The sequence below is a fragment of the Cupriavidus sp. NPDC089707 genome, from assembly GCF_044748965.1.
GTDB lineage: Bacteria > Pseudomonadota > Gammaproteobacteria > Burkholderiales > Burkholderiaceae > Cupriavidus.
The window spans coordinates 168,380-224,732 of the sequence record NZ_JBIVHB010000004.1; the positions used below are offsets into that span (position 1 = coordinate 168,380).

The following is a 56,353-nucleotide window of genomic DNA, read 5'->3' on the forward strand; positions in this document are numbered from 1 at the left end:
CAGCGCGGCGACTGGCGCGCGCTGCTGTCCGACCTCGCCTTTGCCGCCTGAATATCGCCCAACGTCGCCCAACATCGCGCACCGTCGCCCTCGAACGCAAAACAAGAACGCCCCGCCATGACCCGGATCGCCATCCGCACCTACGCCCCCGAACACGTCACTACGCTGGCCGCCGCCGGCCTGCATCCCACGCTGGCCCGCATCCTGGCCGCGCGCGGCGTGGCCCGCACCGCCGAGCTGGCGACCGACCTGCCTGAACTAGTGCCACCGGGCGCCATGAAAGGCATCGGCCATGCCGCCGCCTACCTCGCCGACGCCATCGCCGCCGGCAAGCGCCTGCTGATCGTCGCCGACTATGACTGCGACGGCGCCACCGCCTGCGCGGTCGGGGTGCGGGGGCTGCGCATGCTGGGCGCGCGGGTCGAGTACATCGTTCCCAACCGCTTCGAGTACGGCTACGGCCTGACCCCGGAGATCGTGACGCTGGCGGCCAGGCAACAGCCGGACGTGATCGTCACCGTCGACAACGGCATTGCCAGCGTCGACGGCGTGGCCGCGGCCAATGCGCTGGGGATCGACGTGGTGGTGACCGACCACCACCTGCCGGGCGCCGAACTGCCCGACGCGGCGGTGATCGTCAACCCGAACCAGCCGGGCTGCGAATTCCCGAGCAAGAACCTGGCTGGCGTAGGCGTGATGTTCTACGTGCTGCTGGCGCTGCGCGCCGAGCTGCGCCAGCGCGGCGTCTACACCCAGGCCACCCAGCCGCCGCTGCAGACGCTGCTTGACCTGGTGGCGCTGGGCACCGTCGCCGACGTGGTCAAGCTCGACACCAACAACCGCATCCTGGTGGCGCAGGGCCTGCGGCGGATGCGCGCGGGACGCATGCAGCCGGGCGTGGCTGCCCTGTTCCGCGCCGCGGGCCGCGAGGCGTCGCGCGCCAATACCTTCGACCTCGGCTTCGGGCTGGGCCCGCGCTTGAACGCGGCAGGCAGGCTGGCGGACATGTCGCTGGGCATCGAGTGCCTGCTGACCGACGATGCCAACCGCGCCTGGGAAATCGCGCAGGAACTGGACGGCATGAATCGCGAGCGGCGCGATATCGAGGCAGGCATGCAGCAGGAGGCCCTGCAGATCCTGGAGCAGCCTATTGCTGGCCTGACTGGCCTGACGGGCCTGACGGGCCTGGCCGGCCTGGCTGGCCCGGATCCGTCGTCGCGCTTTACCGTCAGCGTGTTCAACGACACCTGGCACCAGGGGGTGATCGGCATCGTCGCGTCGCGCCTGAAAGACAAGTTCCACCGCCCCACCATCACCTTCGCGCCCGGCGACGAAACCACCATCAAGGGCTCGGGCCGCTCGATCCCGGGCTTCCACCTGCGCGACGCCCTCGACCTGGTGTCCAAGCGCTGCCCCGGCATGATGGTCAAGTTCGGCGGCCACGCCATGGCGGCCGGCCTGACCGTGCGCGCCGAGCGCTTTGCCGAGTTCCAGGAAGCCTTCGAAGCGGTCGGCAAGGAGTGGCTGACCGACGACCAGCTCGCGCGCGTGATCGAGACCGACGGCGATATCGAGGACCACTGCTTCAGTCCCGAATTCGTCACCCTGCTGGAGCAGCAGGTGTGGGGCCAGGGCTTCCCGGCACCAACCTTCTGCGGCGAGTTCGACGTGCTGCGCCAGAGCGTGCTCAAGGGCAAGCACCTGAAGCTGCAGCTGGGGCGCGGCAGCCAGCGCTTCGATGCGATCTGGTTCAACCACGCCGATTCGCTCGGCGCCAGCGCGCAGGTAGCCTACCGGCTCGACAACAACACGTTCAACGGCGTCACGCGCGTGCAGCTGGTCATCGAGCACGCGCAATAGCGCGGCAGCCGGGGCATCGCCCCGGCCCTAGCCGCGCGCAGGCAGGTAGGCCGCCGGGTCGACCGGCTTGCCGTTGGCGCGCACCTCGAAGTGCAGCTCGCTGGCATTGGCGCCCATGCGGCCCACGTCCTGCCCGGCCGAGACCGTGGCGCCCTCGCTGACCAGCGGCTGGTCCAGGTTGCCGTAGACGGTCAGCCAGTCGTCGTTGTGCTTGACGATCACCAGCATGCCGTAGCCGCGCAGGTTGCCCACATGGATAGCCCGACCAGACGCGGCGGCGCGCACCGTGCCGTTGGCCGGCACGGCAATGCTCAGGCCCTTGCTGGCGGGCGGCGAGTATCGCGCGGTAACGCGGCCGTCGGCGGGCCATTGCAGGCGGATGCTGCTGGCGGGCGGCTGCTTTGACGCACCCGCACCGCTGTCGACACGTGGGGTATCGGTGACGGCCTGGCCGGTGCCGGTGGAGGCAGCGGCACCGGCAGCGCCGCCAGGCGGCCGCACGCGGATCAGCTGGCCCACTTCGATCTGGCTGGGGCTGGTGATATCGCTATTCCAGCGGGTCAGGTCGCGCACGGTGCGGCCGTGCTTGCGGGCGATCGAATAGAGCGTATCGCCGCGTTCCACGCGGTAATAGCCATCCGGCACGGGGCCGCCGGTGGTGCCGCAGCCGGCCGCGACCGCGGTGGCAGTGGCGGCCAGCAACAGGCCCAGCGCGCGGCGCCGGCCTGGCTCGATGTCATGTCTGGTTTTCGTCATGCGTCCCTGTTTGTCTTCATGCCGGGGGCGGCTTGCGAATGCGTATTATCGCCGCGTGCGCTGCCCGGCACCGCCGGATAGACCAGCGCGCGTCCTTTCCGTTCGCCGCGCGCCGGTCCGGGGGCAGCCGCAATCCCCGAATCCGCGCCCGATCCCGGGCACCAATCCGCTATAATTCAAGGTTTTCGAAGCGCAGGAACATCATGGAAGCAGAACGCCTCAACGCCATCTCCGGTGCCATCTCCGATCTCCGTTCCCGGACGGAAGATCTACGGGGGTATCTTTGACTACGATGTCAAAGTAGGAAGGCTGGACGAAGTCAACGGCCTGCTGGAAGACCCGGACGTCTGGAACAACCCCAAGCGCGCCCAGGATCTCGGCAAGGAAAAGAAGGCCCTCGAGGGCGTCGTAGGCGTGCTGGGCAAGCTCACGGACGACCTTAGCGGCGCCGAGGAGCTGTTCGAACTCGCCAAGGAAGAAGGCGACGACGAGACCCTCGAATCGATCGAAACCGACGTCGAGGGCTTCGAGGAGATCGTGGCGGGCATGGAATTCCGCCGCATGTTCTCCGGCGAGATGGACCAGGCCAACGCCTTTATCGACATCCAGGCCGGCGCCGGCGGCACCGAAGCGTGCGACTGGGCCTCGATGCTGCTGCGCCAGTACCTGAAGTACTGCGAGCGCAAGGGCTTTAAGGCCGAGGTGCTGGAAGAGTCCGAAGGCGACGTGGCCGGCATCAAGAGCGCGACCATCAAGATCGAGGGCGAGTACGCCTTTGGCTACCTGCGTACGGAAACCGGCGTGCACCGCCTGGTGCGCAAGTCGCCGTTCGATTCGTCGGGCGGGCGCCATACCTCGTTCTCGTCGGTGTTTGTCTACCCCGAGGTGGATGACTCGTTCGAAGTGGAAGTCAACCCGGCCGACCTGCGCGTGGACACGTACCGCGCCTCGGGCGCCGGCGGCCAGCACATCAACAAGACCGATTCGGCGGTGCGGATTACGCACATCCCGACCGGCATCGTGGTGCAGTGCCAGAACGACCGCTCGCAGCACCGCAACCGTGCCGAGGCCATGTCGATGCTGAAATCGCGCCTGTACGAGCATGAGATGCGCAAGCGCCAGGCCGAGGCCGACAAGCTGGAAGCCGGCAAGACCGACGTGGGCTGGGGCCACCAGATCCGCTCCTACGTGCTGGACCAGAGCCGCATCAAGGATCTGCGCACCAACGTGGAAATGTCCAACACCCAGAAGGTGCTGGACGGCGACCTGGATCCGTTCATCGAGGCCAGCCTCAAGCAGGGACTGTAAAGCAGTACCCGCCGTCCGCCCTGCCGGCGCGGCCGGCGGCGGCGCAGCAATCCATCCAACGCTGTACCGCCGCCCGCGCCACAGTGGCACGGCGGCAGGGCGACATCTTCGACCGGGGCACCATGAGCGAAGCCAATCACCTCTACATCATCACCGGCGCCTCGCGCGGGCTGGGCGCGGCATTGACCAACGCCCTGCTCGTGCCGGGCAACCGCCTGATCTGTGTGGCGCGCAGCCGCAACAACGAGCTGGAGCGCATCGCCACCATGAGCGGCGTGCCGGTGGCCTGGCACCTGCAGGATTTGTCGCAGGCCGGTCCTGCCGCCAGCTGGCTGGCCAGCGTGATCGACACGCTCGACCAGCCGCCGGCCAGTGCCACGCTGATCCTGAACGCGGGCGTGGTCGAGCCGATCGTCCCGGTCTCGCGCCTGCAGGAAAGCTCGCTGGTGCCGCACTTGCTGACCAACCTGGCGGCGCCGATGACGATGACCGCGGCCTTCCTGGAGCGCACCGAGAAGTACGACTGCCCGCGCAAGGTGCTGGCGATCTCTTCCGGCGCGGCGCGCCGCCCGGTCGAGGGCTGGAGCGCCTACTGCGCCAGCAAGGCGGGCCTGGACATGTTCATGCGCTCGGTCAATGCCGAGTACGCGCAAGCGCCCGCACCGCGCACGGTGCGCGCGGTGGCGCTGGCCCCGGGTGTGATCGATACCGGCATGCAGGCGGTGATCCGCAATGCCGACTTTGCCCAGGTGCAGCGCTTCCGCGACCTGAAGGCGAACGAGCAGCTCGCCTCCGCCGAGGAAACCGCGGGCCGCATCGTCGCCTACCTGCACCGCCCGGATTTCGGCAGCACCGAGCTGGACGACCTCCGCAATTACTGAAGCCATACTGAACCCGCATGCGGCCCGCCGCGTGCGACGCTACAAGACATCATGACCGAACCGAACCACGCTCAGGCCAAGTCGCAAGCCACCGCCGCCACAGACACGCCCGCCGTCGACGAGAACAAGATCATCGCGGAGCGGCGCGAGAAACTGGCCGCGCTGCGCCAGCAAGGCGTGGCCTTTCCCAACGATTTCCGTCCCACCCACCAGGCCGCCGCGCTGCACGCGCAGTATGGCGAGACCGACCAGGCCGGGCTCGAAGCCAGCCCGGTCGAAGTCTCGATCGCCGGCCGCATGATGCTCAAGCGCGTGATGGGCAAGGCCAGCTTCGCCACCGTGCAGGACGGCAGCGGCCAGATCCAGTTCTACATCACGCGCGACAAGGTCGGCGAAGAGGTCTACGCGGCCTTCAAGCACTGGGACCTGGGCGACATCATCAGCGCCCGCGGCGAGCTGTTCCGCACCAACAAGGGCGAGCTGTCGGTGCAGGTGCGCGAGCTGCGCCTGCTCTCCAAGTCGCTGCGCCCGCTGCCGGACAAGTTCCACGGCCTGGCCGACCAGGAAATGAAGTACCGCCAGCGCTATGTCGACCTGATCGTGTCGCCGGAAACGCGCAACACCTTCCGCGCCCGCACCAACGCGATTTCGTCGCTGCGCCGCCATATGGCTGACGCCGGCTTCATGGAAGTGGAAACGCCGATGCTGCACCCGATCCCGGGCGGCGCCGCGGCCAAGCCCTTCATCACGCACCACAACGCGCTGGACATGCAGATGTTCCTGCGCATCGCGCCTGAGCTGTATCTGAAGCGCCTGGTCGTCGGCGGCTTCGAGCGCGTGTTCGAGATCAACCGCAACTTCCGCAACGAGGGGGTGAGCCCGCGCCACAACCCCGAGTTCACCATGATGGAGTTCTACGCGGCCTACACGGACTACCGCTGGCTGATGGACTTCACCGAAGACCTGATTCGCAAGGCCGCGATCGACGCGCGCGGCAGCGCCGCGCTCACGTACCAGGACCGCGAGCTGGACCTGTCCAAGCCGTTCCATCGCCTGACCATCTGCCAGGCGATCCAGAAGTTCGCGCCGCAGTACACCGACGCGCAATTGGCGGATGCGGAGTTCCTGCGAGTTGAGCTGAAGAAGTTCGGCGTCAACACCAACGCGCCGCAATTCCTCAATGCCGGGCTGGGCACGCTGCAACTGGTGCTGTTCGAGGAAACCGCCGAGAGCCAGCTGTGGGAGCCGACCTTTATCGTCGACTACCCGGTCGAAGTCTCGCCGCTGGCGCGCGCTTCGGACACGGTACCGGGCATCACCGAGCGTTTCGAGCTGTTCATCACCGGCCGCGAGATCGCCAACGGCTTCTCCGAGCTGAACGACGCCGAAGACCAGGCCGACCGCTTCCGCAAGCAGGTCGAGCAGAAGGATGCGGGCGATGAAGAAGCGATGTATTTCGACGCCGACTACATCCGCGCACTGGAATACGGCATGCCCCCGACGGGCGGCTGCGGGATCGGCATCGACCGCCTGGTGATGCTGCTGACGGATAGCCCCAATATCCGTGACGTCATCCTGTTCCCGCACCTGCGCAAGGAAGACTGAGTCGACAGTACTGCAAACCGACGGCCCGTATCGACGCCGCCGGTTTGCTCCCCTCTCCTGCTTGCGGGAGAGGGGCCGGGGGAGAGGGCAGGCGTGTGGCAAGCACGACAGCCGTTCACTTCGTGGACGCTCCCGCCCTCTCCCCAACCCTCTCCCGCAAGCGGGAGAGGGAGCAGACAAGCGGTAGACCAAATTACGCCGCATTGGGACACTGTCTGTTACAGCATCGCTTCTCCGCCGCGCCAAGCCGCCCCCAACCCATTGATACAAAAGGCCTTTTCCGCCTACATATATTTACAAAAACAAACGGAAAACGCCCCGCGCTTCCGCCAAACTGGTTCCATCCCATCGCGGCCCTCGCCGCACCGGAGCCACAATGCAGAGCCAAGCCACTTCGCACGACCACACCCCCGCCCCGCTGCCGCCACAGCGCCGGCTGCATCCGCTGATCGGGGCGGCAGCCGTGGCCGTGGTCATTGCCAGCCTGACCGCCGTAGCCGCGGTCACCGGCGTGCTGCCAATCAGCAAGGCCAACCCTGACCTGCAGGCGCAGCAAAGCCAGCAAGGGGCACAGTCGCCGCAAGGGCCGCTGCCTGTCACCACGCAGACTGCGCAGACTGCACCACCGCCGGGCAGTACGACGCGCCCGCCGGTCTATGACGACGGCCAGCCGGCGCAATCGCGCCAGAACACCGCCTCTTCGCAGCCGACGCAAGCGGCGCCGCGTACCGCTCCCGCACGCCAGGCCGCCCAGCGCGACAGCGAGCCCCGTGCCAGCCAGCGCGCCGACACCGAGCGCCCGGCCGCCAAGGGCAGCCCGTATGCCGGCCGTATCGTCGCCGTCACGCCGATTCAGACCCAGAAGCCCAACACCAGCGGCTTGGGCGCGCTGGGCGGCGCCGTGGTCGGCGGCCTGCTTGGCAACCAGGTCGGCAAGGGCAATGGCCGTATCGTCGGCACCGTTGTCGGTGCGGTAGGCGGCGGCGTCGCAGGCAACCAGATCGAGAAGGCCGTGAGCAAGGACACGCACTATGAAGTGCGCGTCCGCATGGATGACGGGAGCCACCGCACCTTCACCTATGAACAGGATCCCGCGGTGCAGGTCGGCGAGCGCGTGCATATGGAGAACGGTGCGCTGGTGCGAGGTTGAGTTCCACGCTCGGCAGCACCAATGCATAAGGCCGGCGATTACGCCGGCCTTTCTGCTTCATCCCGATACCAAAAGCTTATTCCGCTTCCTGGATCCACGCTTGCTGGATCGCTTCCAGGATCTTCTCGCCCGAGCGCGCCGGATCGTCGGCGAAGCCGTCGAGCTGCAGTACCCAGCTGCGCAGCTCGGTAAAGCGCACGCCGGCCGGGTCGACGTCAGGATATTTGTCGTACAGCGCGGCGGCGATATCGTAGGTATCGGTCCACTTCATGGGTTCGTTCTCCGCTGAGATCTGTGCCGGCGGCTCAGTGGCCTTCCTTGGCGTGGTTGATGGTGTACTTGGGGATCTCGACAGTCAGGTCGTCCTCATCGACGATGGCCTGGCAGGACAAGCGCGAATTCGGCTCCAGGCCCCAGGCTTTGTCGAGCAGGTCCTCTTCCTTCTCTTCAGCCTCGTTGAGCGAGTCGAAGCCTTCGCGCACGATCACATGGCAAGTGGTGCAGGCACAGGATTTCTCGCACGCGTGCTCGAGATCGATACCGTGGGAAAGCAGGGAATCGAGGACGCTGACGCCCTTCTCGGCCTCGATGACCTTCCCTTCCGGGCAGTATTCGACGTGGGGCAAAACAATGATCTGTGGCATGTCGTTTCCTGGGGTTCTGTAGTGCGGTGCAGGCGCGGTGATCAGCCCAGTTCCTGTACCTTGCGTCCGGCCAGTGCACTCTTGATCGAGCGGTCCATGCGGCGGGCGGCGAATTCATCGGTGCCGTGCGACAGTTTTTCGACCGTGGCGCGGATCGCCAGGTGGTCTTCACCCTTGGCGATCTCGCGCACGCCGGCGATCAGCGCTTCGACCTGTGCGCGCTCTTCGGCCAACAACAGGTCGCCATCGACCTCCAGCGCACGCTCGGTGGCCTCGACCAGGCGGTCGGCCTCGACACGTTCTTCGGCCAGCGCGCGGCTCTTCATGTCGTGCTCGGCTTCACGGAAGCTGTCCTGCAGCATGCGCGCGATATCGTCGTCAGCCAGCCCGTACGACGGCTTGACCGTCACCGAGGCCTCCACGCCCGAATGCGTCTCGCGCGCGGTCACCGACAGCAGGCCGTCCGCGTCGACCTGGTAGGTCACGCGGATGCGCGCCGCGCCCGCCACCATCGGCGGGATGCCGCGCAGCTCGAAGCGCGCCAGCGAGCGGCAATCGCTGGCCAGCTCGCGCTCGCCCTGCAGCACGTGGATCGCCATCGCGGTCTGGCCGTCCTTGAAGGTGGTGAATTCCTGCGCGCGCGCCACCGGGATAGTGCTGTTGCGCGGGATGATCTTCTCGACCAGGCCGCCCATGGTCTCGACGCCCAGCGACAGCGGGATCACGTCAAGCAATAGCCAGTCTTCACCCGGCGCATGGTTGCCGGCCAGCAGGTTGGCCTGCATCGCGGCGCCCAGCGCCACCACGCGGTCGGGGTCGAGGTTGGTCAGCGGGGTCTGGCCAAAGTAATCACCCACCGCCTTGCGGATCGATGGCATGCGCGTGGCGCCGCCGACCAGCACCACGCCCTTGACGTCGTCGGGCGTCACGCCGGCGTCGCGCAGCGCCTTGCGCACCGGCGCCAGCGTCTTCTGCACCAGATGCGCGGTGATCTGTTCGAACGTCTCGTCAGTCAGCGTCAGGTGGACGATCTCGCCGGATTCAAGCACGGCATCGATCACCGTGCTGTCCGCTTCCGACAGGGCTTCCTTGGCGGCACGCGCGCGCACCATCAACAGGCGCATGTCCTGCGCCGACAGCGGCTGCAGGCTGGCCTGCTCGACGATCCAGCACAGCAGGCGCTGGTCGAAGTCATCGCCGCCCAGCGCGGAATCGCCGCCGGTGGCCAACACCTCGAACACGCCGCGCGTGAGCTTGAGCACCGAGATATCGAAGGTGCCGCCGCCCAGGTCATAGACCGCGTAGACGCCTTCGGCGGCGTTGTCGAGGCCATAGGCAATGGCCGCGGCGGTCGGCTCGTTCAGCAGGCGCAGCACTTCCAGGCCGGCCAGGCGCGCAGCGTCCTTGGTCGCCTGGCGCTGTGCTTCATCGAAATATGCCGGTACGGTGATGACCGCGCCGACAAGGTCGTCGCCCAGCGTGTCTTCGGCACGCTGGCGCAGCGTGGCCAGGATCTCGGCCGAGATTTCCACCGGGCTTTTCACGCCGGCGGCGGTCTTGATCTGCAGCATGCCCGGCGCATCGACAAAATCGTACGGGCTGTGCTCGATATTGGCCACGTCGCGCAGGCCGCGGCCCATGAAGCGCTTGACCGAGACGATGGTGTTCTTGGGATCGCGCACCGCTTCGTCCTGGGCCCGGTAGCCGATATGCGCGGTGCGGTCAGGCAGGTAGCGCACGACCGAAGGCAGCAGCGCGCGGCCGCGCTCGTCGCCCAGCACTTCGGGGATGCTGCTGCGTACCGCGGCCACCAGCGAGTTGGTGGTGCCGAGGTCGATACCGACGGCCAGGCGGCGTTGGTGGGGCGCCGGCGACATGCCGGGTTCGGAAATCTGGAGCAGTGCCATGGTAATTCTTCGCTGTCTTGTACGGCAGGGGAAACCGCCATGCGGGCGGCTTTCAAGCCGGGCGCCATTGTGTCATGGCCCCGGCAATCGTGCCGGTCAGTCTTCCAGCCGGTCGATGGCCTCGCTGGTATCGTGCTCGATCTTCTCGATAAACATCAGCTGGCGGACCGCGCCACCGGCTGCTTCGTTGTCGCCGCCGTCAAGCAGCGCTCCCAGTGCGGCGTGGCGCTCGCGCTTTTCCTGGCGCAGCTCGCGCAGCAGCGCATCGAGGCGGTCCACGTCACGCGCTTCCACCGCTTCCTGCAGCGCTTCGCGCCACTCCATCTGCTGCATCAGGAAGGCGGGCGACATGGCGGTGTTGTTCTCCGCCTGCACGTCGACGCCGCGCAGCTTCAGCAGGTAGGTCGCGCGCCGCAGCGGCTGGCGCAGCGTGCGGTAGGCTTCATTGGCATGCGCGGCCCACTGCATGGCCACGCGTCGCTCGGCATCGCCGGCGTTGGCAAAGCGGTCCGGGTGCGCCTGCGACTGCACGGTGCGATAGGCTGCATCCAGCGCGGCCTCGTCGACGCCGAACTGCGCCGGCAGGCCGAACAACGCAAAAAAATCGTCTTTCAACTGCTTCCCCAAGAAAAAAGAGCGGCCGCGCCGCCCCTTCGTCCATTCGCCGCCGTTAGCCGCTAGCGGCCGGCAGGCTGGCTGGCCCGCACCAGGGCCCACTCCGCCGGCGGTTCGTTGCGATCGCACTTCAGGCAGCTCACCCGCGTGCCGATCATGCCGGCGCGGCCCTGCTCGCTCTGCGTCCACGGCCGCAACTGCCACGGCGGATCGTGCCGGACGTGCTGGCCATGGCTGCAATCGAGTTCGGCCACCCAATGGCCCTCCTCGTCCCGGTGGAACCCGGTGATGCTGCGCTCCACCGACGCTGTCCGTGGCGTTGGCGATGCTGCTCAGACCGTGAAGGACTCGCCGCAGCCGCACTCGTCCTTGACGTTGGGGTTGTTGAAGCGGAACCCTTCGTTCAACCCTTCGCGCGCATAGTCGAGTTCGGTGCCGTCGATATACGGCAGGCTCTTGGCGTCAACGATGACCTTGATGCCGTGCGACTCGAAGACCGCGTCTTCCGGCAGCAGTTCGTCCACGTATTCCAGCTTGTAGGCCAGGCCCGAGCAGCCAGTGGTCTTTACGCCAAGGCGCAGGCCCACGCCCTTGCCGCGGCGTTCCAGGTAGCGGGCGACGTGCTTGGCCGCCTTCTCGGTCATCGTGATCATCGTTGCGTCTTCCTTCGTGCTTCGCTTGTCGATCGACAGGATCAGGCGGCCTTCTGCTCGGCGCCGTGCTTCTTCTTGTAGTCTTCGACAGCAGCCTTGATGGCGTCTTCAGCCAGGATCGAGCAGTGGATCTTCACCGGCGGCAGGGCCAGTTCTTCAGCGATCTGGGTGTTCTTGATCTCCAGCGCCTGGTCAACGGTCTTGCCCTTGACCCACTCGGTCACCAGCGACGACGAAGCGATGGCCGAGCCGCAACCATAGGTCTTGAACTTGGCGTCTTCGATCACGCCAGCCTCGTTGACCTTGATCTGCAGCTTCATCACGTCGCCGCAAGCCGGGGCGCCGACCATGCCGGTGCCGACCGCATCGTCGTTCTTGTCGAACGAACCGACGTTGCGGGGGTTTTCATAATGGTCGAGAACCTTCGTGCTGTATGACATTTTGCTTACCTCTTGCGTATCTTTTACGGGGGTCTTCTGTTTTTTTGCTGGATCCTGCAGGCGTTCAGTGCACTTAGTGCGCGGCCCACTGGATCGAATTCAGGTCGACGCCGTCCTTGAACATTTCCCACAGCGGCGACAAGTCGCGCAGCTTGCCGATCTTCGACTTGAGCAGCTCGACGGTGTAGTCGATCTCCTGCTCGGTGGTGAAGCGGCCCACCGTGAAGCGGATCGAGCTGTGCGCCAGTTCATCGTTGCGTCCCAGCGCGCGCAGCACGTACGACGGTTCCAGCGAAGCCGAGGTGCAGGCCGAGCCCGACGACACCGCCACGTCCTTGATCGCCATGATCAGCGACTCGCCTTCGACGAAGTTGAAGCTGACGTTCAGGTTGTGTGGCACGCGGTGTTCCAGGTCACCGTTCAGGTAGACCTCTTCCATGTCCGACAGGCCATTCCACAGGCGGTCGCGCAGCATGCGGATGCGTTCGTTTTCCGTGGCCATCTCTTCGCGGGCGATGCGGAAGGCTTCGCCCATGCCGACGATCTGGTGCGGGGCCAGCGTGCCCGAGCGCATGCCGCGCTCATGGCCGCCGCCATGCATCTGCGCCTCGATGCGCACGCGCGGCTTGCGGCGCACGTACAGCGCGCCGACGCCCTTCGGGCCATAAGTCTTGTGGGCCGAGAACGACATCAGGTCGCACTTCAGCTTGTTCAGGTCGATTACCACCTTGCCGGTCGCCTGCGCGGCGTCGCAGTGGAAGATGATGCCCTTCTCGCGGCAGATCTCGCCGATCTGCTCGACGTCCTGGATCACGCCGATCTCGTTGTTGACCAGCATCACCGACACCAGGATCGTGTCCGGGCGCAGCGCCTGCTTGAACACGTCCATGTCGAGCAGGCCGTTATCCTTCACGTCCAGGTAGGTCACCTCGAAGCCCTGGCGCTCCAGTTCGCGCGTGGTGTCGAGCACGGCCTTGTGCTCGGTCTTCACGGTGATGATGTGCTTGCCCTTGCCCGAATAGAAGTTCGCGGCACCCTTGATGGCCAGGTTGTCCGATTCGGTCGCACCCGACGTCCACACGATCTCGCGCGGGTCGGCGCCGACCAGTGCGGCAACCTGCTCACGCGCTTCTTCCACCGCGCGCTCCGCGTCCCAGCCGTACGCATGGCTGCGCGAGGCGGGGTTGCCGAACTGCTCGCGCAGGTACGGAATCATCTTGTCCGCCACGCGCGGGTCCACCGGCGTGGTGGCCGAGTAATCCATGTAGATGGGGAAATGTGGGGTGCTCATCGTTATGACTGCCTTTTAGGGACCGCTGTATCGCTGATTACTGTCGTTGCCTGCCGCGTGCCTTGGTAGACGCTCAGGACTGGGCCAGGCTGAATACTGAATTCACCACCCTCGCCCGGACCGGCTTTTCCTGCTTGTCGGCCTTGCCCCGCCCCGCGGCGGGGGCCGGCTGCGCGGCTTCCTCGCGCATGTCGTGCAGCACCGCCGGCTGGCGTTCGCGCTGCTGGTCGACCAGGTTCTTGAGGGAGACGGAGTCGAGGTACTCGACCATCTTCTGGTTCAGCGTTGCCCACAGTTCGTGGGTCATGCAACGCCCGGAGCCGTCATCTCCGTTACAATTACCCTTTCCGCCGCACTGGGTGGCGTCCAGCGGCTCGTCGACGGCGATGATGATGTCCGCCACCGTGACGTCTTCGGCCTTGCGCGCCAGGCTATAGCCACCGCCCGGACCGCGCACGCTTTCGACGATCTCATGCCGGCGCAGCTTGCCGAACAGCTGTTCCAGGTAGGACAGCGAGATCTTCTGGCGCTGGCTGATGCCGGCGAGCGTCACCGGTCCCTGATCCTGGCGCATCGCCAGGTCGATCATCGCAGTGACCGCGAAGCGGCCTTTGGTGGTCAGTCTCATGGTGCAGGGCTCTGGGGGTAAAGCGAATACTTGATCGTTTCCGTCAAGTATAAAGGTACCCGACTAATTCAGTCAACTACCCCTGCCGCAGCGCATCAAGCGCTGCGCTCGCCGGCAGCCCTCTCCGGGCTTGCCGCGCGGGGCGGCATGACCAGCGAAAGCGGGTGTTTCAGGATGCGGCGCCGCACGGCGGCACTCAGTTCGGCGCGGTCCACGCGTCGCAAATTGCGTGAGCGAAGCGCCATATTGAAGGCTAGCGCAAAGCTGACGCCAACGTTCAGCACCCCCATCAGCGCGATCCCGGCCACCGCCAGCCACAGCGACGGCATATGCAGCGCATCCAGCCCCAGCACGCCGATCGCGGTGCCGACCGAGCCGGTCGACAGCGTCACATGGCGCACTTCCATATGCGGCCCGAAGAAGCTCAGGATCTCCGGCCCCAGCCCCAGCAGGAAGCCCAGCGACACATTGCCGACGATGCCCGACAGGTTGCTCTTCCAGAAGTCCGCCAGGCGCGTGGCGCCGCGTGCGCCCAGCACGTAGTGCAGGCGTCGGTTGTAGGCCATCACGTCATGCACGCGGTGCAGCGCGAACCAGTTGTCGGCCCAGCCTGCGATCAGGCTCGACAGCCACAGCAGCACGCCCGTAAAAGCCGCGTAGAGCGGCGTCGGCCCGAGGATCGAGAACGATTCGATGGTGGCGATGGCCTTGGCCGGCGTGATCAGGTTGGAGCCCAGCAGCTTGTGCGCGAGCCACTGGATGGCCAGCGCCACCGGGAACACCACCGCCAGGTTGCCGACGATCGCCGCCGCGTTGGAGCGGATCATGGCGATGGTGTCGTCGACAAAGGCCTCGCGCCCTTCCGGGCGCCCCGCCGCGTCGAGCCGGTGCGCCAGCGCCGGGCCGGTCATCGCCGGCTGCTTGGTCGCCAGCGTGAAGTGCGCGAAGTGGATGGTGAGGAAGCTCCCCGCATAGTTGAGCGAGGCCAGCAGGCCTTCGCTGAACTTGTCGAGGTGCAGGCCGTAGATCACGAACTTCAGATACACCGTGGCGACCGTGATCAGGCCGCCACCGGCCGCCGCGCGCACCAGCTCGGCGTATTCCTTGCGGTCGCGCGTGATGTAGTGTTCCCCGGTCTCGGCCGAGCGCTCCACCACCTTGCGGGCCAGTTGCGCGAACGAGCTGCCCGCCAGGTGCGACAGGCTGCGGCGCGCCTGCGTCGAGCGGATCAGCTCCGCCACCAGGTGCGGATGCATGCCGGGACGGCCGGGCTCGACCCAGGCCGCCAGCAGCAGCTCGATGCGGTGCAGTTGCACCTTCATGCGTTCGATCTGGAACACCACCTCGATCGACACGCCGTTCTCCTCCAGGTCCTGGTAGACCTGCCGGGCGGCATCGTGGCAGCCATCCAGCAGCGCCCGGAAATAGTTCAGGCGCTGGCCGAAGCTTTCGTCGCCGTGCTGCAGGCCATCCGCTCTCAGTGCTTCTATCGCGGCGTCCAGCTGGAAAAACGGCGTGTCCTCCACGCGCCCGCGCAGCCGCGAGCGGATCGCCTGGCTCAGCCCGGTAGCGCGCACCTGGCTGACCAGCACCGCGATGCTGATCACCAGCGTCTGGCCCAGCGCGGCGCGGTAGTTGGCCATGCCGCCGACGGCCTCGCTGCCTTGCTGCAGCACGTGCGACAGCCGCCCCACCAGTTCGTCGTCAATCGCCTCCACCCACTCAGCGTCCTCGTCGCCGACGAACACCAGCGCGAACAACCCGGCCATGTCGCTGCGGTTGGGCGGCGGCGGCAGGAAGCGGTTCTGCAGCCGGCTCACCATCTCGCTGACAAACCCCGGGTGCAGGGACACGCCGGTGTCGCAGAACAGGCCGGTGGGGTCGTTGTCGCGCACGATGCTGCGCATCGTCAGCGCGAAGCGCTCGGCCCAGTCGGGGTGGCGCTCCAGCACCTGCAGCAGGTAGCGCAGCCGTACGTGCTGGGGATGGCTGCGGTCAGCGGCGGGCTCCTCGCCGTTCGCGCTGAGGCCGCCGTCACGGCGTATCCAGTAGCCCAGCTCGATCAGCCAGCGGTTGCGCTCGGCCAGCGGCGCCTCGGGATCGGCCGCGGCCAGGACGGCGTCGAGTTGCAGGCTGGCATTGCGCGATTCGCGCCATTTGCGGAACAGGGTTCGGAGCATGGAAATCTGGTGGAATCGGGCCGCCGGCCGCGGCGCCGCGGGAGGGTGCGCGCGGGTGCCGGCTCAGCCGGCGGGGTCTTGCAGACGCTGGCGAAGCATCGCGATCAGCCCGTCGCAGGCGTCCTCGACATAGTCGAGCACGCGCTCGAAGCCGTCGCCCTCGCCGTAGTACGGATCGGGCACTTCGTCGGCGTCATGGCGGGTGGCGAAGCTCATCAGCAGGCGCACCTTGTCGCCGGTGTCGGGATGCAGCCGGGTCAGGCCGGCGAGGTTCTCGCGGTCCATCGCCAGGATCAGGTCGAAGCGATCGAAGTCAGGCAAGCCGACCTTTCGTGCGCGCAGCGCCGACAGGTCGTAGCCACGACGCAGCGCGGCGCGCTGGGTACGCAGGTCGGGCGCACGGCCCAGGTGGTACTCATGGGTGCCGGCCGAGTCCAGTTCGACCAGTGGTTCCAGCCCGGCCGCGGCCAGCTTGGCGCGCAGCACCCCCTCCGCCGTCGGCGAACGGCAGATGTTGCCCATGCAACACATCAGGATGGCGTATTTCTTCATCTGGTCTGTCGACAGCTGGGGCTGGGGCTGGGGAAAGCGCAAGCGCGGCCACGGCATGGCGCTCAAGGCCCCCTGCCCGCCGGCCTGCCCGGTGGTTCGGAGAGGCGCAATTCTAACCGCCTGCCCGGAACGGACGCCAAAGCTCGCCGGCCCGACCCAATGGCGCGGGCCTGCCTAGGCGAGCTGTTTGGCCAGGCGCTCGCCATGCGCAAACCCGGCCACTGCGGCGGCTTCGGCGGACTTGAAATGATCGGTGATGCACGAGGTCTCGGTCAGCGTGCCGGCGGCGCGGATATTGGTCCCCGGGCGGCAGACGCGCACCGTGTACGACCATTCGCTCTGCGAGCGTTGCTTGACCTGGACCTGCACCTCGTGGGTTTCATAGACCTTCTTCTTCCACTCGCCGATTTCGGTCATTGTGTGTTCTCCTCGGGAAATGGGACAGGGGGGCGGCTAGTTGACCTCGCCGGCATCGATGGCCCGCATCGCAGCGGCCTCGGCCAGCGCGACGGCCGCCTCCTGCGTTGGCGCATCGCCCGCGATGGCTTCGTAGGTCGGCCCGGCCGGCTCGCCAAAGGCGTCGGCGATGCGCATCTGCCCGGCAAATCCGCCTGCGGCATTGGGCACCGCGCTGGCTACGACCAGATAGCCCCCGTACTCGAACTGGCGTTCCATGGCAGCTCCTTGCGCCCGAACGGTCATGACGCTTTTCACTATAGGCCAGCCGCGGCGCGCGCCAGCGCCACTGCCGGACTCACGCCGGCGGGAGCGCGCCCTCGCCGCTGGCGCCGAACACCTGTGCCTTGAGCTTGGCCAGTTGATCGCGCACCTGTGCCGCCTGCTCGAACTCCAGGTTGCGGGCATGGTCGAGCATGAGCTTTTCCAGCCGCTTGATTTCCTTGGACACCTGCTTCTCGCTCATGTCCTCGTAGCGCGCCTGCTCCTGCGCGGCCTGCAGCTCGGCCTTGGCATCGCTGGCGTTGTAGACGCCGTCGATGATGTCCTTGATGCGCTTGACCACACCGCGCGGAATGATGCCGTTGGCCTCGTTGAAGGCCATTTGCTTGGCGCGGCGGCGCTCGGTCTCGCTGATGGCCTTCCGCATCGAATCGGTCATGCGGTCGGCATACAGGATGGCGGTGCCATTGACGTTGCGCGCGGCGCGGCCGATGGTCTGGATCAGCGAGCGCTCGGCGCGCAGGAAGCCTTCCTTGTCGGCGTCCAGGATCGCCACCAGCGACACTTCGGGGATATCCAGGCCCTCGCGCAGCAGGTTGATGCCGACCAGCACATCGAAGGTGCCCAGGCGCAGGTCGCGGATGATCTCGACGCGCTCCACTGTGTCGATGTCCGAGTGCAGGTAGCGCACCTTGACGCCGTTCTCGGACAGGAACTCGGTCAACTGCTCGGCCATGCGCTTGGTCAGCGTGGTCACCAGCACGCGCTCGTTGACCTCCACGCGCGCGTGGATTTCCGACAGCAAGTCGTCCACCTGCGTCGTCGCCGGACGCACGACGATGGTCGGGTCGACCAGCCCGGTCGGGCGCACCACCTGCTCCACCACCTGCCCGGCATGCTCCTGCTCGAACTGCGCCGGCGTCGCCGTGACGAACATCACCTGTCGCATCTTGCGCTCGAACTCGTCGAACTTGAGCGGCCGGTTATCCAGCGCCGACGGCAGCCGGAAGCCGTACTCGACCAGCGTGGTCTTGCGCGCGCGGTCGCCGTTGTACATGCCGTTGAGCTGGCCGATCAGCACGTGCGATTCATCCAGGAACATCAGCGCATCGGACGGCAGGTAGTCGACCAGCGTCGGCGGCGGCTCGCCGGGGCGCGCGCCGGACAGGTGGCGCGAATAATTCTCGATGCCCTTGCAGAAGCCCAGCTCGGAGAGCATTTCGAGATCGAAGCGGGTACGCTGCTCCAGCCGCTGCGCTTCGACCAGCCGGTTTTCCTTGTGAAAGAACTCCAGCCGGTCGCGCAGCTCGTCCTTGATCGCCTCGATCGCGCGCAGCACGGTTTCGCGCGGCGTCACATAGTGGCTCGACGGGTAGACCGTGAAGCGCGGGATCTTCTGTTTCACGCGGCCGGTCAGCGGATCGAAGAACTGGAGCGATTCGACTTCGTCGTCGAACATCTCCAGCCGCACCGCCATCTCGGCGTGTTCCGCCGGGAAGATATCGATGGTGTCGCCGCGCACGCGGAACGTGCCGCGCTGGAAATCGGTCTCGTTGCGGGTGTACTGCATGGCGATCAGGCGCGCAATCACGTCGCGCTGGCTGATCTTGTCGCCGGCCCGCAAAGTGAGAATCATCTGGTGGTATTCGTTCGGGTTGCCGATACCATAGATCGCCGAGACCGTCGCCACGATCACCGTGTCGCGGCGCTCCAGCAGGCTCTTGGTCGCCGACAGCCGCATCTGCTCGATATGCTCGTTGATCGACGAGTCCTTCTCGATGAACAGGTCGCGCTGCGGGACATAGGCCTCAGGCTGGTAGTAGTCGTAGTAGCTGACGAAGTACTCGACCGCATTGCGCGGGAAGAACTCGCGGAATTCAGCATATAGCTGGGCCGCCAGCGTCTTGTTGGGCGCGAACACGATCGCCGGCCGTCCCATCCGGGCGATCACGTTGGCCATGGTGAAGGTCTTGCCTGACCCGGTCACGCCCAGCAGTGTCTGGTACGAGAGGCCGTCCTCCACCCCTTCCACCAGCTGGCGGATCGCTTCCGGCTGGTCCCCGGCGGGCGCGAACGGCTGGTACAGCTGGAACGGGGAGCCGGGAAATGTGACGAATTTGCTTTCGTCCAGGGCCGGCGCGGCTTCTGCAAGGTTCGACATAGGGGGCGCAATAGCGGGAGAGGTAATAAAGAAGTAACGAAAGAAGTGATGGCCAAATTAGGGAAAAACCTCAGGAAAACGGGCGGATACGCTAGAATCTTGGGGTTGACAGCCCCCGCTTCAAGCCGCTTCAGGCCGTTCCCACCGGCGTGGGGCCGATTCCGCCCAGAACGGAACGGGGCCTGCCAGCCGCCAGCGCAGTCCGGAGCATTCTACGCCTTCCCGTTTTCTTTCATTGCCGACCACGAGATTCCAAATGAGTTTGTTTTCTGCCGTCGAGATGGCCCCGCGTGACCCGATCCTGGGCCTCAACGAAGCCTTCAATGCCGACACCCGCGCCACCAAGGTCAACCTGGGCGTTGGCGTGTACTTCACCGACGAAGGGAAAATCCCCCTGCTGCGCGCCGTCCAGGAGGCAGAAAAAGCCCGTCTGACCACCGCCACCCCGCGCGGCTACCTGCCGATCGAAGGCATCGCCGCCTACGACCAGGCCGTGCAGACGCTGCTGTTCGGCAAGGAATCGCCGCTGATCACCGAAGGCCGCGTGGTGACGGCCCAGGCACTGGGCGGCACCGGCGCGCTGATGATCGGCGCCGACTTCCTAAGCGCCTGTACCCGGACGCCAAGGTCGCCATCAGCGACCCGAGCTGGGAAAACCACCGCGCGCTGTTCGAGGCCGCCGGTTTCCCGGTGGTCAACTACGCGTACTACGACGCTGCCAGCCACGGCCTGAACTTCGCCGGCATGGTGGAATCGCTGAAGTCGTACCCGGCCAACACCATCGTCGTGCTGCACGCCTGCTGCCACAATCCGACCGGCGTGGACCTGTCGCCCGAGCAGTGGAAGCAAGTGGTGGAACTGGTCAAGGAACGCAACCTGATCCCGTTCCTGGACATGGCCTACCAGGGCTTCGCCGACGGCATCGACGCCGACGGTGCCGCCGTGCGCCTGTTCGCCGACTCCGGCCTGCCCTTCTTCGTATCGAGCTCGTTCTCGAAGAGCTTCTCGCTGTACGGCGAGCGCGTGGGCGCGCTGTCGATCGTCACCACCGGCAAGGAAGAAGCCCAGCGCGTGATGTCGCAGGTCAAGCGCGTGATCCGCACCAACTACTCCAACCCGCCGACGCACGGCGGCACCGTGGTTGCCACCGTGCTGAACAGCCCGGAACTGCGCGCCATGTGGGAAGAAGAGCTGGCCGAGATGCGCGACCGCATCAAGCTGATGCGCCATGCGCTGGTGGACAAGCTGGCCGCCAAGGGCGTGCCGGGCGACTTCTCCTTCGTCAAGGCCCAGCGCGGCATGTTCTCGTACTCGGGCCTGACCTCGGCCCAGGTGGACCGCCTGCGCAACGAGCACGGCATCTACGCCGTCGGCACCGGCCGAATCTGCGTGGCGGCGCTGAACAGCCGCAACCTCGATGCGGTGGTCGATGCGATCGCAGCGGTGATGTAACGCTGCCGGCGTTGCTGCACGGCAACGGGCAGCAACGCATGGCAACTGGCGCCAGCATCACATAGCGCCTTGAAAAAAAGCGGCCTCGGCCGCTTTTTGCATTTGTTTTCAGTCTTATAGGAAGGTGTCATCCAAAAATCAGGCTAATGCCTTATTGTGTTCCGCAGATGGGGAAGTACCTTAAGGTATATGCTGCAAAGCAAGATCGTTAGCACGGTCGTTCGAGAACGGGCATAATCCGCAACGATCCCAGGTGTATTGTCAGTACATTAGTACTTGGTGGTACGTGACCAAAAGTAAGACCAGGCAGAAACGGCATGCTCTACCAATTGCATGAGTTCCAGCGCTCGTTCCTCCACCCGCTGACCGCGTGGGCCCAGGCGACCGCCAAGACTTTCACCAACCCCCTCAGCCCGATGTCGCTGGTACCCGGCGCCCCCCGTCTTGCGGCGGGCTACGAGCTGCTGTACCGGCTCGGCAAGGAATACGAAAAACCGTCGTTCGACATCAAGTCGGTGCGCTCCAACGGCCGCGACATCCCCATCGTTGAGCAGTCCGTGCTGGAAAAGCCGTTCTGCAAGCTGCTGCGCTTCAAGCGCTATGCCGACGACCCGGAAACCATCAAGCTGCTGAAGGACGAGCCGGTGGTGCTGGTATGCGCGCCGCTGTCGGGCCACCACGCCACGCTGCTGCGCGACACCGTGCGCACGCTGCTGCAGGATCACAAGGTCTATGTGACCGACTGGATCGACGCGCGCATGGTGCCGATTGAAGACGGCGCCTTCCACCTGTCGGACTACATCTACTACATCCAGGAATTCATCCGCCATATCGGCGCCGAGAACCTGCATGTGGTTTCGGTGTGCCAGCCGACCGTGCCCGTGCTGGCCGCGATCTCGCTGATGGCTTCCGCCGGCGAGACGACGCCGCGCACCATGACGATGATGGGTGGCCCGATCGATGCCCGCAAGAGCCCCACCGCCGTCAACTCGCTGGCCACCAACAAGTCCTTCGAGTGGTTCGAGAACAACGTGATCTACACCGTGCCGGCCAACTATCCCGGCCACGGCCGCCGCGTGTACCCGGGCTTCCTGCAGCATGCCGGCTTCGTCGCGATGAACCCGGACCGGCACCTGTCATCGCACTATGACTATTACCTGAGCCTGGTCGAGGGCGACGCCGACGACGCCGACGCGCATGTGCGCTTCTACGACGAGTACAACGCGGTGCTGGACATGGCCGCCGAGTATTACCTCGACACCATCCGCGAAGTGTTCCAGGAATTCCGCCTGGCCAACGGTACCTGGGCCATCGATGGCAAGCCGGTGCGGCCGCAGGATATCAAGGGTACCGCGCTGATGACGGTCGAGGGCGAATTGGACGATATCTCAGGCGCGGGCCAGACCGCCGCCGCGCACGACCTGTGCAGCGGCATCCCGACAAACCGCAAGCAGCACGTGACCGCGCCGCGTTGCGGCCACTACGGGATTTTCTCGGGCCGGCGCTGGCGCGAGAATATCTATCCGGACCTGCGCGATTTCATCCGCAAGTATCACCAGCCCGCATCGAAATAACCCCGCCGCAGAAAACACAACGCCCGCAATCGCGGGCGTTTCTTTCTATGCGCTCTCGGGACAGCAGGAGCGCTTCAGATAGCAGAGCAGCATCTCGGTATGCAGCTCGGCAAAGCGCTCATGCTCGTGCTGCGAAGCCACATCGCGGCCGGTCACCGCGCTGATGGTGTAGCGGTTGGACAGCACGTAGTAGCCCAGCGCCGAGATCGTCAGGTAGAACTGGGGCACGTCGATATTGTCGCGGAACACGCCCTGCTGCTGGCCCCTGTGGATCACGTCGGCCAGCACATCCACGACTGGGTTGATCAGCTGCTGCAGCTGCGCCGATTTCTTCAGGTGGCGGGCTTCGTGCAGGTTCTCGCTGTTGATCAGGCGAATGAACTCGGGGTGCTCGTAGTACCAGTCCCAGACAAAACGGGCCAGCGCGCGCACACCGGCGATCGGGTCTTCGTCGACCAGGTGCAGCCTTTCCTCGGCGGCGCGGAATTCGGCGTACTGTTTTTCCAGCACGGCCAGGAACAGCCCTTCCTTGCTGCCGTAGTAGTAATACAGCATGCGTTCGTTGGTTTCCGCGCGCCGGGCAATCTGGTCGACGCGGGCGCCGGCCAGGCCACCCTTGGCGAATTCCTCGGTGGCCGCAGCGAGGATGCGTCGGCGCGTCCCTTCGGGGTCGCGTTTGGTCTTGGTCTCTGTTGACATGAATGGCTGGTCGATCGTTGCGCGGATTATGGCACACGCCGGAATGCGGCAGTCCGGCTGCGCGACGCGCATCATCGCCGTTTCTGTCCATCGGCGAAATCGGGGATAATCCTTGCGGTGCGAGGGCTCGAAGAAGCCCGACCGGCCGCTGAGGCCCGCCGGCGACGGTTCCGCCGGATTATTGTGCGCCGGCGCAGGCCCGCCGGCTGTCCGTGGGGCCGCAGTTATGTCGCCAAGCACGCACAGCGCCGCATGCGCCCCATAAATGTCCAGTCCTGTCCTGATCCGGTTTGTCTCCTGAATTCCAGCCTGTTGTCGTGAATCCCGCCGTCAAGTCCCTCGCCGACCGCATCGAGGCGTTGCTGCCCCAGACCCAGTGCACCAAATGCGGATTCAACGGCTGCCGCCCGTACGCCGAGGCCATGGCCGCTGGCGAAGCGGCCTGCAACCGCTGCCCGCCCGGTGGCGCGGAAGGGGTGCGCCGGCTGGCCGGGGTGCTTGGCGTCGAACCCATCCCGCTCGATCCCGAACGCGGCACCGAGCAATCTCGCGCGGTCGCGCTGATCGACGAGACCCTGTGCATCGGATGCACCCTCTGCATCCAGGCATGTCCGGTCGACGCCATTGCCGGCGCCGCCAAGCAGATGCACACGGTGATTCCCGAGCTGTGCACCGGCTGCGACCTGTGCGTGGCGCCCTGCCCGGTAGACTGCATCGCCATGATCCCGGTCACCGGCGACCGCACCGGCTGGGACGCGTGGTCGCAGGCCCAGGCCGACGCAGCCCATGCGCGCTACCTGGCACGCCAGGCCCGGCTGGTGCGCGAGCGCGAGGAAAACGACGCGCGCCTGGCTGCCAAGGCCGCGGCCAAGCTGGCCGCGGTGCAGGCCGAAGCCCCGCAGGACGACGCCGAGCGCGCCGCGCAGGAGCGCAAGCGCGCCATCATCCAGGCCGCCATCGAGCGCGCTCGCCAGAAGCAGCAGGCCGCGCGGCCGCGCAATACGGAAAACGTCTCGCCCGCCGTTCAGGCGCAGATCGATGCCGCCGAAGCGCGCCGTGCGCGCGCCGGCCTGACCGAGCCAGCGGTCGGCCCCAACGCCAAACCCGACCCAGAACAACAACAATGAACGCCGCCAAGTGCCGAGCCATTTTCGAGACGCTGCGCGAAGTCAACCCTGCCCCGGTGACGGAACTGGAATACAGTTCGCCGTTCGAGCTGCTGATTGCCGTGCTGCTGTCGGCGCAGGCCACCGATGTCGGCGTCAACAAGGCTACGCGCCGGCTGTTCTCGGTCGCGCACACGCCGCAGCAGATGCTCGACCTCGGCGAGGCCGGGCTGAGCGAATACATCAAGACCATCGGCCTGTACAAGACCAAGGCCAAGCATGTGATCGAAACCTGCCGCATCCTGGTCGAACGGCACGGCGGCAAGGTGCCGCCCGACCGCGACGCGTTAGAAGCACTGCCGGGCGTAGGCCGCAAGACCGCTAACGTGGTCCTCAACACTGCTTTCGGCGAGCCCACCATCGCGGTGGATACACATATCTTCCGGGTCGCGAACCGCACCGGGCTGGCGCCTGGCAAGAACGTGCAGGTGGTCGAACAGGAGCTGCTCAAGTGCGTGCCGCATGAATTCCTGCACGATGCGCACCACTGGCTGATCCTGCACGGCCGCTACGTATGCAAGGCGCGCAAGCCGGAATGCTGGCACTGCGTGATCGAGCCGCTGTGCGAGTTCAAGGAGAAGACGGAAGCGCCGCAGTTGTAAGCGCCTTGGCGGCGGACCTTAGTCCGGCTCGCGCGCCAGCACCATGGCCAGTTGCAGCGCCGTGCGTGCCACCACCTCGACGTCGGGCGTGTAACCCTGTCCGATCCAGCGCAGCGCGACATGGATGACCCCGCCCGCCACGCCCGCGGTCAGCAACGGATCGAGTTGCCGCCCCGGCGGCAGCAGCGCTTGCGCCAGGAGGCCGCCAAATTCGCTCAGCGAATCCGCCAGCGCGCCATCGACCAGCTTGCTGACGCCGCGGATCTCCACCAGGAACACGCGCGCCGAACGCGGCTCGCGCTGCAGGGCCCCGAAATAGGCGCGCAGCATCGCCAGCGCCCGCCTGGGGCCGTCGCCGCCTGCCGCCTCCCCGGCGCGGGCCAGTGTCTGCAGCAAGCGGTGCGTGACTGCCTGGAACGACGCCAGCAGCAGCGCCTCGCTGTTGGCGAATGACTCGTAGAAATAGCGCTCGGTCAAGCCGGCGGCCTCGCACACGGCCTTGACCGTGGCGTTCTGGTACCCGCGCTCTCCATAGACCTGCACCGCCGCGGCAATCAGCTGGCCTCGGCGTTGGGCGCGCCGTTCTTCGGCGTCGGCGCCGCGGTAGCGGCGTGCAGGGGTGAGCGCGGTGGTCATGCGCGCCATTATGACATTCCCTATTGTCAGATGCCTTGTCATATCGCTTCTGACAACCTATGTTGTCAGAAGCGCCACTCGCCCGGATGCCCGACATGACCGCACCCCGTCCCGATGATGCCGTCCTCGATGTCTTGATCGTAGGCGCCGGCCTGTCCGGCATCGGCGCCGCGCGCCACCTGCAGATGCGCTGCCCCGGCAAGCGCTACGCCATCCTGGAAGCCCGCGACGCCATCGGCGGCACCTGGGACCTGTTCCGCTACCCCGGCATCCGCTCCGACTCGGACATGTACACGCTGGGCTACCGCTTCAAGCCCTGGCGCGGCGCCAAGGCCATCGCTGACGGGCCGTCGATCCGCGCCTATATCCGCGAGACCGCCGAGGAAGCCGGCATCACGCCGCATATCCGCTTCGGCCACAAGGTCGTCAGCGCCGCATGGGACAGCGCCGCGGGCTGCTGGACGGTGGAAGCCGAGCGCACGGCGGACCATGACCGGCTGCGCCTGCGCGCCCGCTTTCTATATGTCTGCGCCGGCTATTACAGCTATGCCGAAGGCCACCGCCCGGCGTTTGACGGCGAGGATCGCTTTCGCGGCCACATCCTGCATCCTCAGTTCTGGGACGAATCGCTCGACTTCGGCGGCAAGCGCGTGGTTGTGATCGGTAGCGGCGCCACAGCGGTGACGCTGGTGCCGGAAATGGCAAAGCGCGCCGCGCACGTCACCATGCTGCAACGCTCTCCCACCTACATCGTGACGCGCCCCGCCGAGGACGCGATCGCCCACAAGCTCCGCCGCCTGCTGCCCGAGCGGCTGGCCTACGGCGCCACGCGCTGGAAGAACGTACTGCTCGGCATGATGTTCTTCCAGCTGGCGCGGCGGCGGCCGGAGCGCACCAGGGAACGGCTGATCGGCATGGCCGCGGCACAGCTGGCGCCGGGTTTTGACGTCGCGACGCATCTGACGCCCCGCTACAACCCGTGGGACCAGCGCCTGTGCCTGGTGCCCGATGGCGACCTGTTCGGCGCGATCCGCGACGGCCGTGCCACGGTGGAGACCGATACCATTGACCAGTTCACCGAAAATGGCATCGTGCTGGCCAGCGGCAAGACGCTCGCCGCGGATATCGTGGTCATGGCAACGGGGCTGAAGCTGAACATGCTGGGCGACATCGCGGTCAGCGTCGACGGTGAGCCGCGCCGCCCCGCCGAGTCGTTCGCGTACAAAGGAATGATGCTGAGCGACGTGCCAAACCTGGTACTCGCCTTCGGCTACACCAACGCCTCGTGGACGCTCAAGGCCGACCTCACCGCCGAGTACGTCTGCCGCCTGCTGCGCTATATGGACCGCCATGGCCACCGCGTGGCAATGCCGCGCGCGCCCGCCGGCATGCAACCCACGCCGTTCCTGGATTTCACCTCGGGCTATGTGCAACGCGCCGCCACCGTGCTGCCCCGTCAAGGCGACCGCAAGCCATGGCGCGTCTATCAGAACTACCTGAAAGACATGCTGACAATCCGGCACGGGCGCATCGCCGACGGCGTGCTGCAGTTCGATGTCCTGTCTTCCGCCACCCAGGTTAGCCGGCCCCACCGGGACAGCCAGGGCCCTGCCGAAACCAATACTGTGCCGGCCGTTGCCGCCAGCGAGGTGCAATCGTGACCTTCGCCCTGACCGTCATTGGCTTGCTGATCGCGCTGATCTTAGTCCTGGGCGCGGCGCTATGGCTGTACACGTTGCGCACCGTCCGGCGCATCGAGGCGGCAATGCCGCCGCGCGGGCGCTTTGTGGACGTGCCCGGCGCGCGGCTGCATGTGGTCGAGCGCGGCCAGGGCCCCGCCGTGCTGCTGGTGCACGGGCTGTCGGGACAGCTGGAGAACTTCGGCTACGGCATGATCGAACCGCTCGCCCGCCACTTCCGCGTGATCGCCGTCGACCGCCCCGGCGCGGGCCACTCGACGCGCGTGGCGGGCACCGCGGCGGATTTGCCGGCACAGGCCGATGCGCTCGCGGCGCTGTGCGACCAGCTTGGGTTGGAGAAACCGCTGGTGGTCGGCCACTCGCTTGGCGGCGCAATCGCGCTGGCACTGGCCATCCGTCACCCCGAGCGCGTCGGCGGCCTGGCGCTGATCGCGCCGCTCACCCATCCGCCCAAGACGATTTCGCCGGTATTCCAGGCGATGACCGTGCCGAGCGCGTTGCGCCGACTGCTGGCTTGGACGCTGGTGGTGCCGATGTCGGAGCGGCGCCGTGAAGAAGTCATGGATATCGTGTTCGGTCCCGACCCGTTCCCGCTCGACTTCCCGACGCGGGGTGGCGGCCTGCTGGCGCTGCGGCCCTCCCACTTCCTCGCTGCTTCCGAAGACCTGATCGGTGCCGCGCGCAGCCTGCCGGCAATGCTGCCGCACTATGACTCGCTGTGCGTACCGGTGAGCGTGCTGTACGGCCGCGGTGACCGCATCCTCGACGTTGCCGAGCATGGCGAGAAGCACTGGTTGCCAGGGTGCAGGGCGCCACGCTGACGCTGGTAGACGGCGGCCATATGCTGCCGGTGACCGCCATCGACACCTGCGTCGACTTTGTGCGCGACGCCGCCGCGCCGCTGCATGCCCCGGCCACCGCCCCGGCGCAGTTCGCCTGACTCACGCTGACTCACGGATCCCTGCCATGACCACCCCGACCGCCTCCAATCCCTACAAGCAGGATGTCTTCACCGCGTTCCGGGCCGTGCGCAAGCTGCTGGCGAACGGCAACGACACCGAGCAGGTGTTCCGCATCATGCGCGCGCTGAACGGCCCGTCGATGCCGCGCAACTTCAGCCGCCTGCTGTCCACGCCCGATGGCAGGCGCATGGTCTACCAGCGCATCGAACTGGCCGAGCGCCTGTCCGATCCCGCCTATATCGCGAGCTTCGCCCCGGGCACGGTCGGCGCGGCGTACCGCGCCTTCCTGGAAAAGACCGGCTACAGCGCGGACGGGCTGGCCAAGGTCTCCAACCTCGACCAGGAGCCCGTGATCGAGGACGCCTACATGTGGTTCGGCCGGCGTACCCGCGATATCCACGACATCTGGCATGTGCTCACCGGCTACCGGGCCGACGAAAGCCTTGGCGAAGCCGCGCTGGTGGCGTTCAGTTACGCGCAGACCGGCGGCAAGGGATGGGCATTCATCGCCATCGCCGCGTCGCTGAAAAGCCTGCGCGTGACTGGCAGCCTGGCCTTTGCGCGCGCCGTGCTTGAAGGCCACCGGCTGGGGCGCCGCGCCGGGTGGCTGCTCGGCGAGGACTACGAAATGCTGTTGCACGAACCGCTTGACGCGGCCCGCGCCCGGCTCGGCATCGCCGAGCCAGGTCGTTACCTCGCCTGCAACCCCGTGCAGGAATGGACTGCCTGAGGTTGCGACGCACCACAAAAAAAGCGACCCCATGGGTCGCCCAGATTGCTGACAAAGGGAAAATGCCAGACTGTTTGCTCCCCTCTCCCGCTTGCGGGAGAGGGGCTGGGGGAGAGGGCCGGCGCATGGCAAGCACCGTGGCGCCTCACTTCGTGGCAACTCCTGCCCTCTCCCCCGCCCCTCTGCCAAAAATGGGAGAGGGGAGACAACATTCGCAGCCTTTGACTTTGTCAGCAGCCAAAGCGACCCCATGGGTCGCCTTTTTTAGGCACTCGATGTCTTCAGACGATGCGGCAAGCTTCGTCGAACGACAGGCGCGGCAGGCGCGGATGCAGCTTCTCGGCGATGCCGTAGCCCAGGTTGACCAGGAAGTTGACCGACCACTTGCCATCAGGGAAGAAAGCCGCGTTGACCTTGTCGGCGTCGAAACCGGCCATCGGACCGCAATCCAGGCCCAGCGCACGCGCGGCCAGGATGAAGTAGCCGCCTTGCAGCGAGCTGTTCATCAAGGCGTCGCGGGCAATCTTCTCATCATTGCCGGCATACCAGGCACGCGCGTCGGCGTGCGGGAACAGGCGCGGAAGCTGGTCGTGGAAGGCCTTGTCGAAGGCGATGATCGCGGTGATCGGCGCGGAGCGGGTCTTCTCGACATTGCCGGCGGACACGCATTCCACCAGGCGCGCCTTCTCGGCAGCGCTCTTGACGAAGACGATACGGGCCGGTCCGCTGTTGGCGGCGGTCGGGCCGAACTTCATCGCGTCATAGATCTGGTGCAGGACGGCGTCGTCCACGTGGCGGTCTTGCCACACGTTGTGGGTGCGGGCCTCGGTGAACAGTTGCGCCAGCGCGGCTTGGTCGATCTGGGACATGCGGCTCTTTCCTATCCAAGAAGTGTAAGAAGCCGCGATTCTACCCAAGAGCCAGGATGTGCCGCGCCAGCGTCTTTGACCGATCCGTTCAATTCTCTTGCATGTCGCCGCGGGCTGGCGCCGGCGCGCTGCTGCGCCGCGTCAGCCACAGCACGCCGGCCAGGATCAGCCCGCCGCCAAGCGCCTGCGTGCCGCCGATATGCTCGCCCAGCAGCAACGCCGCCAGCAGCACCGTGACCACCGGTTCGAGCGTCGACAGCATCGAAGCCTGCGCCGCGCCGAGCCGTTGCAGCCCGGCGAAGAAGGTCAGGATCGCCAGCACCGTAGACAGCAGAGCGATCGCCGCCAGCACCAGCCAGCCGCCGGCACTGGCGGGGAACTGCGGCGGCACGCCCGCGCCAAGGCGCAGCAAGCCGACCGCGCCGTAGACCAGCGCGGCCGCGGTGCAGATCACCGTGGTGGTGGCAATCGGGTTGACACCGGCTGTCACGCGCGCGCCGACGATGATGTAGACGGAATAGATCACCGCCGCCGCCAGCCCCAGCGCGATGCCCAGCGGCGAACCCTCGCCACCGCCGACCGTCAGCCCGGCTCCCACCGAGCACAGCACCAGCGCGATCACGGCTGCCGTGGTCAGCCGTTCTTTCAGGAATACCGCGGCCAAGATCGTCACGAACAGCGGGTACAGGTACAGCAGCAGCGCGACCAGGCTGGCCTGCGCATGGTTCAGCGCACTGAAGAAGCAGAACGATTGGCCGACGTAGCCGATGCCGCCCATCGCCGCCAGCGCCAGCACTCGCCGCCACGGCGGCAGGCCGATGCCGCGCGTGCGCATTACCCACGCCAGCGCCGCCGCTGCCAGCACGAAGCGTACGAGCAGCAAGCCATAGACGTCGGCACCGGCCGCATAGGCAAAGCGCGCAAAGATCGCCATGGCGCCGAAGGCGCTGGCCGACACCGCGATCAGCAGCACCCCGGCAAGCTTGGCACGGGCCTGTTCCTGGGCGGTGGTGGAGGCGGAGGCGGTCATGAAGGTGGCGCGAAGTCGACGATCCCGCATTCTACTTGGCGCCGCCGGCGCGCCAGCGCTCGCCACGCCCCTCGTTTACAATGGCGCCACCATGTTTAATCCCTCACGAGAAGAAGTCCGCCGTTTCTTCTGCGAAGCCTGGCAGAAGCAGATCGCGGGCAGCGTGCTGACGCCGCTGGAAGTCATTGCCGTCGACTGGATCGGCGAGCATCCCGAGTACCACGAGCTGCTGCGCGACACCGAAGGCGCGCTGACGCAGGACTACACACCCGAGCAAGGCCAGACCAATCCGTTCCTGCACCTGGCGATGCACCTGTCGATCTCCGAGCAGGTCTGCGTCGATCAGCCGCGCGGCATCCGCGAGGCCTACGAGGCGCTTGCGCGCCGGCTCGACTCGCCGCACGAGGCCCAGCACCAGGTGATGGAGTGCCTGGGCGAGATGCTGTGGCAGGCACAGCGCAGCGGCCTGCCACCGGACGGCGACCAGTACGTCGACAGCGTGCGCCGGCGCGCGATGCGCTGAGCGCCACTCCAGCCGGCTGCTGACCGGCTGCGTACATTTCGTCACAACCCGATTTCTACCGCGTGGTAGGCTTTGCGGGTTCCGAATTTCCCGATGCCGCGTGCGCCGCTCAAGCCGCGCCCGCGGTGCCCTGCATCATGTCCCGATTGACCCTGCCCCGCCGGCCGCTGCCTGCCAGCCGCGCCGTCGCCCCCCTCTGCCTGTTCCTGGCGCTGGCCTGGCCCCTGGCCGGCCACGCCGGCGTGGCGCTGCTGCAGCCGCCGCGCTTGATCGACGGCAACCAGCCGCTGACGCTGACACTGGTGGTCAGCGCCGACGGCGCGACACGCCGATACCGTATCCCCGATACGCTGGAAGTCACCGCGTCGAGCGAAATGCAGGCGCCGGTACGACTGGTACTGTGGCGCGAGGTATCCGGACCTGCCATGGTCAACCTGCGCCGCGGCGAGCACCGCGCCATCCGCTACACCGCGACCCTGCCGCCGCAGTTACGCGGCCAGGTTCGGCTCGATGCGACCGGCATTGACGCCGCGCCGGTGCTGGTCACGCTGAACCGGCTGCCCCAGCCGGGCGAGACGGCCACCGCCGCCCCGCCCGCGGTAGCCGCGACGCCGGGGCCTGCTGGCGAAGCCGCGGAGGCGGCCCCGGTTCCCATCACGTCTGTGACCAGCGCAAGCGCCACCGCGCCGGTGCCGGCGGACCTGCGCGACAGCGCGCGCCTGTCGTTCTACGACCCGATGTTCTTCACCGTCGGCGCGCACGACGGCGCCAACGCCAAGTTCCAGTTCAGCTTCAAGTACCGGATCTTCGAGGGCGAGGACCCGGCATCGAAAAGCCTGTTCGACAACCTCTACTTCGGCTTCACCCAGTTCTCGCTTTGGGACCTGTCGGAGCAGTCCAAGCCGTTCCACGACACCAACTACCGGCCGAGCCTGTTCTACTACCTGTCGGATACCGGCGTGCGCAACGGCGCCATCAGCCGGCTGTCGCTGGCGGCCGGCATGGAGCACGAGTCCAACGGCCGCAGCGGCGGCGAGTCGCGCAGCATCAATACCGTGTTCGTCAAGCCGACGTTCTACTTCGGCGACCAGAACGACTGGCACTGGCGGGTCGCGCCCAAGCTCTATGCCTATGTGGAAAAGGGCGACAATCCGGACATCGCCCACTACCGCGGCTATATGGACCTGGGCATTGCATACGGGCGTCCGGATTCGTGGGAGTTTTCCGCCACGCTGCGCAAGGGCACGCGCAAGTGGTATGGCAGCGTCGATGCGCAGGTCACCTATCCGTTGGCGCGGCTGCTGCCGGGTACCGCGGGTTACCTGATGGCGGGTTACTTTGTCGGCTACGGCGAAAGCCTGCTCGACTACAACCACAAGCTGCCCTGGCAGTTCCGCATCGGCTACGCGCTGTCGCGCTAAAGCCCTGATGCCCGTGGGCAAGCCGCCTTACCCCGCCAGCGGCTTGCCACCCGCCTTCAGCCGGGCATTGGCGACGGCGGCGGCAAACTGGCCATGGCCATGCCAGCCGGTGGCACGGCCCAGCTTCTTGCCGTCCTGGAAGAACATGAACACCGGGATGCCGTGCAGGCCGAAGCGCTTGCCCAGTGAGGGGTGCTCATAGACGTTGGCATGCAGCCAGTGCAGGCCCAGCGCCCGGATTGGTTCGGGCTTGGCGAGCATGGCTTTCTTTGCCATCTCGCAATTGAAGCAATCCACACCCCAGAAGAACACGCACACCAGCGCATCGCCGGACTGCGCAATCGCGGCGTCGATGCTGGCGTCGTCGACCTGGCGCATGCCGAAGGCCTCGAAGGCGCGGTGGTCAAGGTGCGGTGCCGCGGCCTGGTCCGCGGAGGGCACTCCGGCAGGCGATTCGCTTGACATGATTGGCTCCGGCAAAGGCATAAAAAGCAAAACGCCCGGGCCTGAACGGCACCGGGCGCAACGTCAGCCGCTAAGCAGTCCGGCTTACTTCGGTGCCGTCACCGTCACCAGCGCCGGGCGCAGCACGCGGTCGGCAATGGTATAGCCGCGCTGCAGCACGGTGACGACGGTGTTGGGCTCCTGGTCTGCCGGCACCATCGAAATGGCCTGGTGGCGGTGCGGGTCGAACTTCTCGCCGACCGGATTCAGTTCCACGATCTTGCCGCGCTCGAACGCGGCGGCCAGCTGGCGCGCGGTCAGTTCGACGCCTTCGCGCAGCTTGGCGATATCGCCGGAGCCATCCGCCAGCGCGGCCTGCAGGCTGTCCATCACCGGCAGCAGGTTGTCGGCGAAGTTCTCGATGGCGAATTTGTGGGCCTTGGCAACGTCTTCCTGCGCCCGGCGGCGGATGTTCTCGCCTTCCGCGACCGCGCGCATGTACAGGTCGTAGTGCTCACGCGCCTTGGCTTCCAGGGCGGCCAGCTGGGCCGCCACGTCCTCCACGACGGCAGCCTCCGGCGCGGCGGTCTCCTGCGCGGCGGCAGCGCTGGCTTCGTCGTTGGGCGTCGGGGTGGATGGCGTCTGCTTCTGTTCTTCCATGTCGATCCGTATCAATGCATTGGCGCGGCCGTCCGTGGGCACGGCCGCGGTGGGTCAATCGGCGTGTTTAGCGGGCAATTGGTGGCGCCACGCCGGATTTCAAGAGTGGCGCCAGCGAGACGCGGAAACAAGCGGTTACAAAGGCGTAGCTTATGCAGTTGACGCCTTATTGCTTTGCTGCACTGCACTCACTAAGATTCACATTAAGAAAAATGACAAAAATGCCGGGGGCTTGGAGATGGTTCATTTTTGTGCCTTTTCCGAAAGGTTGGCCATGCATAAGCTGCCAGTCGTGACGCTCTGCCTCGTGGCCGCCCTGGCGGTCATGACCGCCTTTATCTGCCTGTCCGGCGCCTTTACGCCGCGCGATACCGAGTATGGCAGTGGCAAGGCGGTGTTCAAGCACTACATCGTTCCTATCGTCAGCCAGGAAGTTTCGCAGGAATAGGCGCCCGCGCAACTTTCCCGGACACACGCCCGCACCGCGGCGGCCCCGGCATCCTGCCGGCGCCGCCGCGTGTCATTTCTGCCACGTCAGTGCCGGAAATCATCGATGCGGCGGCGGTCGCGCTTGGTCGGGCGCCCCTGCAACTGTGCGGCGGGCTCCGGCTGCAGGCGGCGGCGCTCGGCCTCGGCCTGCCGGCGTGCCTGGCTGTCGGCGCTCTCTTCATACAGCGTCTGCGCCACCGGCGCCGGGCCGCGCGCCGGGGCAATGCCCTTCACCTGCAGCTCCCAGCGCTGCTGGTGCGCTTCAAGTGCAACCTTGTCGCCAGGCCGCACTTCGCGAGAATTCTTGACCAGTTGACCGTTGACGGTCACCTTGCCCCGCTCCACAGCCTCGGCCGCAAGCGAGCGCGTCTTGAAGAAGCGCGCGCACCATAGCCATTTGTCGATGCGCTGGCGCGCATCCGCTTCGAAATCCACATTCATGCTGCGGCTCCCCGGGTCTGTGCGCGCGAGCGGCGCACTTCCAGTTCATGCGGGTGCGGCGTATTGAGCGGCCACCCCTGCAGATGCTGCAGGGCAATCTCCGCCATCGCCGCCACCCACGGCGCCGAGTCGTTCATGCAAGGAATAAAGTGGAAATCCTTGCCGCCCGCGACCTTGAATTCGGTCTGCCCTTCCATCGCGATTTCCTCAAGCGTCTCGATGCAGTCCGCCGGAAAGCCCGGACAGAACACGTCGACCCGGCCGGCGCCAACCTTGCCCAGCTCCGCCAGGGTCGGGGCCGTGTACGGCTGCAGCCACTCTGCCTTGCCAAAACGAGACTGAAACGTCACCTGGTACTGCCCCGGCTGCAAGCCCAGCGCATCGCCGAGCAGCCGGCCGGTCTTCAGGCACTCGCAGTGATACGGGTCGCCCAGCTCCAGCGTGCGCCGCGGCACGCCGTGGAACGACAGGATCAGCTTGTCGCCGTGCGCGAAGTCGGGCATGCCATGCCGTGACCAGTAGGCCCCGACCTGCTGGTGCAGCGCCGAGATATACGCCGGGTGGTCATGGAAATGTTTGACCAGCCGCAGCTCGGGCTGGTTGCGCCATTGGCCCAGCACGCGGAAGACCTCGTCGAACGCGGTGGCGGTAGTGGTGCCGGAGTACTGTGGGTACATAGGCAGCACCAGCACCTGTTCGCAGCCCTGGCGGCGCAGCGCTTCCATCACTGACGCGATCGACGGGTTGCCGTAGCGCATGGCGCACGCCACCGTCACCTCGTGGCCGTTCTGGCTCAGCAGCCGCTGCAGCGCATGCGCCTGGCGCTCGCTGTAGACCAGCAGCGGCGAGCCGGTCATATGCGCCTCGCGCAGCCAGATCGACTCGTACTTCAGCGCCGACGCACGCGAGCGCAGCGGCAGGATCACGCCATGCAGCAGCGGCAGCCAGGCGGCGCGCGGGATCTCGACCACGCGCGGGTCTGACAGGAATTCCTTCAGGTAGCGGCCTACCGCCTTGGGCGTGGGTGCATCGGGGGTGCCCAGGTTGACCAGCAGGATCGCCGTGCGCGGCGCCTGCCCGTGCTGGTAGACCGGTTCGGGTGAAAACGTCATGTCGCTTCCGGGTTGGCGCGCGGCCGGGAACGCGCCATGGCGGCGCGCCGGCGCAGGCGGCGCTCGGTAGGAATGGGGCAGCTTGTCAGACCGGCCAGCCGCGTCACTGGTTCTGGCTCAGCGCGCTGGACAGCAGCCGCGCGGTGATGTCTACGATCGGGATCACGCGCTCGTATGCCATGCGTGTCGGGCCGATCACGCCGAGGGTGCCGACGATCTGCCCGTCGACCTCGTATGGCGCGGTGATGACCGCCATGTCTTCCAGCGGCACCAGTTGGCTTTCGCCGCCGATGAAGATCTGCACGCCCTGCGCATGGCTGGAGACGTCGAGCAGCTGCAGCAGGCTGGTCTTGTGCTCGAACACGTCGAACAGCCGGCGCAGCTTGTCCATGCTGGAAGACAGGTCTTCCACTTCCAGCAGCTTGCGTTCGCCGCTGATATAGACGTGGTCGTCTTCCTCGTCGTCGGCCACGCTGCCGGCCTCGACCGCCGCCTGCATCAGCTGCGACATGTCGCGGCGCAGGTCCCGCAGCTCGACGCGCAGGTGGCTGCGCACGGCGTCGAAGCTCATGCCGCCGTAGTGCGAGTTGAAGTAGTTGGCCGCCTCGATCAGCTGGGCCGGGGTGTATGACAGCTCGGTCTGGATGATCCGGTTCTGCACGTCGCCCTCGGGACTGACGATGATCAGCAGGATGCGCTTGTCGGACAGGCGCATGAATTCGATCTGCCGAAACGCCTGCGCGCGCCGCGGCGTCATCACCACGCCGGCGAAGTGCGACAGGTTGGACAGCGTGCGCGCCGCCGCCGTGATCATGCGCTGCGGCCCAAGTTGCTGGGCGCCCAGCTGGCCCTGGATCTGGCCGGTCAGCTCGGCCAGGTCGGCGTTGCGCTCCAGCGGCTTGGCCGTCAGCATGGAATCGACGAACAGCCGGTACCCGCGCGGCGTCGGGATGCGGCCGGCCGATGTGTGCGGGCTGGCGATAAAGCCCATTTCCTCGAGATCGGACATCACATTGCGGATGGTCGCTGGCGACAGGTCCAGCCCCGAGAACTTCGACAGGGTGCGGGACCCGACCGGCTGGCCTTCGGCGATGTAGCGCTCGATCAGGGTCTTGAGCAGCGTTTTGGAGCGTTCATCCATGATGCCCCGATTTTACGCAAGTTTTAGACCTTCTGGCGCCCTGCCTGGGTTGCGGCGCCGGCACCTGCTGGCAACGGCAGCGGCGGTATGGTCTAATCCCGGCATGTCCGCCCCCCCGAGAGCCAGCGCCTTGCGCACTTCGTTCAACACCGTCGCCCTGGTGGGCCGCTACTCGACCGCCGGCATCGAAGGACCGCTGGAGGAGATCGCCTCTTATATCCTGCGCAACGGCCAGGACGTGGTGTTCGAGCGCGAAACCGCGCTGGCCACCGGGCTGACCGCCTACCCTGCCCTGTCGGCCGAGGAAATCGGCAAGCACGCGGACGTGGCGGTGGTGCTGGGCGGCGACGGCACGCTGCTGGGCCTTGCCCGCCAGCTGGCCGGCTACGACGTGCCGCTGATCGGGGTCAACCACGGGCGGCTCGGTTTCATGACCGACATCGCGCTGGAAGACGCGCACACGGTGCTGCCGGACATGCTCGACGGCCGCTACGAGGCCGAGAACCGGCTGCTGCTCGAGTCACGCGTGGTACGCGACGACAGCGTCATTTTTTCCGCGCTGGCGCTGAACGACGTGGTGGTGAACCGCTCGGGCATTTCCGGCATGGTCGAGCTGGCGGTGTCCGTTGATGGCTACTTTATGTACAACCAGCGTTCGGACGGCCTGATCGTATCGACCGCGACCGGATCGACTGCCTATGCGCTGTCCGCCGGCGGCCCGATCCTGCACCCGACGCTGTCGGGCGTGGTGCTGGTGCCGATCGCCCCGCATGCGCTGTCTAACCGGCCGATCGTGTTGCCGCATGATGCCGAGGTCACCATCGAGGTCGCCAGCGCGCGCGACGCCAGCGTCAATTTCGACATGCAGTCGCTGACCTCGCTGCTGCCCGGCGACCGTATCGTGGTGCGGCGCTCGGAGAAGAGCATCAACCTGCTGCACCCGGTGGGCTACAACTACTACGCCACGCTGCGCAAGAAGCTGCACTGGCACGAATACCCGTCCGAAGACAACCGCCTCTGATCCGCCCCCAGAGCCCGAGCTAGCCACCCCGATCCGACGCCAGCCCGACTTCCCGGACCGATCTCACTTTCCGCCACGATCCGCCACGATGCTGCGCAGCCTGTCCATCCGCGATTTCGTCATTGTCGACTCGCTCGACCTGGATTTCACTTCTGGCTTCACCGTCTTTACCGGCGAGACCGGCGCCGGCAAGTCGATCCTGATCGACGCCCTGGCCCTGGTGCTGGGTGAGCGAGCCGACGCCGGCATCGTGCGCGAAGGCGCCCCACGCGCCAGCATCAGCGCCACCTTCTCGACCCACCCTGCGCTCGACGCCTGGCTGACCGAGCGCGAGCTCAATACCGAAGACGAAGACGGCGCCGGCTCGGTGCTGCTGCGGCGTACGGTCGATGCCGGCGGCCGCAGCAAGGCCTTTATCAACGGCGCCGCGGCCACGCTGGCCCAGTTGCGCGAAGTGGGGGACCAGCTGGTCGATATCCACGGGCAGCACGCGCACCAGCTGCTGCTGCGCCCGGATGCGCAGCGCCTGCTGTTCGACGCCCACGCCGGGCTGACCCAGCAGGCCGGCGCGGTGGCCGAGGCCTGGCGCGCGTGGCGCGCCTGCGTGCGCCAGCGCGAGGCGGTCGAGCACCAGTCGCGCGAGATGCAGCTCGAGCGCGAGCGGCTGGAGTGGCAGGTCGGCGAGCTCGACAAGCTCAACCCGCAGCCAGGCGAATGGGAAGAGATCCAGGCCGAGTACAACCGCCTGTCGCATGCCGCCGGTCTGATCGACGGCAGCCGAGCGGCGCTGGACGCGCTGTCCGAGGCCGACGGCTCGGTGCTGTCGGCGCTGAACACGATCGTGCACCGGCTGCAGCAACTGGCCGACGTCGACCCGGCGCTTCGCGACGTGCTGGCCGCGCTCGAGCCCGCCCAGGTGCAGGCCGAGGAAGCCGCGCACTCGCTGACCCGCTACGTCGACCGGCTCGAGCTGGATCCCGAACGGCTGCAGGCCGTTGAAGAACGCATGCAGGCGCTGCACGCCACCGCGCGCAAGTACCGCCTGCCTCCCGAGCAACTGCCCGATGAACTGCTGGCGCGCCGCCAGCAGCTCGACGACCTGCAGGCCGCGCAGGACCTGAACAAGGTGATGGCGCGCGAAGCCGCTGCCAAGGCTGCCTACCTGACGCTGGCACAACACCTCGGCCATGCGCGCTCGCAAGCCGCGCAGGCACTGTCGGCCGCGGTCACCGACGCCATGCAGGGCCTGTCGATGGCGGGTGGCAGCTTCGTCGCCGCACTGAACCCGCTGGAAGAAGGCCAGAGCTACGGCCTGGAGCAGGTCGAGTTCCTGGTGGCCGGCCATGCCGGCGTCAGCGCGCGGCCGCTGGCGCGGGTCGCGTCCGGCGGCGAACTGGCGCGCATCAGCCTGGCGATCTCCGTGATCACCAGCGAAGCCTCGCCCACGCCGACACTGATCTTCGACGAAGTCGACACCGGCATCGGCGGCGCCGTCGCCGAAGTGGTCGGCCGGCGCCTGCAGGAACTGGGCCGCGCGCGCCAGGTGCTGTGCGTGACCCACTTGCCGCAGGTCGCCGCGCAGGCCGGCACGCACCTGCTCGTCAGCAAGGAAACCACCGATGGCGGTAATGGCTCGGTCACGCGCTCGCGTATCCGCGTGCTCGACCCGGCCGGGCGCGTGGTCGAGACCGCGCGCATGCTGGGCGGGGCCACGGTCACCGCGACCACGTTGCAGCATGCCGAGGAGATGCTGGCGCAAGGCGCCGAAGCCCAGGCTGGCGCCCCGGTGCGCGGCACGGCAAAGGAAAGCCGGCGCGGCCGCCGCGCCGCCGGCTGACGCCCCCACATCGCCGCCGCATCGCCGCCGCATCGCCGCCACATCGCCGCCACATCGCGCCCGCATCGGCCTACCGAACCAACTTTCACAGGAGTCCCACCATGACCCGCCACGCGCCGCCGGCAGGCCGCCGCCACCGCCCCTTGCGCGCCGTACTGGCCCTGGCCACCGCGGCCACGGCCGCCCTGCTGGCACTGTCCGGCTGCCAGGCGCACTCCGGGGCTTCCGCCCCGCCGCCGGGCAGCATCACCGACGACCGCGCGCTGGGCGACATCATGGTCAAGTTCAAGCCGCCCGCGGTCGACATGTCCGAGGATGCCGGCAAGCTGCTGGCCGAGATCAAGGGACCGATCCGCTATGTCATCAAGCGCCCCATGTCGGGCGGGGTCTGGCTGGTGACGGCGATCTCCAAATCGGCGGATGCCACCATCGACCAGGCGGTTGATACGCTGCGCGCCTCCCCGCGTATCGAGGCCGCCGAGCCGGACCGGCTGATCCAGCCGAACCGCACCATGCCGACCAGCCGGGATATGCCCAAGAGCTGAGCGTGCCTGCGGAATCCGTCCGGAAGTGGCGGGTTCTAAACCTTCGGTAGCCCTTGCGCAAATGGAGCGGATCGTATTCCCTACATAGGATTCCCTTGCGTGTCCGATGGCGCGCGGGGTGCCTCTGGAGGAATACATGCTGCATCCCGCGCAGTCCGTCTTCCGTCACTGCTTCGCGTTGCGCCGATTTCTGGCATCCCTGACCACCATCGCTGCTCTGTGCGCTGCGGCACCGACAACCGCCGCGCTGGCAGCAGGCCCCGCGCCCCGCTCACCCCCTTCGGCTTCGGCCCCGGCCTACACCGGCCAGATCATCGTGCGCTGGCGCGATGGCACCTCCAGCGTGACCGGCAAGGAGTCGGCCGCGTCAGCAACGAGTCCGCTGCAGCAACTGCGCGAGCGCACCGGCATCGCCGCCACGCTGCGCCGGCCCATGGGCGGCAACATGGACCTGCTGCAGGTGCCGGACGAACTGGCCACCGACCCGGAAGCCGCCGCCGCGCGCCTGCGCCAGGATCCGCGCGTCGCCGACGCCGTGCCGGACCGCTGGCTGCGGCTGCACGATACCCTGCCCAACGACCCGGAATTCCGCGCCAACCAGCCTTACCTGCTGGGCACCGGCACCGCGGTCGGCGGCGTCAATCTGCCGCGCGCCTGGGACCGCACGCGCGGCAGCAGCGGCATCGTGATCGCGGTGGTCGATACCGGCGTGCTGCAACACCCAGACCTGGCCGCCCGGCTGCTGCCGGGCTATGACTTCATCAGCAGCGAATCAATATCCAACGATGGTGACGGACGAGACAGTGATGCTAATGATGCCGGCGACTATGTGCCGGATGAAGCCACGTGTCCCAATCAGCCATTGCCTCCGCGAACGAATACCTGGCATGGCACCCGCGTGGCGAGTGTTCTGGGAGCACTGACCAACAACGCGCAGGACATCGCTGGCGTCGACTGGAACGCGCGCATCCTGCCTTTGCGAGTATCGGGCCGCTGCGGCGCGCAGCTGTCCGATACCATTGATGCCATGCGCTGGGCCGGCGGCATGCCGGTGCCAGGCGTGCCAAACAACTCTACGCCAGCGCGCGTGGTGAACATCAGCCTTGGTGGCGGCACCTGTAGCAAACCCGAACAGGACGCCGTCAACGACCTGATAGCGCGCGGTGTGATCGTGGTAGCAGCGGCCGGTAACAGAAACCCGGCAGTCGAGGCGCCCGCCGATTGCCAGGGCGTGATTGCTGTCACAGCACATGTCAATGACGGCGAGCACGCCGCCTATGCGAATGTCGGCTCCCAAGTGACAATCAGTGCGCCAGGCGGAGGCTGTGGAACTCCGCATGAACAGAGTGACAACTCCTGCTCAGTCACGCCCTCGTCAATGTACGCCTTGAGCAACGATGGAAAGACTGCGCCTGGCAACTATGTAGTAACAGCAAGCAATGCCGGCACCAGCTTCGCGGCGCCGATGGTGTCGGGCGTAGTGGCGATGATGTTTGCGCTGAACGGATCGCTGACGCCGGCGCAAGTGACCGCGGCGTTGAAGTCCTCGGCGCGGCCGCACCCTTCCGGCACCTATTGCGCCACCAACCCGGGCGTGTGCGGCGCGGGCTTGCTCGATGCCGACAATGCGCTGGCGGCGGCCGTGTCGGCGCCGCCAGCCGCGGCGGCACCGGCTCCGTCCAATGATGGCGGTGGCGGCGGTGCGGTGCCACACTGGCTGGCGCTGGCGCTGGCCTGCTCGGGCCTGCTTGCCTTCGCCCTGCGCCGGCGCGCCTGACGCAGCCGGCGCAGACGGTGTCGCTCAGCCGCCGTCGGCGCTGCGCAGCGGCCGCCGCGCCAGCCACCACTCCTGCACCACCCAGCACAGTAGCCCGGCCACCGCGCCGGCTGCGTGCGCGGCGCGCACCACGCCGAAGCCCCAGGACGGGTCAAACAGGACCGGCGCCAGCCACGATTGCTCCAGCCACACCTTGGCCAGCACGCCCAGGCACAGCAGCACGCCGAGCACGCGCGATAACCCGGGCGCGCGCAACAGGCTGAGCCCGCCCCACAGCGCCAGCCCGTGCAAGGCGCCGGACAAGCCGCCATACCAGCCGACCGATGGCACGCGCAGCAGCGCGATCTGCACGGCAAGGCCGCAGGCCACCAGCACCAGCAGCATGGCGCGCGCCCGCGCCGCGCGCCCGGCCAGCGCCAGCAGGCCCGCGGCCGCAAGTGCGTTGGCCAGCCAGTGCATCGCGTCAAGGTGCACCCACATGGCGGTGGCCAGCCGCCACCACTGGCCATCGAGCCGCACCGCATCGCGCAGGTAGAGCCCGTGCGCGTGCCACCACGGCAGGAACGTGAAGCCGGCCGACAGCGCCCAGACCAGCGCAATCGCCGCCAGCAGTCCCGGCCATGAGGCACCGGCGGGCCGGCTCGGAACCGCCGCGGCCGGCGTGGCTGTCGTGGCCTCAGTCGTCACCGAACACGGCCTGCCACAGCGTGCGCACCTGCGCCGTCTGCGTGGCGACAGATTCCGACGCCACGCGCGCGTGCGCCTGGCCGTCGAGCCGCAACTGGTGCTGGCGCGCGCGGAACAACCGGTAGGCGTCGCCCACCGCCGCGGCCAGCGCGGCATCGATCAGCCCGAGTTCGCCGGCTTCGCGCAGCAGCGCGATATTGCCCGCGTTGCGCGTCAGTTGCGGATGCGCGCGGCTGTGCAGCAGCACCAGGTACTGCACCGTGAACTCGATGTCGACCATGCCGCCGCGGTCGTGCTTGAGGTCGAACAGGCTGGTGGGATTGGGATGGCCCTCAGCCACCTTGCGGCGCATCTGCGCGATCTCGCCGCGCAGTACCGCGGCATCGCGCTCCTGGCGCAGCACCTCGTCGCGCAGCGCCTCGAAGCGATCGCCGATGGCCGCATCGCCGGCACAAAAGCGCGCGCGCGTGAGCGCCTGGTGTTCCCACACCCATGCGGTGTTGTCGCCCTCGCGCAGCTGGTAGCGGCGGAAGGCGTCGAAGCTGGTGACCAGCAGGCCGGCGGCGCCGTTGGGGCGCAGCCGCGTATCGACGTCGAACAGCGCACCGGCCGCGGTATGGCTGGTAAGCCAGGTGATCAGCCGGCGCGCGAAGGCGGCGTAGACATCGGGCGCGCGCTCGTGCTCGTCGTCATACAGGAAGATGATATCGAGGTCCGAGGCATAGCCCAGCTCCTTGCCGCCGAGCCGGCCGTAGGCGATCACCGCGAAACGCGGCGTGTCGCGATGACGTGTGGCGAGCTGGCGCCACACCGTCTCCAGCGTGGCATCGAGCATGGCGTCGGCCAGGTCCGACAGGCGGTCGGCCACCTGCTCCACCGTCAGCATGCCGTGCAGGTCCTGCAGCAGTACGCGGAAGGTCTCGGCATGGTGCTCGCGGCGCAGGATGTCCATCTGGTGCTCGACCTGCCCTTCGGCGGCGAGCAGCCGCTCGTGCAGGCGCTTGCGGAACGCGGCCCAGTCGGGCGCCCCGGCCAGCGCATCGCTGTCGAGGAGTTCGTCGAGCAGCTGCGGGTGGCGCGTCAGGTAGGCCGCGGCCCAGCGCGAGGCGTGCAGCGTCTGCGCGACGCGGTCCATCGCCTGCGGGTACTCCGACAGCAGCGACAGGTAGGAGGCGCGCCGGCTGATGGCCTCGAGGAAGTCGATAAAGCGCGCGATGGTGCTGTCGGCGTCGTCCTGGCGCGCGGCCAGGTCGAGCGCGCGGTTCACCAGCTGGTCGAAGCGGGCACGGCTGGACTCGGACAGCGCACGGTAGCGCAGCGACGACGCGATCGCGCGCAGCCGGTCAAGCAGGCCGGTGCAGTCGGTGAAGCCGGCCGCCTGCAGGCGCCGGCACGGCGTGGCATCGTCGTCGCACCCACCCGGCCCGCCCTGCCCGCCCTGTGCCTGCGCGGCGCCGTCCGGCTGTGGGTTGTCCTGTGCGCGCGCGGCGTTGTCGTCGAGCACGATGTCGGGCCACAGCGCTTCGCACGGCGCGGCGTCAGGATCGGAGAAGGTTGCCTCGAACTGCTGCGCCACCGGCTCCTGCAGCACCGCCAGCCGCGCCAGCAGTTCGTTCCAGTTGGCACAGCCCATCATCCGCGCCACCGCAAGCTGCTCATCTTCCGAGGTCGGCAGGTGATGGGTCTGGGCGTCGTCGCGATACTGCAGGCGGTGCTCCAGCTGGCGCAGGAAGCGGTAGGCGTCGCCCAGCTGTCCGGCCTGGCCGGGAGGCAGCAGGCCGCGCTCGACGGCCACGCCGAGCACTTCGAGCGTCGGCCGCACGCGCAGCGCGGGATCCTGGCCGCCGCGGATCAGCTGGAACACCTGCGCCATGAATTCGATCTCGCGGATACCGCCGCGGCCGAGCTTGATATTGAAAGAGCGCTGGCCGCCGATACTCATGCCGTGTCCCGCCAGCCCGCCGCTGCGCTTGGCGGCCTCGCTGCGGATCTGCGCATGCAGCGAGCGGATCGCCGCGATCACGCCGTAGTCCAGGTAGCGGCGGAACACGAACGGCGTGGTCAGCCGCGCCAGCAGGCCGGCGGTACGCTGCGCGTGCGGCGTGTCGAGCGCCGACACCACGCGGCCCTTGATCCAGGCGTAGCGCTCCCACTCGCGCCCCTGCACCACCAGGTATTCCTCCAGCATGCCAAGGCTGCACGCCAGCGGACCGGCGTCGCCATTGGGCCGCAGCCGCATGTCGACGCGGAACACGTAGCCGTCGGCGGTCACTTCGGCGAGCAGGTTGATCAGGCGGCGCCCGAGGCGGATGAAATACTCATGGTTGGACAGGCTGCGCGTGCCGCCCTGCGTGTCGCCGTCTTCGTCATACAGGAAGATCAGGTCGATGTCGGACGAGACATTCAGCTCGCGCCCGCCGAGCTTGCCCATGCCGACCACCACCAGCTCCTGCACTTCCCCGCTTTGCTCCCCGACCGGGCGGCCGAAGGTGGCGGCCAGATCAGCGCCGAGCACCGCCAGGCCATGCTGGATCGCCAGCTCGGCCAGGTCGGTCATGGCGCCGGTGATTTCGCCCAGCGCGGCCAGGCCGCGCAGGTCGCGCTCGATCACTGCGCACATGACTTCAGCGCGCAGCCGGCGCAAGGTGCGCTTGGTGGCTTCCTCGGCATCGGCCGAGGGTTCGTGCAGCGCCTGCAGCCGCGCCTCCATCCACGCGCGCGAAAGCGGCTGTCCGGCCGCCGCCGCGATCACCGCGGGCAGTTCGGGGCGCGCCTGCAGCACCCGCCGCGCGTAGTGCGAATACGCTGCCGAGTACAATACGTGGCCGCCGCAATCGGCCGCCTGCAGTCCCTGCGGCAATGCCTGCGCCGCAGTGACGGCAAAGGCGCCGGTAGCCATGGTCCCGGGGCCCTCGCCGGGGACAAGCCCCGCCGTCGGGCCCGCCAGATCAGCCGGTGCCGGTGTGGCGCCCGCGCCATGTTGGTCGGAGGGGTCGCCAGCGGTGGAACTCGTCGGGTCAGAGGCAGTCATTCCAGTAACTTGAAATGCGAGACAAGGTGCGGCCGGTACCGGCGGCCAGCTCGGGCGTGCCCGGGCCATGCTGCCCCGGCTCGCGCCGCGCGCGGTGCGCGCATTCTTGTTGTAGCCGGCCGGGCACCAGATTGGAGAGCGGCTAGTATTGTCGGATAATCTGCGCATGTCCAGCCGCGCCCCACAACCCGCTGACGGTTCTCCCCCCAATGGCGGCGCGGGTGGGCATGTGGCCGCCGCTACGCTGCCAACTCCGGCCAACGACACCGTTAAATGCCCCGCTGACAACTCCGGCAACGCCGCCAGCAACTCCGCTAACAACGCCGCGAACATCCCCGCTTCGCCAACACCCGCTAATCCCTTGGCTGCTCCAGGTATCGATTCCCCTGCCCTGCCGCGCCCTGCGCAGGGCCTGGCTCGCTTGCGCCGCCTCGCCGGCGCCGGCGCGCGCGCGGCCGTTGGCATCGTGCGCCACCCGTTCTGGCGCGGCCTGGGACGCGCGCTGATACGGCTGGCGCTGGTACTGGGCGTGCTGGCGCTGGTGGCGGGCCTGCTGATCCGCTTCGTGCTATGGCCGCAGGCATCGGCCGCGCGCGAATGGCTGGAGGAGCGCGGCTCGGTGGCGCTGTCGGCACGGGTAACCATCGGCGCGCTCGATACCTACTGGGATGGCTGGAACCCAGCCTTCCGCGCCCGCGACCTGCGCGCCATGGACAATGGCAAGCGCGTGCTGCTGTCGACCGCCACGCTTGACGGCAAGCTGTCGTGGCGCTCGCTGTTCAGCATGGACCTGCAGTTCGTCAGCCTGGGCGCCACCGGCACCGACATCCTGGTGCGCCGCACGCCCGAGGGCAAGCTGCTGGTCGGCGGCATGCCGGTCGATGCCACCGGCGGCCAGCAGGAGGACGACCGCTTCCTGGGCTGGCTGATGTCGCAGGGCCGCGTGTCGCTGTCCGACGGCAAGCTGCGCTGGCTCGACCAGAAGGCCGGGCTGCCGCAGCTCGATATCGGCGAAATCCGCCTTGACACCCGCCGCGACGGCTCACGCCATACGGTGACGCTGGAAGCGCGCTCGCCGGCGCTGGGCCCGCGCCCGCTGGTGGTCAAGTCCAGCTTCAGCAACGATTACCTGCACAGCGCCGGCAACTGGCGCTACTGGAGCGGCCAGGCCAGCTGGGACGTCGCCCAGCTGGAGTTGCCGGTGCTGCAGCGCTACCTGGTTATGTTCGAGGGCGTGGCCAGCGGCACCTTCAGCACCGACGGCAGCATCGAATTCCGCCAGGGCCGCATCGTGCGCAGCCAGACCCGGCTGCGCGCCAGCAGCGTCGACCTGCAGCTGGCCGGCGCCGCCGCCCCGCTGCGGCTGGCCAATGCGCAGGCCTTCCTGCTGCACCGGACCGAACGCGACGGCAGCAACCTGCTCACCGTCGACACGCTGCTGTGGCAGCCGCAGCTTGCCAACGGCCAGGCGGCGCCCGCCGACGCCAGCTGGCGCGAAGGGATGCGCAAGGTCGAACTCGGCTGGGCTTATGCGAAGGACGGCAGCCTGCGCAAATTCACGCTGAAGGCGCCTACGCTGGACCTGAACACGGTGCGCGCGCTGGCCAGCTCGATGCCGCTGGAGACCGCGGTGCTGCGCCGGCTGCGCGCGTTGCAGCCGGCCGGCCACATCGACAACCTCAGCGTCAACTGGATCCGCGAGCGCGCCGGCATGCTCGACCGCAGCGGCGGCAAGCCCCACTACAGCGTGCAGGGCACGCTGCGCGACGTCTCGGTCAACGGCCAGCCGGCGGTGCCGGCCCTGGATGCCAAGGGCCGTCCGCGGCTGGGCACGCCCGGTTTCTCGCGCCTGTCGGGCACGTTCTCGTTCAACGACCAGCAAGGCAATGCGCGCTTCGAAGGCAATGGCGCGTCGCTGGTTGTGCCCGGGTTATTCGAGGAGCCGCGCGTGCCGTTCGACCAGATCGGCGGCGACGTGCGCTGGCACCACGCCGGCGGCAAGCTGGTGGTGACGCTGGACGGCATCCGCTTTGCCAACGCGGATGCCGCGGGCTCGGTGCGCGGCACCTGGCGCGCCGGCGGCGACGGCACTTCCGGCATTGCCGACCTGAGCGGCGAGATGACCCGCGCCCACGTCGCGCGCGTGCCGCGCTACCTGCCGCTGACCATCCCTGCGGGCACGCGGCACTACCTGGCGGGCGCGCTGATGCGTGGCGACGCAGCCGGCGTCAGCTTCCTGCTCAAGGGCGACCTGGAGCATTTCCCGTTTCACGCGCCGCTCGAGAAGGCGGGCGAGTTCCGCGTCGACGTCCCGATCGAGCACGTCAGCTACCAGATTGCGCCGCACGAGACTGGCGCGGGGGGCGCGCCGCTGTGGCCAGTGTTCACCGATATCGCCGGACAGGTGACGTTCGACCGCGGCGGCATGACCTTCCTGGCTCGGCGCGCCACGGTGCAAGACATCCCGGGCGTAGTGCTGCAGGACGTCAGCGGCCGCATCGACGATCTCAGCGAACATGGCCGCCTCGCCATCGACGGCGGCGCCAGCGGGCCAGTGCAGGGCTTCCTGCGCTATATCGCCGCTTCGCCGGTGCGCGAATGGACTGCGCGCGTCGCCGATGCGGCGCGCGCGCACGGCAACGGCGAACTCAGGCTCAAGCTCGACATGCCGCTGGAGCACGCCAGCGCGGCCAAGGTGGACGGCCGTTTCCACTTTCCCGGCAACGACGTCGTGCTGAGCCCGCAGCTGCCGGCATTCGGCAATGCCAGCGGGGACATCACGTTCAATGAGCACGGGTTCGGGCTGGAGAACCTGCGCGCGCGCTTCCTGGGTGGCGAAGTGAAGCTCGGCGGCGGCACCCAGCCGGAAGGGGGCACGCGCGTCACCGCGAGCGGCACCGCCTCCGCCGCAGGCCTGCGCGAAGCCGCGGCAGGCTCGGCATTGGCGCCGCTTGCGGCCAGGCTGGAAGGCAGCACCGGCTACAACACCGTGATCGCGGTGCGCGAACGCGAGCTGCAGGTGCAGTTGAATTCCACGCTCAACGGCATGGCGATCGGCTTGCCGGCGCCGCTGGCCAAGGCGGCGCCGCACGACCTGCCGCTGCGCGTCGAGCTGCGCCCCGCGCCCGGCCGCGCCGGCATCGACGAACTGGCGCTGCAGCTGGGCAACGCCCTCAACGCACGCTACCTGTTGCGTCGCGACCAGAACGGCGGCAATGGCATCGAAGTCGTCGCCGGCGGCATCGGCGTGCAGCAAGCGGCGCCGGCACCGGCGGCCGGCGTCAGCGCCGCGGCGACCTTCGACCGGCTCGACATCGACGCCTGGCGCGGGGCCTTCGGCGGACCGGCGACCTCCACAGGCGGTGGCACGCGCCCCTCGCCCTTCTTGCCGGGCCGTATTGCGCTGCGGGCCGGCACGCTCCATGGCATGGGCCGCACGCTCGATGACGTGGTACTCGACGCCACGCGCGAAGCCGACGGCTGGAGCGCCAGGATCGAGTCGCGCCAGATCGCCGGCGCCGTGCAGTGGCAGCCGGCCGCCGCCGGGGCGGGTGCGGGTCCAGGTGCCAACGCCACGGGCGCCCTGCAACTGCGTCTGTCGCGCCTGAACGTGCCCGATGCCGCCGACGAGCACAACGTGGTCGATGCACTCGCCAGCAGCATCGACGAACTGCCCGCCATCGACCTGGTCGCCGAGCAGTTCATGCTGCGCGGCCACGACTTCGGCCGGCTGGAAGTCAAGGCGCATACCGGCACCAGCGGCAACGACCCGGTCTGGACCCTGGACAAGCTGAAGATCGAACAGCCCGATGCCACGCTGACCGGCCACGGCAGCTGGCGCGTGCCGCGCCGGCTGCGCGCCGACGGCAATACCGAGCGCCGCACGCTGCTGTCGTTCACCATCGATGTCGGCGACGCCGGCGCCACGCTCGACCGGCTGGGGCTGCCGCACACGCTGCGCGACGGCAAGGGCAAGCTGGAAGGCCGCGTAGCCTGGCGCGGCTCGCCGCTGTCGATCGACTACCCGACGTTGTCCGGCAAGCTTTCGCTCGAACTGGAGAACGGCCAGATCCTGAGCGTCGAGCCGGGCGCCGCGCGGCTGCTTGGCGTGCTCAGCCTGCAAGGGCTGCTGCGCTTTGCCACGCTGGACTTCCGCAGCCTGTCGGGCCGCGGACTGCTGTTCGACCGCATTTCCGGTTCCGGCACGATCGAGAATGGCGTCGGCACCATCCAGGATTTCGAACTCAAGAGCCCGCAGATCATCGCCAGCATGAGCGGCACCGCCAACCTGCTGCGCGAGACCCAGGACCTGCGCGTAGAGGTGGTGCCGCGCATCAATGCCACCTCGACCTCGGTGGCAGCCGCCTTTATCAACCCGGTGCTGGGCATCGGCACGCTCGCCGCGCAGTTGCTGTTTGCCGACGAGTTCTCCAGGGTGTTCACCCAGCACTACCGCATCACCGGCAGCTGGGCCAACCCGCAGATCGGCAAAGTGGAGGAGAATAAGGCGCAAGCCCCCCGGTTCCAGGACCGCGCCGACCCCGCGTTCCCGCGCTGAAGCCGCGGCCGTCCAAGAGAGTCCGAGAAAGTCAAAGAGGAAACCAACGCCCTATGACCGCCCCCGCCCCGTTCCGCGTGGCCGCCGTGCAGACCGTCACCGGCACTTCGCTCGATGCCAATCTGGCGCGCGCCGAGGCGCTGATCGCCGAGGCCGCTGCCGGCGGCGCGCAACTGGTGCTGCTGCCCGAGTACTTCTGCATGATGGGCCGCTCCGAATCGGACAAGGTGGCCGTGCGCGAGCACGACGGCGATGGCCCGGTGCAGCAGTTCCTGGCCGGCGCTGCGCGCCGCCATGGCATCTGGCTGGTGGGCGGAACGCTGCCGATGTGGTGCGACGACCCGGAGCGCGTGTACAACACCTCGCTCGCCTTCGACCCGCGCGGCGAGCGCGTGGCGCGCTACGACAAGATCCACCTGTTCGGCTTCACGCGCGGGACCGAGAGCTATGACGAATCGCGCACCATCCTGGCCGGCCGCACCCCGGTCAGCTTCGACGCGCCGTGCGGCCGCGTGGCCATGTCGGTCTGCTACGACCTGCGCTTTCCCGAGCTGTACCGAGGCCTGGCATCCGGCGCTGGCACCAGCCTGATCCTGATGCCGGCCGCCTTCACCTACACCACGGGCCAGGCGCACTGGGAGATCCTGCTGCGCGCCCGCGCCATCGAGAACCAGTGCTATGTGCTGGCCGCCGCACAGGGTGGCAAGCACGAGAACGGACGCCGCACCTGGGGCCATTCGATGCTGGTCGACCCCTGGGGCGAAGTGCTGGCCATGCTGCCCGAAGGCGAAGGCGTGGTGGCCGGCACCATCGACCCGGCGCGGCTGGAAGAAGTCAGGCAAAACCTGCCGGCATTGCGTCACCGGGTGCTGTAGCATGTACGCAACCGCGGGGCCGCCGCATGTGGTCGAATGTGGCGCCCGCACCAGGCATTTCACGCCTCGGCAAGATCCATGACTTGCCGGGGCGGCAAACAGAAGAAAGGACATCTCATGAACGCCGGCGATCTCGGAATCCGCAACCTGGCCACCGCGCAGCAACTGCTGCTGGCGCCATATGGCCTGGACGAGGCCAAGCTGCAGCGCGTGCTGGCCGATATCTTCACGCACAAGGTCGACTATGCGGACCTGTACTTCCAGTACACCCGCAACGAGGCATGGAGTCTGGAAGAAGGCATCGTCAAGTCGGGCAGCTTCAGCATCGACCAGGGCGTGGGCGTGCGCGCCGTGTCGGGCGACAAGACCGCCTTTGCCTATTCGGACGACATCAGCCTGGCCGCGCTGTCACAGGCGGCAGCCGCCACCCGCACCATCGGCCGCGCCGGCAACGGCCGCGTCAAGGTGGCGGGCGAGTTGGCCTCGCACGCGGGCCGCAACCTGTACGCGCCCAACGACCCGCTCGATTCGATGGCCGCCGCCGAAAAAGTGGCGCTGCTCGAGCGCATCGAACGCATGGCGCGCGCCAAGGACCCGCGCGTGGTTCAGGTGATGGCCGGCCTGGCCGGCGAATACGACGTGGTGCTGGTGGCGCGCAGCGACGGCGTGATCGCCGCCGACGTGCGCCCCTTGGTGCGCGTGTCGGTAACGGTGATCGCCGAGCAGGGCGGACGCCGCGAGATCGGCTCGTCGGGCGGCGGCGGCCGCTATGCCTATGGGTACTTCTCGGACGACCTGCTGCAGAAGTACGTGGACGAAGCCGTGTCGTCGGCACTGGTCAACCTGGACGCCCGCCCCGCTCCGGCCGGCGCGATGACCGTCGTGCTGGGGCCGGGCTGGCCCGGCGTGCTGCTGCATGAGGCCGTCGGCCACGGCCTGGAAGGCGACTTCAACCGCAAGGGCTCGTCGGCCTTCGCCGGCCGCATGGGCGAGCGCGTAGCGGCCAAGGGCGTGACCGTGGTCGACGACGGCACGCTGGCCAACCGCCGCGGCTCGCTCAACCTCGACGATGAAGGCAATCCGACCCAGTGCACCACGCTGATCGAGGACGGCATCCTGCGCGGCTATATGCAGGACACGCTCAACGCGCGCCTGATGAAGATGCCGGTCACCGGCAACGCCCGCCGCGAAAGCTATGCCGCGCTGCCGATGCCGCGCATGACCAATACCTACATGCTCAACGGCGACAGGGATCCGCAGGAAATCATCGCCAGCGTCAAGAAGGGCCTGTATGCGGTCAACTTCGGCGGCGGCCAGGTCGACATCACCAACGGCAAGTTCGTGTTCTCGGCGAGCGAGGCCTACATGATCGAGGATGGAAAGATCACGTATCCGGTCAAGGGCGCGACGCTGGTCGGCAACGGCCCGGAGTCGCTGAAAGACGTGACCATGATCGGCAACGACATGCGCCTGGATTCGGGCGTTGGCGTGTGCGGCAAGGAAGGCCAGAGCGTGCCGGTCGGCGTGGGCCAGCCGACGCTGCGGATTGAAAACATGACGGTGGGCGGCACGGCCTGACGCGGCTTCGCCCCAAGGAAACGGGACCCGCGGGTCCCGTTTTTCATGGTGCGTCTTGTGCGTACGGCCGCGCCTCGTACACGAGGTTGAACGGCGTCTGCGCGGCCCTCCGGAAGCTGTTGAAGCCGGCCTGTTCGGCCACGCCGCGCAGGCGCGCCTCGCCTGCCTGCGCGCCCAGGCACAATCCCACTTCCTGCGAGCGCGACGCTGGCGTGCAGATGAAAGTGGAAGCGGAATAGAACACGCGCCCCACCGGGTTGAGATTGTCTTCCAGCTTGTCGTTGGCAAACGGCTCCACGATCATCCACGCGCCGTCCGGCCGCAGCGTGTCGCGCACGTGCCGCGCCGCGCCGACCGGATCGCCCATGTCGTGCAGGCAGTCGAACACCGCCACCAGGTCGTAGTCCTTGCCGGCATAGTCCTTCGCGCTTGCCACCTCGAAGCGCACGCGCTCGCCCACCCCCGCGCGCCGCGCGGCCTCGGTAGCATGGCGTACCGAAGGCTCGTGGTAGTCGAAGCCAACGAAACGCGAGGCCGGATAGGCCTGCGCCATGATGATGGTCGACGCGCCATGGCCACAGCCGACGTCGGCCACGCTGGCACCGTCCTTGAGCCGCGCCTCGATGCCGTCAAGGGCCGGGATCCACTCCGAGACCAGGTGCGCGGCATAGCCGGGCCGGAAAAAGCGTTCGGTGCCGTGGAACAGCGCCGGATCGTGTTCATGCCAGCCCAGCCCGCGCCCGTTGCGGAAGATATCGATCATCCTGGGAATGGCGCGGAACTGCGCCACGGCAATCTGGAACGCGCCGGGAATGAATGCCGGGCTGCCCTCTTGCGCCAGCGCGAAGGCCTGCTCTTCGTTCAGGCTGAACTCCGCGCTGGCGGGATCGTAGTCGACGTAGCCGCTGGCTGCCTGGGCCGACAGCCATTCGCGCAGGTAGCGCGCGTCGGTATGGGTTTTCTGCGCCAGCACGTCGACGGTCATCGGCTTTTCCGCCATGGCCTTGTACAGGCCCAGTTCATCGCCGACCACCACGGTGGCCGCGTGCATCACCGCGCCGATATCGTGGACGAATTGCTCCATGAAGGCATTCAGCCTCGCCTCGTCGACGCTCATGATTGCACCTCCCCGTGCGCTCCCTCATGTTCAATATAGGCTGCGGCCCTTGGCCGATACAGCAGGAAATGGCGCACCGCGAAGCGCCGCGGCGCGGCGCGGCGGACACTTGCCAACCCTGTCAAAAGGCGCTATAAAGATGCTTCGTCGCGCCGCAGGCAACCAAGGCGCCTCGAAGTTTTACCGATCGGCGCGCAATTTTGTGCCCTTCCGCTACGCAGCGCAGCATAAATCCAGCGCCTATCCACGAAATCGAATCAAGCTGACCCCAGCCAACATCCTTTTCCGCCATGTCCGCTAAGTTTTACTTTTACTTCTTTAGCGATCTCACACCGCTGGCGGATAGGGAGGGACGGCTGTAAGCGCCCCGAATACAAAAGAAACCGCCAGCGACCCTGGCGGTTTTTTTATACCCAATTGCTTCCTCACTCTCTCGACCTCACAAGAATCCCGGAGCCATCATGCTGAAGAACACCGACGACCTGCGCATTCGCGAACTCAAGGAGCTGCTGCCGCCGGCGCACCTGATCCGCGAATTTGGCTGCTCAGAAGCGGCTTCGGACGTGATCTACGGCGCGCGCCAGGCCATGCACCGAATCCTGCACGGCATGGATGACCGGCTCATCGTCATCATCGGCCCGTGCTCGATCCACGATACCCGCGCCGCGCTGGAATACGCCAAGCTGCTGAAGGTGCAGCGCGACCGCTTCGCCAACGAGCTGGAAGTGGTGATGCGCGTCTACTTCGAGAAGCCGCGCACCACGGTGGGCTGGAAGGGCCTGATCAACGATCCGCACATGGACGGCAGCTTCAAGATCAACGACGGCCTGCGCACCGCGCGCGAGCTGCTGCTGAACATCAGCGAGATGGGCGTGCCGACCGGCACCGAGTACCTCGACATGATCAGCCCGCAATACATCGCCGACCTGGTCAGCTGGGGCGCGATCGGCGCGCGCACCACCGAGTCGCAGGTGCACCGCGAACTGGCCTCGGGACTGTCGTGCCCGGTGGGCTTCAAGAACGGCACCGATGGCAACGTCAAGATCGCGGTGGACGCGATCAAGGCCGCGTCGCAGCCGCACCATTTCCTGTCGGTGACCAAGGGCGGCCATTCGGCGATCGTTTCGACCTCGGGCAACGAGGACTGCCACGTCATCCTGCGCGGCGGCAAGGCGCCCAACTACGATGCCGCCAGCGTGCAGGAAGCATGCGACGCCATCTCCAAGGCCGGGCTGGCCTCGCGCCTGATGATCGATGCCTCGCATGCCAACAGCAGCAAGAAGCATGAGAACCAGATCCCCGTGTGCGAAGAGATCGGCCACCAGATCGCCGGCGGCGACCAGCGCATCATCGGCGTGATGGTCGAATCGCACCTGGTGGCGGGCCGCCAGGACCACGTGCAGGGCACGCCGGTGGAGAACCTGACCTACGGCCAGTCGGTCACCGATGCGTGTATCGGCTGGGATGAGTCGGTCAGGGTGCTGGAAGGCCTGGCGGAATCGGTACGCCAGCGCCGCCTGGTGCCGGGCAGCGGCAACTGAGCCATCCATCGCGCGCGCCTCGCATGGCGGCCGGCTACATCCGGCTGTCGTGCATGGCGCCGCCGCTGAGGTCCGCCAGTTCCGGCGTCACCTCGGCATAGCGCATCAGCTTGCCGCCATGGCGGGCGATAAAGGCGCTGGCATCGCTTTCGACCCGGAAGCTCGCCAGCGTCGGCCCCATCGATCCGTGGCGCCCACTGCCGGCGACGTACACGCCGGTGGTCGCATCGAACCAGTGGCCGCGCGGCCGTTCCCAGTCAGCCCGCGCCATGTCCTGCACGAACACCGCGCGCACCGGCCTGACCTGCTCGGGCCGCCGCAGTGCGTGGAACATTTCCACTGTGTCGCAAAACCACTGCGGGCGCGACTCGCCGGCGTAGAAGATTTGCGCCTTGGGGCCGGGATAGTCGGCCAGCAGCATGCCATCCAGCACGCAGGCGGTGGCGGACTCGATTTCCTGCGGTTGCGCGGCGCCTTCGGGCTTCTTGCCGCAGGCGGCAACGAAGACCGTGGCACCGGCCATGGCGAGCATCAGGTGGCGGCGACGCAAAGACGATGGGGAACACATCAGCGGAATCTCCTGGCAGCCAGGACCAGCGGCACGGCAATCCACGCCAGCAGCGCCGCGCCGGTGGGCCAGGGGCTGGCCAGCGCCGACGGCACGATGCTGGCAACGCCGCCGGCGCTGCGTAACTGGTCGAGTGAAAAAGCGTTGACGATGCGGAACAGATCCGCGGGATTCAGCAGCAGCAGCCACGCGATCCAATCGGTGCCGGACCCGCTGGCGCCACCCTCCCCCGCGCCAGCGACCAGCAGCCCGAGCAGC

The 56,353-nt window shown here is 67.4% G+C and carries 51 protein-coding genes and 2 pseudogenes (2 of these 53 cut by a window edge); 24 read left to right on the plus strand and 29 right to left on the minus strand.

Translation table 11 applies throughout. From position 1 onward, the window contains the following. Both ACIP1U_RS09330 and recJ read left to right on the plus strand, forming a co-directional pair. A protein-coding gene (locus tag ACIP1U_RS09330) for a hypothetical protein (protein WP_400314404.1) crosses the window boundary here: on the plus strand, positions 1-51 show its end. The gene continues 1,056 nt to the left of window position 1, outside the view; the window shows 51 of its 1,107 coding nt (coding positions 1,057-1,107); its start codon lies off the left edge, out of view; the stop codon is at positions 49-51. A gap of 66 nt (positions 52-117) precedes the next feature. Then, the gene (gene recJ / locus ACIP1U_RS09335; RefSeq protein ID WP_400314174.1) at positions 118-1,860 is read left to right on the plus strand and encodes a single-stranded-DNA-specific exonuclease RecJ; all 1,743 of its coding nucleotides are present in this window, start codon (positions 118-120) and stop codon (positions 1,858-1,860) included. A 27-nt stretch (positions 1,861-1,887) separates the two neighbouring features. On the opposite strand, the gene ACIP1U_RS09340 is transcribed toward recJ, so the two are convergent. Further along, positions 1,888-2,616 (minus strand): peptidoglycan DD-metalloendopeptidase family protein, encoded by a 729-nt coding sequence (locus ACIP1U_RS09340; protein WP_400314176.1) that lies wholly within the window; start codon positions 2,614-2,616, stop codon positions 1,888-1,890. Positions 2,617-2,819: 203 nt separating this feature from the next. On the opposite strand from ACIP1U_RS09340, the gene prfB reads away from it, so the two are divergent. The 4 genes from prfB (at position 2,820) to ACIP1U_RS09360 (ending at position 7,560) form a co-directional block, all read left to right on the plus strand. Next, positions 2,820-3,924 (plus strand): peptide chain release factor 2 gene (prfB, locus tag ACIP1U_RS09345; protein WP_400314178.1). Its coding sequence is split into 2 segments (ribosomal slippage): positions 2,820-2,900 and positions 2,902-3,924, totalling 1,104 coding nucleotides; the frame shifts between segments, so codons are not numbered across the junction. Positions 3,925-4,046: 122 nt separating this feature from the next. Further along, positions 4,047-4,805: an SDR family oxidoreductase gene (locus ACIP1U_RS09350; RefSeq protein WP_400314179.1), complete on the plus strand. Its 759-nt coding sequence runs from the start codon at positions 4,047-4,049 to the stop codon at positions 4,803-4,805. Positions 4,806-4,856: 51 nt separating this feature from the next. Then, the gene (gene lysS, locus ACIP1U_RS09355) at positions 4,857-6,410 is read left to right on the plus strand and encodes a lysine--tRNA ligase (RefSeq protein WP_400314181.1); all 1,554 of its coding nucleotides are present in this window, start codon (positions 4,857-4,859) and stop codon (positions 6,408-6,410) included. Positions 6,411-6,786: 376 nt separating this feature from the next. Beyond that, positions 6,787-7,560 carry a glycine zipper 2TM domain-containing protein gene (locus ACIP1U_RS09360; protein WP_400314183.1) on the plus strand — a complete coding sequence of 258 codons (774 nt, stop codon included), beginning with the start codon at positions 6,787-6,789 and terminating at the stop codon, positions 7,558-7,560. A 76-nt stretch (positions 7,561-7,636) separates the two neighbouring features. On the opposite strand, the gene iscX is transcribed toward ACIP1U_RS09360, so the two are convergent. The 14 genes from iscX to uvrB form a co-directional block, all read right to left on the minus strand. Further along, a complete protein-coding gene (gene iscX, locus ACIP1U_RS09365) occupies positions 7,637-7,831 on the minus strand; it encodes a Fe-S cluster assembly protein IscX (RefSeq protein WP_209756962.1) in 195 nt (64 codons plus the stop codon). 34 nt (positions 7,832-7,865) lie between these two features. Next, entirely contained in the window at positions 7,866-8,204 is a 339-nt protein-coding gene (gene fdx, locus ACIP1U_RS09370; protein ID WP_063238412.1) for an ISC system 2Fe-2S type ferredoxin, read from the minus strand. Positions 8,205-8,245: 41 nt separating this feature from the next. After that, complete coding sequence (gene hscA / locus ACIP1U_RS09375) at positions 8,246-10,111, minus strand: Fe-S protein assembly chaperone HscA (RefSeq protein WP_400314185.1); 1,866 nt, start codon at positions 10,109-10,111, stop codon at positions 8,246-8,248. Positions 10,112-10,207: 96 nt separating this feature from the next. Beyond that, positions 10,208-10,726, minus strand: coding sequence for a Fe-S protein assembly co-chaperone HscB (hscB, locus tag ACIP1U_RS09380; protein WP_400314187.1), 519 nt, complete (start codon positions 10,724-10,726; stop codon positions 10,208-10,210). 62 nt (positions 10,727-10,788) lie between these two features. Next, positions 10,789-11,028: a DUF3565 domain-containing protein gene (locus tag ACIP1U_RS09385; protein ID WP_400314188.1), complete on the minus strand. Its 240-nt coding sequence runs from the start codon at positions 11,026-11,028 to the stop codon at positions 10,789-10,791. Between the two features lie 30 nt (positions 11,029-11,058). After that, positions 11,059-11,379, minus strand: coding sequence for an iron-sulfur cluster assembly protein IscA (gene iscA / locus ACIP1U_RS09390; RefSeq protein ID WP_010809024.1), 321 nt, complete (start codon positions 11,377-11,379; stop codon positions 11,059-11,061). A gap of 41 nt (positions 11,380-11,420) precedes the next feature. Next, positions 11,421-11,819, minus strand: coding sequence for a Fe-S cluster assembly scaffold IscU (iscU, locus tag ACIP1U_RS09395; protein WP_010809025.1), 399 nt, complete (start codon positions 11,817-11,819; stop codon positions 11,421-11,423). A 73-nt stretch (positions 11,820-11,892) separates the two neighbouring features. Beyond that, positions 11,893-13,116, minus strand: coding sequence for an IscS subfamily cysteine desulfurase (locus ACIP1U_RS09400; protein WP_400314406.1), 1,224 nt, complete (start codon positions 13,114-13,116; stop codon positions 11,893-11,895). Between the two features lie 67 nt (positions 13,117-13,183). Then, positions 13,184-13,738 (minus strand): Fe-S cluster assembly transcriptional regulator IscR, encoded by a 555-nt coding sequence (gene iscR, locus ACIP1U_RS09405; protein WP_029046866.1) that lies wholly within the window; start codon positions 13,736-13,738, stop codon positions 13,184-13,186. Positions 13,739-13,833: 95 nt separating this feature from the next. After that, positions 13,834-15,918 carry a site-specific recombinase gene (locus ACIP1U_RS09410; RefSeq protein ID WP_400314192.1) on the minus strand — a complete coding sequence of 695 codons (2,085 nt, stop codon included), beginning with the start codon at positions 15,916-15,918 and terminating at the stop codon, positions 13,834-13,836. A 63-nt stretch (positions 15,919-15,981) separates the two neighbouring features. Then, positions 15,982-16,470 (minus strand): low molecular weight protein-tyrosine-phosphatase, encoded by a 489-nt coding sequence (locus tag ACIP1U_RS09415; RefSeq protein ID WP_400314194.1) that lies wholly within the window; start codon positions 16,468-16,470, stop codon positions 15,982-15,984. Between the two features lie 174 nt (positions 16,471-16,644). Continuing rightward, complete coding sequence (locus tag ACIP1U_RS09420; RefSeq protein ID WP_400314196.1) at positions 16,645-16,887, minus strand: hypothetical protein; 243 nt, start codon at positions 16,885-16,887, stop codon at positions 16,645-16,647. Between the two features lie 36 nt (positions 16,888-16,923). Then, positions 16,924-17,145, minus strand: a complete 222-nt coding sequence (locus ACIP1U_RS09425) for a hypothetical protein (RefSeq protein WP_029046863.1) — start codon at positions 17,143-17,145, stop codon at positions 16,924-16,926. 79 nt (positions 17,146-17,224) lie between these two features. After that, on the minus strand, positions 17,225-19,309 hold the full coding sequence (uvrB, locus tag ACIP1U_RS09430) for an excinuclease ABC subunit UvrB (RefSeq protein ID WP_400314198.1): 2,085 nt from the start codon (positions 19,307-19,309) through the stop codon (positions 17,225-17,227). A 256-nt stretch (positions 19,310-19,565) separates the two neighbouring features. Here uvrB and ACIP1U_RS09435 point away from each other — a divergent pair. Both ACIP1U_RS09435 and ACIP1U_RS09440 read left to right on the plus strand, forming a co-directional pair. After that, positions 19,566-20,761, plus strand: a pseudogene (locus ACIP1U_RS09435) (amino acid aminotransferase). 317 nt (positions 20,762-21,078) lie between these two features. After that, positions 21,079-22,335, plus strand: coding sequence for a polyhydroxyalkanoate depolymerase (locus tag ACIP1U_RS09440; protein WP_400314199.1), 1,257 nt, complete (start codon positions 21,079-21,081; stop codon positions 22,333-22,335). A gap of 45 nt (positions 22,336-22,380) precedes the next feature. On the opposite strand, the gene ACIP1U_RS09445 is transcribed toward ACIP1U_RS09440, so the two are convergent. Continuing rightward, positions 22,381-23,034, minus strand: a complete 654-nt coding sequence (locus tag ACIP1U_RS09445; protein ID WP_400314201.1) for a TetR family transcriptional regulator — start codon at positions 23,032-23,034, stop codon at positions 22,381-22,383. A gap of 317 nt (positions 23,035-23,351) precedes the next feature. On the opposite strand from ACIP1U_RS09445, the gene rsxB reads away from it, so the two are divergent. Further along, positions 23,352-24,161 (plus strand): electron transport complex subunit RsxB, encoded by an 810-nt coding sequence (rsxB, locus tag ACIP1U_RS09450; protein WP_400314203.1) that lies wholly within the window; start codon positions 23,352-23,354, stop codon positions 24,159-24,161. Further along, positions 24,158-24,802 (plus strand): endonuclease III, encoded by a 645-nt coding sequence (nth, locus tag ACIP1U_RS09455; protein WP_400314205.1) that lies wholly within the window; start codon positions 24,158-24,160, stop codon positions 24,800-24,802. The genes rsxB and nth overlap by 4 nt, the downstream gene beginning before the upstream one ends. A gap of 18 nt (positions 24,803-24,820) precedes the next feature. On the opposite strand, the gene ACIP1U_RS09460 is transcribed toward nth, so the two are convergent. Then, complete coding sequence (locus tag ACIP1U_RS09460) at positions 24,821-25,447, minus strand: TetR/AcrR family transcriptional regulator (RefSeq protein ID WP_400314206.1); 627 nt, start codon at positions 25,445-25,447, stop codon at positions 24,821-24,823. A gap of 86 nt (positions 25,448-25,533) precedes the next feature. Here ACIP1U_RS09460 and ACIP1U_RS09465 point away from each other — a divergent pair, with 86 nt between their 5' ends. The 3 genes and pseudogenes from ACIP1U_RS09465 to ACIP1U_RS09475 all read left to right on the plus strand — a co-directional run bounded on the left by ACIP1U_RS09465 (position 25,534) and on the right by ACIP1U_RS09475 (position 28,830). Next, positions 25,534-27,099, plus strand: coding sequence for a flavin-containing monooxygenase (locus ACIP1U_RS09465; RefSeq protein WP_400314207.1), 1,566 nt, complete (start codon positions 25,534-25,536; stop codon positions 27,097-27,099). After that, positions 27,096-28,078, plus strand: a pseudogene (locus ACIP1U_RS09470) (alpha/beta fold hydrolase). Before ACIP1U_RS09465 ends, ACIP1U_RS09470 begins: the two are co-directional and overlap by 4 nt. A gap of 26 nt (positions 28,079-28,104) precedes the next feature. Further along, on the plus strand, positions 28,105-28,830 hold the full coding sequence (locus ACIP1U_RS09475) for a Coq4 family protein (RefSeq protein ID WP_400314209.1): 726 nt from the start codon (positions 28,105-28,107) through the stop codon (positions 28,828-28,830). A gap of 281 nt (positions 28,831-29,111) precedes the next feature. On the opposite strand, the gene ACIP1U_RS09480 is transcribed toward ACIP1U_RS09475, so the two are convergent. Both ACIP1U_RS09480 and ACIP1U_RS09485 read right to left on the minus strand, forming a co-directional pair. Beyond that, entirely contained in the window at positions 29,112-29,699 is a 588-nt protein-coding gene (locus ACIP1U_RS09480; RefSeq protein ID WP_400314210.1) for a malonic semialdehyde reductase, read from the minus strand. An 88-nt stretch (positions 29,700-29,787) separates the two neighbouring features. Further along, positions 29,788-30,729, minus strand: a complete 942-nt coding sequence (locus ACIP1U_RS09485; protein WP_400314211.1) for a DMT family transporter — start codon at positions 30,727-30,729, stop codon at positions 29,788-29,790. Positions 30,730-30,820: 91 nt separating this feature from the next. Here ACIP1U_RS09485 and ACIP1U_RS09490 point away from each other — a divergent pair, with 91 nt between their 5' ends. Beyond that, positions 30,821-31,252, plus strand: a complete 432-nt coding sequence (locus tag ACIP1U_RS09490) for a DUF1841 family protein (RefSeq protein ID WP_400314213.1) — start codon at positions 30,821-30,823, stop codon at positions 31,250-31,252. A 137-nt stretch (positions 31,253-31,389) separates the two neighbouring features. After that, positions 31,390-32,673: a phospholipase A gene (locus ACIP1U_RS09495; RefSeq protein ID WP_400314214.1), complete on the plus strand. Its 1,284-nt coding sequence runs from the start codon at positions 31,390-31,392 to the stop codon at positions 32,671-32,673. 27 nt (positions 32,674-32,700) lie between these two features. Here ACIP1U_RS09495 and ACIP1U_RS09500 read toward each other — a convergent pair whose 3' ends face one another. Together ACIP1U_RS09500 and grpE are read right to left on the minus strand one after the other, a co-directional pair. Then, positions 32,701-33,138, minus strand: a complete 438-nt coding sequence (locus ACIP1U_RS09500; protein WP_400314216.1) for a thioredoxin family protein — start codon at positions 33,136-33,138, stop codon at positions 32,701-32,703. 84 nt (positions 33,139-33,222) lie between these two features. Then, a complete protein-coding gene (grpE, locus tag ACIP1U_RS09505; RefSeq protein ID WP_400314217.1) occupies positions 33,223-33,777 on the minus strand; it encodes a nucleotide exchange factor GrpE in 555 nt (184 codons plus the stop codon). Here grpE and ACIP1U_RS09510 point away from each other — a divergent pair. Then, the gene (locus ACIP1U_RS09510) at positions 33,776-34,225 is read left to right on the plus strand and encodes a hypothetical protein (RefSeq protein ID WP_400314414.1); all 450 of its coding nucleotides are present in this window, start codon (positions 33,776-33,778) and stop codon (positions 34,223-34,225) included. The genes grpE and ACIP1U_RS09510 overlap by 2 nt on opposite strands. A gap of 86 nt (positions 34,226-34,311) precedes the next feature. On the opposite strand, the gene ACIP1U_RS09515 is transcribed toward ACIP1U_RS09510, so the two are convergent. The 3 genes from ACIP1U_RS09515 to hrcA form a co-directional block, all read right to left on the minus strand. Then, the gene (locus ACIP1U_RS09515) at positions 34,312-34,707 is read right to left on the minus strand and encodes an RNA-binding S4 domain-containing protein (protein WP_133097609.1); all 396 of its coding nucleotides are present in this window, start codon (positions 34,705-34,707) and stop codon (positions 34,312-34,314) included. Next, complete coding sequence (gene hemH / locus ACIP1U_RS09520; protein ID WP_400314218.1) at positions 34,704-35,819, minus strand: ferrochelatase; 1,116 nt, start codon at positions 35,817-35,819, stop codon at positions 34,704-34,706. The genes ACIP1U_RS09515 and hemH overlap by 4 nt, the downstream gene beginning before the upstream one ends. A 103-nt stretch (positions 35,820-35,922) precedes the next feature. Next, positions 35,923-36,960, minus strand: a complete 1,038-nt coding sequence (gene hrcA / locus ACIP1U_RS09525; protein WP_400314220.1) for a heat-inducible transcriptional repressor HrcA — start codon at positions 36,958-36,960, stop codon at positions 35,923-35,925. Between the two features lie 103 nt (positions 36,961-37,063). Between hrcA and ACIP1U_RS09530 the strand changes: the two genes are divergently transcribed. The 4 genes from ACIP1U_RS09530 (at position 37,064) to mprA (ending at position 42,140) form a co-directional block, all read left to right on the plus strand. Next, the gene (locus ACIP1U_RS09530) at positions 37,064-37,981 is read left to right on the plus strand and encodes an NAD kinase (protein ID WP_400314222.1); all 918 of its coding nucleotides are present in this window, start codon (positions 37,064-37,066) and stop codon (positions 37,979-37,981) included. An 88-nt stretch (positions 37,982-38,069) separates the two neighbouring features. Continuing rightward, positions 38,070-39,818 (plus strand): DNA repair protein RecN, encoded by a 1,749-nt coding sequence (recN, locus tag ACIP1U_RS09535; protein ID WP_400314223.1) that lies wholly within the window; start codon positions 38,070-38,072, stop codon positions 39,816-39,818. Between the two features lie 101 nt (positions 39,819-39,919). Next, positions 39,920-40,363: a hypothetical protein gene (locus ACIP1U_RS09540; RefSeq protein WP_400314225.1), complete on the plus strand. Its 444-nt coding sequence runs from the start codon at positions 39,920-39,922 to the stop codon at positions 40,361-40,363. Positions 40,364-40,499: 136 nt separating this feature from the next. Further along, a complete protein-coding gene (gene mprA, locus ACIP1U_RS09545) occupies positions 40,500-42,140 on the plus strand; it encodes an MprA protease, GlyGly-CTERM protein-sorting domain-containing form (RefSeq protein ID WP_400314226.1) in 1,641 nt (546 codons plus the stop codon). Positions 42,141-42,164: 24 nt separating this feature from the next. Here the strand turns inward: mprA and rrtA are convergent, their stop codons facing one another. Continuing rightward, positions 42,165-42,752: a rhombosortase gene (gene rrtA, locus ACIP1U_RS09550; protein ID WP_400314408.1), complete on the minus strand. Its 588-nt coding sequence runs from the start codon at positions 42,750-42,752 to the stop codon at positions 42,165-42,167. A gap of 64 nt (positions 42,753-42,816) precedes the next feature. Then, positions 42,817-45,858 (minus strand): bifunctional [glutamate--ammonia ligase]-adenylyl-L-tyrosine phosphorylase/[glutamate--ammonia-ligase] adenylyltransferase, encoded by a 3,042-nt coding sequence (gene glnE / locus ACIP1U_RS09555; protein ID WP_400314227.1) that lies wholly within the window; start codon positions 45,856-45,858, stop codon positions 42,817-42,819. A gap of 166 nt (positions 45,859-46,024) precedes the next feature. Here glnE and ACIP1U_RS09560 point away from each other — a divergent pair, with 166 nt between their 5' ends. The 3 genes from ACIP1U_RS09560 (at position 46,025) to tldD (ending at position 52,869) form a co-directional block, all read left to right on the plus strand. Beyond that, positions 46,025-50,416, plus strand: a complete 4,392-nt coding sequence (locus tag ACIP1U_RS09560) for a YhdP family protein (protein WP_400314229.1) — start codon at positions 46,025-46,027, stop codon at positions 50,414-50,416. 53 nt (positions 50,417-50,469) lie between these two features. Beyond that, a complete protein-coding gene (locus tag ACIP1U_RS09565; protein WP_400314230.1) occupies positions 50,470-51,291 on the plus strand; it encodes a carbon-nitrogen hydrolase family protein in 822 nt (273 codons plus the stop codon). Positions 51,292-51,408: 117 nt separating this feature from the next. After that, on the plus strand, positions 51,409-52,869 hold the full coding sequence (gene tldD / locus ACIP1U_RS09570) for a metalloprotease TldD (RefSeq protein ID WP_400314232.1): 1,461 nt from the start codon (positions 51,409-51,411) through the stop codon (positions 52,867-52,869). A 43-nt stretch (positions 52,870-52,912) separates the two neighbouring features. Here tldD and ACIP1U_RS09575 read toward each other — a convergent pair whose 3' ends face one another. Further along, a complete protein-coding gene (locus ACIP1U_RS09575) occupies positions 52,913-53,986 on the minus strand; it encodes a class I SAM-dependent methyltransferase (protein ID WP_400314234.1) in 1,074 nt (357 codons plus the stop codon). Between the two features lie 461 nt (positions 53,987-54,447). On the opposite strand from ACIP1U_RS09575, the gene aroG reads away from it, so the two are divergent. Then, positions 54,448-55,527 carry a 3-deoxy-7-phosphoheptulonate synthase AroG gene (aroG, locus tag ACIP1U_RS09580; protein ID WP_400314235.1) on the plus strand — a complete coding sequence of 360 codons (1,080 nt, stop codon included), beginning with the start codon at positions 54,448-54,450 and terminating at the stop codon, positions 55,525-55,527. 34 nt (positions 55,528-55,561) lie between these two features. Here aroG and ACIP1U_RS09585 read toward each other — a convergent pair whose 3' ends face one another. Both ACIP1U_RS09585 and ACIP1U_RS09590 read right to left on the minus strand, forming a co-directional pair. After that, positions 55,562-56,095: a nitrous oxide reductase accessory protein NosL gene (locus ACIP1U_RS09585; RefSeq protein WP_400314237.1), complete on the minus strand. Its 534-nt coding sequence runs from the start codon at positions 56,093-56,095 to the stop codon at positions 55,562-55,564. Next, positions 56,095-56,353, minus strand: the 3' end of a protein-coding gene (locus ACIP1U_RS09590; RefSeq protein ID WP_400314239.1) for an ABC transporter permease. It continues 581 nt past the right edge of the window; the window shows 259 of its 840 coding nt (coding positions 582-840); the start codon falls outside the window, past its right edge; the stop codon is at positions 56,095-56,097. The genes ACIP1U_RS09585 and ACIP1U_RS09590 overlap by 1 nt, the downstream gene beginning before the upstream one ends.

Bases quoted from the DNA above. Each gene is read 5' to 3' on its own strand.
- recJ (WP_400314174.1), top strand. From the start codon at position 118: ATGACCCGGATCGCCATCCGCACCTACGCCCCCGAACACGTCACTACG.
- ACIP1U_RS09340 (WP_400314176.1), bottom strand. From the start codon at position 2,616: ATGACGAAAACCAGACATGACATCGAGCCAGGCCGGCGCCGCGCGCTG.
- ACIP1U_RS09350 (WP_400314179.1), top strand. From the start codon at position 4,047: ATGAGCGAAGCCAATCACCTCTACATCATCACCGGCGCCTCGCGCGGG.
- lysS (WP_400314181.1), top strand. From the start codon at position 4,857: ATGACCGAACCGAACCACGCTCAGGCCAAGTCGCAAGCCACCGCCGCC.
- ACIP1U_RS09360 (WP_400314183.1), top strand. From the start codon at position 6,787: ATGCAGAGCCAAGCCACTTCGCACGACCACACCCCCGCCCCGCTGCCG.
- iscX (WP_209756962.1), bottom strand. From the start codon at position 7,831: ATGAAGTGGACCGATACCTACGATATCGCCGCCGCGCTGTACGACAAA.
- fdx (WP_063238412.1), bottom strand. From the start codon at position 8,204: ATGCCACAGATCATTGTTTTGCCCCACGTCGAATACTGCCCGGAAGGG.
- hscA (WP_400314185.1), bottom strand. From the start codon at position 10,111: ATGGCACTGCTCCAGATTTCCGAACCCGGCATGTCGCCGGCGCCCCAC.
- iscA (WP_010809024.1), bottom strand. From the start codon at position 11,379: ATGATCACGATGACCGAGAAGGCGGCCAAGCACGTCGCCCGCTACCTG.
- iscU (WP_010809025.1), bottom strand. From the start codon at position 11,819: ATGTCATACAGCACGAAGGTTCTCGACCATTATGAAAACCCCCGCAAC.
- iscR (WP_029046866.1), bottom strand. From the start codon at position 13,738: ATGAGACTGACCACCAAAGGCCGCTTCGCGGTCACTGCGATGATCGAC.
- ACIP1U_RS09410 (WP_400314192.1), bottom strand. From the start codon at position 15,918: ATGCTCCGAACCCTGTTCCGCAAATGGCGCGAATCGCGCAATGCCAGC.
- ACIP1U_RS09415 (WP_400314194.1), bottom strand. From the start codon at position 16,470: ATGAAGAAATACGCCATCCTGATGTGTTGCATGGGCAACATCTGCCGT.
- ACIP1U_RS09420 (WP_400314196.1), bottom strand. From the start codon at position 16,887: ATGACCGAAATCGGCGAGTGGAAGAAGAAGGTCTATGAAACCCACGAG.
- ACIP1U_RS09425 (WP_029046863.1), bottom strand. From the start codon at position 17,145: ATGGAACGCCAGTTCGAGTACGGGGGCTATCTGGTCGTAGCCAGCGCG.
- uvrB (WP_400314198.1), bottom strand. From the start codon at position 19,309: ATGTCGAACCTTGCAGAAGCCGCGCCGGCCCTGGACGAAAGCAAATTC.
- ACIP1U_RS09440 (WP_400314199.1), top strand. From the start codon at position 21,079: ATGCTCTACCAATTGCATGAGTTCCAGCGCTCGTTCCTCCACCCGCTG.
- ACIP1U_RS09445 (WP_400314201.1), bottom strand. From the start codon at position 23,034: ATGTCAACAGAGACCAAGACCAAACGCGACCCCGAAGGGACGCGCCGA.
- nth (WP_400314205.1), top strand. From the start codon at position 24,158: ATGAACGCCGCCAAGTGCCGAGCCATTTTCGAGACGCTGCGCGAAGTC.
- ACIP1U_RS09460 (WP_400314206.1), bottom strand. From the start codon at position 25,447: ATGGCGCGCATGACCACCGCGCTCACCCCTGCACGCCGCTACCGCGGC.
- ACIP1U_RS09465 (WP_400314207.1), top strand. From the start codon at position 25,534: ATGACCGCACCCCGTCCCGATGATGCCGTCCTCGATGTCTTGATCGTA.
- ACIP1U_RS09475 (WP_400314209.1), top strand. From the start codon at position 28,105: ATGACCACCCCGACCGCCTCCAATCCCTACAAGCAGGATGTCTTCACC.
- ACIP1U_RS09480 (WP_400314210.1), bottom strand. From the start codon at position 29,699: ATGTCCCAGATCGACCAAGCCGCGCTGGCGCAACTGTTCACCGAGGCC.
- ACIP1U_RS09485 (WP_400314211.1), bottom strand. From the start codon at position 30,729: ATGACCGCCTCCGCCTCCACCACCGCCCAGGAACAGGCCCGTGCCAAG.
- ACIP1U_RS09490 (WP_400314213.1), top strand. From the start codon at position 30,821: ATGTTTAATCCCTCACGAGAAGAAGTCCGCCGTTTCTTCTGCGAAGCC.
- ACIP1U_RS09495 (WP_400314214.1), top strand. From the start codon at position 31,390: ATGTCCCGATTGACCCTGCCCCGCCGGCCGCTGCCTGCCAGCCGCGCC.
- ACIP1U_RS09500 (WP_400314216.1), bottom strand. From the start codon at position 33,138: ATGTCAAGCGAATCGCCTGCCGGAGTGCCCTCCGCGGACCAGGCCGCG.
- ACIP1U_RS09510 (WP_400314414.1), top strand. From the start codon at position 33,776: ATGTCGATCCGTATCAATGCATTGGCGCGGCCGTCCGTGGGCACGGCC.
- grpE (WP_400314217.1), bottom strand. From the start codon at position 33,777: ATGGAAGAACAGAAGCAGACGCCATCCACCCCGACGCCCAACGACGAA.
- ACIP1U_RS09515 (WP_133097609.1), bottom strand. From the start codon at position 34,707: ATGAATGTGGATTTCGAAGCGGATGCGCGCCAGCGCATCGACAAATGG.
- hemH (WP_400314218.1), bottom strand. From the start codon at position 35,819: ATGACGTTTTCACCCGAACCGGTCTACCAGCACGGGCAGGCGCCGCGC.
- hrcA (WP_400314220.1), bottom strand. From the start codon at position 36,960: ATGGATGAACGCTCCAAAACGCTGCTCAAGACCCTGATCGAGCGCTAC.
- ACIP1U_RS09530 (WP_400314222.1), top strand. From the start codon at position 37,064: ATGTCCGCCCCCCCGAGAGCCAGCGCCTTGCGCACTTCGTTCAACACC.
- recN (WP_400314223.1), top strand. From the start codon at position 38,070: ATGCTGCGCAGCCTGTCCATCCGCGATTTCGTCATTGTCGACTCGCTC.
- ACIP1U_RS09540 (WP_400314225.1), top strand. From the start codon at position 39,920: ATGACCCGCCACGCGCCGCCGGCAGGCCGCCGCCACCGCCCCTTGCGC.
- mprA (WP_400314226.1), top strand. From the start codon at position 40,500: ATGCTGCATCCCGCGCAGTCCGTCTTCCGTCACTGCTTCGCGTTGCGC.
- glnE (WP_400314227.1), bottom strand. From the start codon at position 45,858: ATGACTGCCTCTGACCCGACGAGTTCCACCGCTGGCGACCCCTCCGAC.
- ACIP1U_RS09560 (WP_400314229.1), top strand. From the start codon at position 46,025: ATGTCCAGCCGCGCCCCACAACCCGCTGACGGTTCTCCCCCCAATGGC.
- ACIP1U_RS09565 (WP_400314230.1), top strand. From the start codon at position 50,470: ATGACCGCCCCCGCCCCGTTCCGCGTGGCCGCCGTGCAGACCGTCACC.
- tldD (WP_400314232.1), top strand. From the start codon at position 51,409: ATGAACGCCGGCGATCTCGGAATCCGCAACCTGGCCACCGCGCAGCAA.
- ACIP1U_RS09575 (WP_400314234.1), bottom strand. From the start codon at position 53,986: ATGAGCGTCGACGAGGCGAGGCTGAATGCCTTCATGGAGCAATTCGTC.
- aroG (WP_400314235.1), top strand. From the start codon at position 54,448: ATGCTGAAGAACACCGACGACCTGCGCATTCGCGAACTCAAGGAGCTG.
- ACIP1U_RS09585 (WP_400314237.1), bottom strand. From the start codon at position 56,095: ATGTGTTCCCCATCGTCTTTGCGTCGCCGCCACCTGATGCTCGCCATG.